Below are 57671 nucleotides of genomic sequence, written 5' to 3' on the forward strand. Positions count from 1 at the left end.
CGGGGCACGTACCAGGCCCGGCCGGTGCGCATGGCCGCCAGGTCGCCGGAGTGGACCAGGCGGTACACCGTCAGCTTGGACACCCGCAGCAGGGCCGCGGCTTCCTCGATGTTCAGGAACCTGATGTCTTCCGCCGGTGGAGGTGTCACCGGGCGGGTGAGGGCGGGGCGGGCCGGCGTGTTCATCCAGGCGGTGAGCCTGTCGAGTTCCTGCTCGACGAAGGCCTCACTGGGCGGCGGTACGGCCTGCTCGATCCGCCGGAGCAGCTCGGGCAGGGGATCGGTGTTGTCGGCGAAGTGCCGGAATGTGGTCATGACGCCTTCCTCTTCGGTGCGGTGCCCTCGGCGGCGGCGGGGCGCGCGAAGGGCAAGTGGTCCCCGATCTCGCGGCTGAGCCGCAGCCGGGCACGGTGGAGCTGCACCCGCACCGTGGCGGGTGAGAGCCCGAGGCTGGTGGCGATCTCGGCCGGGTCCAGGCCCTCGCGCCAGGCCAGGACCGCGACGGCGCGCTGCGCCGGGGGCATGGCTTTGATCGCTGCCCAGCAGCGTTCGAGTGCGGCGCGGGCCACGGTGACGTCCGCGGGATCGTGCGGGGCCGTGGTGTAGAACTCGCAGACGTCGATGCGCAGCTTGCCGAAGGCGGTGTCGCGGCGTACGCCGTCGACGTACTTGTTGCGGCACACGGTCTTGAGCCAGGCGATCCGGCCGTCCAGCGGCCTGCTGTCGAGTTCGTCCCACCTGAGCGCGGCGGCCTGGTAGGCCTGCTGGACGAGGTCGGCGCCGCTCTCGGCCTGGCCGGTCAGCACGGTGGCGAAGAGCAGCACGTCGCGGTACGTCGCCCGGTACAGCGCGGTGACGGCTTCGGCGACGTCCGCCGGGATCCGCCTGTTCTCCGTCTCGGTCACTTGGCCCCCTGCTGCTCGTCCGCATCCGGTGTGCACCCGGCCGGCCGGGCACCGACCTGGACCCGCATCCCGGGCCCGCCCATCCCGCTCTCCTGCACCACGACGGTGCCCAGCGGCGCCCGCTCGACCAGCGCGACCAGGGTGCGCCGACGCTGCCACTCGGCCAGAAGCCGCACTGCCACCCCCAGGGCCCCGAGCAGGGCCAGCACGATCCATGACGGCCGATCGCCCAGCGCCACGAACGGCACCACCGGGGTCCAGCCGAGCAGTTGCGTTACCTGACGCTTCATGCCCAGAAGTCGAACGGCAACGCCCAATCGTTTACATCCGAGCCAAAAAATGTTATGCGCCGTCAGTCGCCCTGCCATCCTGCCTGGTCGGGCTGTCGGGCTGTCGGGCGGGCGCTGCGCACCGGCCCGTACGGACCAATCGGGGGCCCGCCGCGGAACCTGCGGATCGACCGAGGCAAGGACCTCCTCTCCCGCACCGTCGCCGCGTCCTTCGACGCGCTCGGGACGACCGTGGACGACCTGCCCGTGGCTCTGTTCACGAATCCGGACGGCGACAGTGCCGAAGCCCGTGCGGTGGGCGACGACGGATACCGGGTCGTCCGTGGTCTCCAGGTGATGCCGGGCGGGCAGGACGAGCTGCCCGGTGGGCCATGGCAGCGGGGTGGTCCCGGTCTCCCGCTGGAAGCATCGAGCGAAGGTCCGCGGGGAGGGATGGGCGTGGCGGGCCATTGCCTCGAGGGCCTCAGCCGGGACGGTCCCGGGGGGAGGGGGAGCGGGCGCCGCTCGCCCGCGCGAGGAGCGCCAGGGCCTGCTCGGAGGCGGAGCCGGCGGGGGTCGTGCACACGATGAGCGCCTGGTCGGGCGAAGGGGCGATCGACAGCGACTGTTGCGTGACCGTCAGCGTGCCGACGACGGGATGGCGCAGCTCGTAGCAGGCGGCCCCGCACGGCGCCACCCGGTGGTCCCGCCACAGGGCGAGGAACTGCGGGCTGCTCATCGTCAGTTCGCCGATCAGCTGCGCGAGCAGGGGGTCCTGCGGGTGCCTGCCGACGGCCAGCCGCAGGCTGCCCACCACCGATCGCACCTTGCGCTTCCAGTCCGCGTACAGCTCCCGGCCGTGCGGGTCCAGGAACAGCATCCGGCTCATGTTCGGGCGTCGTGCCGGGTCGTTCGGGGCGTGGAAGTCCAGGTTGCCGGCCAGCAGGGCGTGCCCGAGGGGATTCCACGCCAGCACGTCGGTGCGCCGGCCCAGCACGAGCGCCGGGACGCTGTCGAGGGCGCGGAGCAGGTCGCGGGTCTCGTCGGCGAGCTTCTCGGGCCGGGGGCGGCGCACCCGGGGCGCGTGGCGGGCGGCCACGGCGAGGCGCTCCAGGTGCTCGCGCTCGTGGCCGTCGAGCAGCAGTGCGCGGGCGATCGCGTCGAGCACCTCGGCCGATGCCCTGCGGGACAGACCCTGTTCGAGGCGGGCGTAGTAGGAAACGCTGACGCCCGCCAGCTCGGCCAGCTCCTCGCGCCGCAGCCCGGGCACCCGCCTGCGGGGCCCGAGGTCGCGCAGGCCGACGTCCTCGGGCCGCAGCCGCGATCGTCGGGCATGGAGGAAGGCGCCGAGCGGGCCGGGTCCGTTCATCACCCCAGTATTCGGCGCGCGGTCCGAGCCCAGCCACACCCTGCCAGGAGTAGGACAGCCCGGGAGTGGTCCCCGCCCCGGCAAGGGGCCAGAGTCGGTCCCCGGGCGTGTTCCACCATTCCGGATTCCGGCCGGTGACGCCGGACCTCCCGACCTCCCGACTCCCGACCTCCCGGCCGGGCGGCCGGAGGAGCCGCACGCCGGTCCGACGCGAATGACGGAACACGCCCCAGTCCGCCACCCACCCCACCGGCCCTGGAGGGACCCCATGGACCAGCGCCCGGAGCAGATCACCCTCGGGGACGTCACCATCACCCGCGTCAAGGAGTTCTACGGCTCGGCCCGGCTGGCGCCGGAGCGGTTCTTCCCGGACAGCCCCGACGGCGCGTGGCAGGAGCAACGCCACTGGCTGGCACCCGACTTCTGGAACCCGCGGACCAACGAGTGCCACACCGCGATCCAGTCCTGGCTGCTGCGCAGCCAGGGGCGCACGATCCTCGTCGACACCGGCGTGGGCAACCACAAGGACCGGCCCTACGCGCCGGTGTGGAACCGCCTGGACACGGACTACCTCGACAACCTGGCCGCCGCCGGGGTGCGCCCCGAGGACGTCGACATCGTGGTCAACACCCACCTGCACATCGACCACGTCGGCTGGAACACCCGCCTCCAGGAGCGGACCTGGGTGCCGACCTTCCCGAACGCCACCTACCTGATGACCCGCCGCGACTTCGACTTCTGGAACCCCGCCAACGAGAACAGGACCGTGCTCGGCCGCGGGAACCAGAACGTCTTCGAGGACAGCGTCGCACCCGTCCATCAGGCGGGCCTGACGCACCTGTGGGAGGGCACGTACCGGATCGACCGGAACCTGCGCCTGGAGCTCGCCCCCGGGCACACCCCCGGCTCCTCCGTCCTCACCCTGGAATCCGGCGGCGAACACGCCCTGTTCGTCGGGGACCTGATGCACACCGCCCTGCAGATCACGCATCCGCGGACCAACTCCTGCTTCTGCGAGGACCCGGCGGCCTCCCGCGCCACCCGGCACAGACTGCTCACCCGCGCCGCCGACACCGACGCGCTCGTCTTCCCCGCGCACTTCGGCGGCCGGGGCGCCGCGCGGGTCGAACGCAGCGGGCCGGCATTCGCGATCAAGCAGTGGGCCGGATTCTCCCGCCTCTTCTGACCCCGCCGAAAGGACCGCCCCCCGTGCCCCGACAGGCAGATCCGGTCGTCGAAACCCCGGCGGGGGCCGTGCGCGGCCTGCGCGACGGATCCGGCGAACGCTACCGCGCCATCCCCTATGCCGCGCCGCCCACCGGCGCCGGCCGCTTCGCCCCGCCCGCCCCGCACCCGGGCTGGGCCGGTGTCCGCGACGCCACCCGGCCTTCCCCCACCGCTCCCCAGCCGGCCCGCAGCTTCGGCCGGCTCGACCTGACCCCCTACTTCGGACCGGGCTGGGTGCCCGGCGCGGAGTACCTGAGCGTCGACGTCCACACGCCCGCCGCCGACGGGGGCCGACGCCCCGTCATGGTCTTCGTGCACGGCGGCGGCTTCGTCACCGGCTCGAACCGCGCCAGGCTCTACGACGGCAGCGCCTTCGCCCGCGACGGCGTCGTCCTCGTCACCGTCAACTACCGCCTCGGCATTCCCGGCTTCCTCGACCTGCCCTGTGCCCCCGCCAACCGCGGACTGCTCGACGTGTTCGCCGCACTCCGCTGGGTGCGGGACACGATCGCGGCCTTCGGCGGCGACCCCGGCAACGTCACCGTCTTCGGCCAGTCCGCGGGCGCCACCCTCACCGGCGCGCTCCTCGCCACACCACGGGCGGTGGGCCTGTTCCAGCGGGCGATCATCCAAAGCGGCAACGGCACCGGCGCGTTCACCCCGGAACAAGCCCGACGCGTCACCGACCGGGCCGCCGCGGCCCTGGGCATCGGACCCACCGCCGAGGCGTTCGCCCCGATCCCCGACGAACGCTTCCTGGCCGTCCTGCCCGCCCTGGCCGGCCTCGACCTGCGTACCGCAACCGCCACCGACCCGCTGGCCGGGCTCAGCCCGTTCAGCCTGGTCCTGCCCGTCCAGCCGGCCGACGCCCTCGCCCACGGACCGGCCCGCGACATCGACCTGCTCATCGGCACCAACACCCAGGAGGCACACCTCTACCTCGTACCGCAGGACGCGCTGGAAACCACCACCGAAACCGACCTGCTCACCCTCGCCGCCCACCGCACGGCCCGCCCCGACGACACACCGGGCGAACTGCGCTCGGCCCTGCTCGGAGCGGCCCTGTTCGAGACCGGCACGGCGCGCATGGCGGCGGCCCACGCCCGGATCTCCGGCGGCCGCACCCACCGCTACTCGTTCGAGTACCGCTCCACGGCCCTGGGCGGGCGACTCGGTGCCGCCCATACCGTCGAACTGCCCTTCGTGTTCGACAACGCCCACCAGCCCTGGCTCCACGCCGACACCCGCTTGCTCGGCCCCGACCCCGCCCCCGCCGGGCTCGCCGCCCGCGTCCACGGCGCCTGGACCGCCTTCGCCCGCAGCGGCGACCCGGGCTGGGCCCGCTACGACCCGCAGCACCCTGCGGCGGAGCCCCTCGGCGGTGGCGGGGCGGTGTTCCGCTGAGCCGTCGCGTCCCCGGGGGCAGCAGGCCGGGGTGTGTTCGCCCAGGCTTGTCGGCCCCTGTGGCCGCTTTTCTATCTCCAATGGTCATTGTTCCTAGAATGGCCGCATGGAGCACATCGAAGCGATCGCCGCCCTGCACGACCCCGTGCGCCGCCGCCTCTACGCGTACGTGGCGGCCCAGGGCCGCGAGGTGGGTAGGAACGAGGCTGCGGAGGCCGTCGGGGTGGCGCGGACACTGGCGGCGCACCACCTGGAGAAGCTGGTCGAGGCCGGGCTGCTGGAGAGCGGCAGCCGCAGGCTCACCGGGCGGTCGGGGCCGGGGGCGGGGCGGCCGGCGAAGGTGTACACGCGGACGCGCGCCGAGCTGGCGGTGTCGCTGCCCGCGCGCGACTACCGCACGGCCGCCGAACTGCTCGCCGAGGCCGCCGAGCGGGCCGGGCTGGACGACGGGCTGCGCGCGGCCGCGCGGCGGCGGGGGGAGGCCGAGCGCGGAGCGGCCGCGCCCTGCGGGGGGCTCGACGAGGCCGTCGCGCTGCTGGCCGCCCGCGGGTACGAACCCCGCCTGGAGGAGGGGGCCATTCGCATGCGCAACTGTCCCTTCCACTCCGTCGCCGAGCGCTTCCCGCCCCTCGTCTGCGGCATGAACCTCGCCCTCCTGGAGGGGCTTCTCGGCGCGGACGGCGCCCTCCGAGCCCGGATGGACGCCCGGCCCGGGGAGTGCTGCGTGGTGGTCGAGCCTTCTAAAAACAATACTGATTGACATAGAAAGAAGGCCCGTGCTGGGATGGCGCCATGACCTCCCACCACCTCGCCCAGTTCAACCTCGCCACGCTCCGCCACCCCGTCGACGACCCGCGCATCGCGCCGTTCGTCGAGCTGGTCTCCCCGGTCAACGCCGCCGCCGACACCGCCCCCGGCTTCGTCTGGCGCCTCACCGCGGACGGGAAGGACGACGCGACCGCCCTGCGCCCGGCGGGCGAGGACGTCATCGTCAACATGTCGGTGTGGGAGAGCCGGGAGGCGCTGTGGGAGTTCACCTACCGCAGCGGGCACCTGGAGGCGATGCGGCGGCGGCGTGAGTGGTTCGAGCGGAACGTCGAGGCGCACCTGGTCCTGTGGTGGGTCCCGGCCGGGCACCTGCCGGACGTCGACGAGGCCCTGGAGCGACTGGCCGACCTGCGCGAGAACGGCCCCTCCCAGCGCGCCTTCACCTTCAACTCCCCCCGCACCCCGGCCGCAGCCGCCCCACACCCGGGCGCGTGAGCGGCCGGTCCCGGCGACCTGAGGGCTGGTCCCGCAGGCCACTCCTCCGCCACCGCGCCGCGCACCCCGCCGGCGGCCGTGCCGACCAGCACCACCAGCAGCCGCGGGAACGAACGCCGGCGCCGCCCCCACGCCCGGCCCCACGCGGTCCAGAGAACTACCGGCCACACGACGCGACAAGCCTCCTGACAAAGCACTATTAGCCGTTGCACGGGGCTTCCGGCAGTTGGAAGCCGAACTCGGCGCCGCCGGACGGGGCGGCGGTGGCGAAGACGGAGCCGTGGTCGGCGGCGACCAGGTCGTGGACGATGGCCAGGCCGAGCCCCGAGCCCGGGGTGGACTGGGTGCCGGCCGCGCGGTAGAAGCGCTCGAAGACGGCCTGCCGGTCGGCGGGGGCGATGCCGGGCCCGTGGTCGCGCACGGCCAGCCGGGCGCCGGTGACGCGGATCTCCACCGGGGTGCCGTCCGGGCTGAACTTGACGGCGTTGCCGACCAGGTTGTCCACGCAGCGCTGGAGTGCGCGCGGGCGGGCCAGCACCGGCACCGGGACTTCGACGGTGACGGCGATCTCGCGGCCGGTGCGGCGGCGGAAGCGGCGGGCGCTGTCCTCGGCAGCGGCCGGCAGGTCGACCGGCTCCGGGTCCTCCGCGGTCCACTGGTCGGTGGCTAACTCGACCAGCTCGCGGACGAGTTCGTCCAGCGCGACGGTCTCGGTGACCAGGGTGCCGAGGATCTGCTCCTCGTCCTCGGGGGCGAGTCGGCCGCGGGCCCGCTGGAGGAGTTCGGCGCAGCCGCGCACCGAGGTGAGCGGGGTGCGCAGCTCGTGGCTGGCGTCCTGTACCAGGCGCTGCTGCTGCTCCCGGGAGCGGCGCAGCGCGCTGACCATCGACTCGAAGGCGCGGGTGAGGCGGCCGACTTCGTCCCGCCCGGCGGCGGGCAGCGGGGTGGCCAGGTCGCGGGTGGTGGTGATGTGCTCGGCGGCATGGGCCAGCCGCCGCACCGGGCGCAGAATGCGGCCCAGCACGAGCCAGCTGAGCAGCGCGGAGCCGGCCGCCGCGGCGGCGCTGGTCCAGGTGATGCGGCGCAGGAAGGCGTCGTCGACGGCCTCCGCCCCGGCGTAGGTCTGGCCGACCATCACCGCGCCGCGCCCGTCGGGGCGGGCCTTGGTGAGCACGCCGTACGGGGTGCCGCCGAGCTCGGCGTCCTCCTGGTGGGAGCCCTGGCCGGTGCGGGCCACCGCCCGGGCCCGGTCCGAGACCGGCAGCGCCGCCGCGCCCGGGGTGAGCGGGCGGGCGGTGCCGTCCGGGTCCAGCAGCTGTTCGACGGTGTCGGGCCGGGCGGTGGGGACGCGGCCGAGGTCCAGGGCGGTGAGCACGGTGTCGGCCCGGTCCGCCAGGCTCCGGTCGAGCTGGTCGGCGACCAGGGTGCTGACGCCGCGGTAGGCGGCGACGACCGGCACGGCGATCGCCAGCAGGACGGAGGCGAGGACCACCAGGCCGATCCTGGCGCGCAGCATCACGAAGTCCTGGCGGTGTAGCCGACGTTGCGCACGGTGTGGATCAGCCGGGGTGCGCCGTGCTCCTCGGTCTTGCGGCGCAGGTAGCCGACGTAGACGTCGAGCGAGCGCGAGTCGGTGTCGAAGTCGTAGCCCCAGATCCGTTCGTAGATCTGGTGGCGGGTCAGCACGGTGCCCTGGTTGCGCAGCAGCAGTTCCAGCAGGTCGAACTCGGTCTTGGTGAGGTCGAGCGGCCGCCCGCCGCGGTGGGCCCGGCGGGCGGCCGGGGCCAGAGCGAGGTCGTCCAGGCCGAGGTCGGCGCTCTCGGCGCCGATCGGCTCGGTGCGGCGCAGCAGGGCGCGTATCCGGGCCAGCAGCTCCTCGGTGGCGAAGGGCTTGGCGAGGTAGTCGTCGGCGCCCGCGTCCAGCCCGGCGACCCGGTCGCCGAGCTGGTGGCGGGCGGTGAGGACCAGGACGGGCAGCCGGTCGCCGCGTCGGCGCAGCATCCGGCAGAGCGCGAGGCCGTCGAGCCGGGGCATGACCACGTCCACCACCGCGAGGTCGGGGCGCCGGTGCTCCAGGAGTTCCAGGGCCTCCTGGCCGTCGGCGGTGGTGAGCACCCGGTAGCCCTCGAAGCGGAGCAGGTGGTCGAGGGTGTTGCGGACGCCGGGGTCGTCCTCGACGACCAGGACGGTGCGCCGGGCGGCGGTGGGATCTGTCATGGTGTCATTTTCGCTGGTGGCGGGCGTGGTCATGCCGGTCGGGGGTGGCTCGTCGGCGAGGTCAGTGGGTTCAGCGCGGGACGGGGAGGACAGGGACCGGCGGGACCTGCGCCCGGCAGGAGGTGTCGCCGACCTGGCCGGTGCGGATGAAGTGGCCGGAGATCGCCACGGCGCAGCCGGTGGACTCCATCTCCGGGAGGTGTCCGCTGTTGGGCACCGAGACGAACGAGCTGTGCTTGAACTGGGCAGCCGACAAGCGGGAGTTGGCCTCGGGGGTGTTGGTGTCGAGGTCCCCGGAGAGCACCAGGACGGGCACGTCGGGCAGGTTCCGCAGGTCGGTCGGCTGCGGGCGGGCGGTGCCCCGGCGCGGCCAGTTCAGGCAGTTGTCCCCGCCGTCGGTCTGGCCCTCGGCCCAGCCCTTGGCGCTGAAGGCCCCGAAGTCGGCCGGGTCGGTGGCGGCCAGGGCGGCGCGGTACTGGCGGCGGCGCTCGGCCGGCGGGGCGTCCGGGTCCCAGGCGCGGACGTAGTCGTTGCAGGTGACGGCCAGGAACGAGGCCTGGTCCTCGGTGCCGGTGCCCTCGACCTCACCGCGCACCAGCTCGGCCAGCGGTCCCTCGTCGCCCGCGGCGAGGGCGTGCAGGGCGGCGGGCAGGGCGCCGAGCAGCCCCGGCTCCCCGGGGTGCAGGCCGATGCCGCGGGTGGCGGGCTCGTACATCAGGTTGGCGAGCTTGTCCTCGGTGAACAGCACGGTGCGCCGCTCGCCGCCGACCGTGGCGGTGACCTTCAGCGGGCGGGTGCGCAGCCGCTCGGTGACGGCGGCGAGGTCGTGCACCACGGTGTCCGGGGCGCAGGAGCCGCTGCGCTCGCAGATCCGGCGCAGCGTCAGCGAGACCTGCTGGGCGCCGGGCCGGGCCAGGCTGTCGAAGGCCACGGGGTAGGCGCCGGACAGCACCATCTTCTCGACCCGCTCGGGGTGGCGGTCGGCGTAGACCGGCATCAGGTAGGTGCCGTACGACAGGCCGTAGAGGACCAGCTTGGGGGCGCTGAGGCGCTCGCGGGCGGCATCGAGGTCGTCGGCGGTGGCGGCGCTGGTGTAGGCGCGGGCGCGCGGGCCGAGCTCCTCGGCGCAGTCGGCGACGAGTTCGCGCTGCTCGGCCCGCGGGGCCCAGCGGTACTCGGCCTCGGTGACGTCGCAGGGCAGCCGGCCGGAGCGGCCGGTGCCGCGCGGGTCCAGCAGCAGCAGGTCGTAGTCGTCCAGCACCCCCTGGAGGGCTGTGCTCACCTGCCCGGCGCGGTCGATCAGGGTCTCGCCGGGGCCGCCGGGGTTGAGCGCGATGGTGCCGACGGCCGGGCCGGAGCGGCTGTGGCGCACCACCGCGTGGCTGACTCCGATGGTGCCCAGGCCGGGCTGGTCGGCGACCAGCGGGCGGCGCATCGTGGTGCAGTCGACCTGGTGCCCGGGAACGGTCGGGCACCAGGCGGGCCTGCCCTCGGTGCCGGCGGGTGCGGCCTGGGCGGCCCCAGCGGCCTGGGCGGGGGCGAGGGTGGTGAGCGGGAGCACCGTGGCGAGGACGGCCAGCGCGGCGGCGGCCAGGCCGCCCCGGCGGGACCGGCTCGGTGCGGGGCCGGTGGTCGGGGTGGTGTTCGTGTCGGTGTTCGTGTTGGTGGTCATCGCTTGTGCCCTCCTGGCGTCCTGCGGTCGTTGTGGGGATGACCTTGCCGGGGGTCCGTCAGGCGTTCGGCAGAGCGATGACAAAGGCGTGTAAGAACATTTCCGGGCTGCGGCGCCTGCGTGTGATAGCGGTGTCGGAGGCGGTTGTCGGAGGCGCGCGGTACGGTCCCGGCATGGCAGCGCGAATCGACCTGACCCTCGACTGCGCGGACGCCACGCTCCTCGCCGGCTTCTGGAAGACGGCCCTGGGGTACGTGGACGAGCCGCCGCCCGCCCCGTTCCGGACGCGTGAGGAGTGGCTCGCGCAGTTCGACCTGCCGGAGGACGACTCGGCGGACGACGGCGCCTGGCTCTGCGACCCGGCGGGTACCGGGCCACGGCTGTCCATCCTCAAGGTCCCCGAGCCGAAGAGCGCGAAGAACCGGCTGCACATCGACATCCGGGTGCCGGGCCACGGCAGTCCGGCCGAGCGCTGGGCGCGGGTCACGGCGGAGGCCGCGCGGCTGGTGGCGGCCGGCGGGCGGGTGTTGGCGGAGTTCGACGGGCACCACGTGGTGATGGTCGACCCGGAGGGCAACGAGTTCTGCGTGGCCGCGGGCCCGGCGACGGCCTGACCGGGGGACGCCGCGGGCCGGGGCCGGGCTGATCATCAGCCCGGCCCCGGCCCACGGGAGTCAGCGGGGCGGCTCAGGCCTTGATGGTGAGCCAGGCGCCGAGGCCGTTGCAGCCGCGGGCGTCGTAGCTGGTGCTGCGGTAGCCGGCCGGGATCGGCGAGTACGGGCAGGTCCAGATGCCGTTGCGGACCTGCTCGTGGAACCAGGCGCCGACGCCGCTGCAACCCTGCGGGTTGTAGTTGGTCAGCACGTAGCCGGAGACGATCGGCGAGCCGGAGCAGGTCCACAGCCGGTTCTGGGCGGGCTGCTGGAACCACGCGCCGTGGTTGTTGCAGCCGCCCGCGTTGTACATGGTGATCACGTAGCCGCTCGGGACGGGCGCCCCGGAGCAGCTCCAGCCACCGGTGGCGGAGGCGGTGCCGGCCGCGGCGGTGCCGGTGAGGGCGGCGGCGAGCACGGCGACCGTGGTGGCCGCCCGTCCTATGCGGGTGGTCAGCTGGCGGAGGATCCTGGTCACGGCGTCACCGGTCCGATCGGTCGTCTCCGCGCCGCTGTCGGGGGCGGCACGGGAGGGGTAACTGCGGGGATGCGCCGCACCCTAGCGGTGGTGATCAGTTCCCTGATAGATCACGATCGCAGGATCTTCACAACTGGCCGAAAATGATCCGTCAGGTCGCTGTCGTACGCGGGGCCGTGGGTGTGACATCGATTGATGGAGGCCGCGGTGCGCTGTGCCAGCGCCACGTGGTGAGACGGGGGTGCCCCGGCAGTTCGGCGCGGCCGGTGGCCCACAACAGGGTGGGCCAGGGATCCGCGCCGTCCGGAGCCTCCGGAAACAGCCGGGCGAGCGCCCGCGAGCAGAGAGCGGAGGGCGGGGTCCAGGCAAGCCCGAGGCCCTCCGCCACGTCGTGCAGGTGTACCAGGGTCTCCACCACCCCCATCGCCGCGAAGCCTTCGGGGTCCGACACCCCGAAGGTGTGGTGGGCGCGGACCCGGGGCGGCGTCGTACGCACCATGGCGACCAGCAGTGCGCCACACGCCTCCAGCACCTGCAGCAGGCCCGCCGGACCCGCATCACGCTCGGCGAAGAGGAAGTACGCAGGCCCGTCCGGCCGGTTCCGGTGCAACGCGAACGGCACATGGGTGTCCAGCGGCGGGCTCTGCGGCCCCAACTGCACGGCGTAGTACAGCAGGTCGTTGGCGAGGTGCTCGACGGTCTCCCAGCAGTCCCACTCCAGCGAACCGGCCTTGCCGCCCCACCGATCCGGGGGCGCGTCCCGAAGGACGCCCACCGCGAGCCGCACGGCGAGGTCGACGTCGTCCGCGGTGACGGGGGACGACACTGTTCCGGTTTCGACTGATCGAGACATGGCAGCACCGTACCCGGTGGGGTCGTGGTGTCGTGGTGGGGACAACCCCAGGGCGGATAGGCCCGCTGGCCGGACTGCGGCCCGGGGTGCTCGTCCGTACCGTCGGCGGCATGAACTCCCCACATTCGAACGGCAGATCACGCTCCGTCCTGCGCCGGACCGGCGCGGCCGTGGCGCTTGCCGCCCTGGCCGCGACGACCGTGACGGCAGGGGTCGCCTCGGCGGACCCGGCGGACCCGGCGGACTTGGCGGGTCGGAGCGACCGCGGCCGGCTGGTCTCCGTGCAGTTGACCGGCACCCTCGACACCGAGCAGGCCGTCGCAGCGGCCCTGACCGCCGCCAAGTACGACGCGGGCGCCGTCCGTTACGGCGTGGACTCCTACCGGGTGGAGTACCGGACCGTGGACCCTGACGGTCGGCCGATCACCGCCAGTGGCCTGCTGGTGCTCCCGCGCGGCGGTGAACACGAGCTGCGGACGGTCTCGTTCACCCACGGCACCGCCAGTTACCGCGGCGACGCCCCCTCCACCACGGCCAAGCCCGGGTTCGTGACCTCGCCCGCCCTCAGCTACGCCTCCGCCGGGTTCGCCGCCGTCGCCCCGGACTACCTGGGCCTGGGCACCGGCCCGGGCACCCACCCCTGGATGGACGTGCCGTCGGAGACCACCGCCTCTCTCGACATGCTCCGGGCGGCCCGCTCCTTCGTCCCGCGCACCGGCCGGACGCTGGGCCACGACGTACTGGTCACCGGCTTCTCCCAGGGCGCGTCGGCGGCGCTGGGCCTCGCCCGCGCCCTCCAGTCCGGTGACGACCGGTGGTTCCGGCTCCGCGCCCTCGCCCCGGTCAGCGGCGGCTACGCCTTCCGGGACGCCGAACTGCCGGCCCTGCTCGACGGCTCGCTCGAGCCCAAGTCGAGCGCGCTGTACGCGGCGTACCTGCTCGTCGCCTGGAACCGGCTGCACCACCTGTACGACGCCCCGGGCGAGGTCTTCCGGGCGCCGTACGACACCACCATCGAGGCGCTGTTCGACGGCTCGCACACCGGCCCGGAGCTGTTCGCCGGGACGCCCGGCACCATCGGCGAACTGCTCACCCCGCGCGGCCTCGCGATGCTGCGCCACCCGACCGGCCGCTTCGCCCAGGCACTCCGAGTGGCCGACGGCACCTGCGACTGGACGCCGCACGTCCCGGTCCGGCTCTACGCGGCCGAGGCCGACGAGCAGGCCGCCGACGCCAACACCGACCACTGCGAAGCCGCGCTCCGCTCGCACGGCGCGGACCCGGAGGTCATCGACCTCGGCACCCCGGACTTCGCGGGCTCCCGCCACTTGGGGTCCAACGTGGCAGCCACGGCGGATATCGTGCGCTGGTTCAGCGGCCTGGAGTGAGGCCCACCGGCCGTGGCGCGGGACCCGAAGTGGTCGGGTGCCGACGGATCGCGGTCGGCGACCTGGACGGGTGGCCGGGCCCGCCGGCATGCGCCGGTACCGGGGGCCGGGACATCGTGGGCTCCCGGCGCTTCGGGGCTGGCGTGGTCGACGGTGTGGGCTGGTTCGGCGCCCTGGGCTGATGACCGCTGGCCCGCCGGCCGTGGCGTGGGACCCGGAAGTGGTCGGGTGCGGCCGGGTCGTGGTCGGCGACTTGGACGGGTGGCCGGGTCCGCAGCCATGCGCCGGTGCCGGGTGCGGGTGAAGTGGATCGGTGCGCGGGTGCCCTGGACGGTGATCTGGGGCCAGGCCGCGGTGATGCGGTCGCGGTCCGGGCTGGCGGAACGCAGCGCCTCGGCGAGGACGGTGACGGTGTCGTGGCCATCGAAGGCGACGAACGACGGCGTCTCACCGAGCCGTTCCCGCAGCGCCGCCGCGACGCCCTCGCCCCCGGGCCGAGCTGCTCGGGCAGGTAGCACAGGAAGGGGACGGCCGCGCCCTCGTCGTCCAGCAACCCGCCACGGCCGACGTCGTCGGCTGGTTCGGCGCCGTGGGCTGAGCCTCGTCGGCCCGCTGGGTGGGGTCAGGCGGTGTGGAGGACGCGGAAGTGGTCGGGTGCGGCCGGGTCGCGGTCGGCGATCTGGACGGGTGGCCAGGCCCATTGCCATACGCCGGTGCCGGGTGCGCGGGTGAAGTGGATCGGGCCGCGGGTGCCCTGGACGGTGACCTTCGGCCAGGCTGCGGTGATGCCGTCGCGGTCCGGGCCGGTGGAGCGCAGTACCTCGGCGAGGACGGTGACGGTGTCGTGGCCCTCGAAGGCGACGAAGGACGGTGCCTCGCCCAGCCGTTCCCGTAGGGCCGCCGCGACGCGCTCGCCCTCGGGGCCGAGGTGCTCGGGCAGGTAGCGCAGGAAGGGGACGGCCGCGCCCTCGTCGCCCAGCAGGGCCCGCCACTCGGCGAACTCCGGCTGCCCCGCCGGGGCGCCGATCAGGACCTCGGTGAGGCGCTGGTCACGACGGACGGCCCGGACGATCGGGACGGCCGGCTCCGGGGTGCCGACCAGGAGGAGCAGTGCCGTCGCGCCGTGCCGGACGAGCTCCCCGCAGAGGTCGGCGGGGGAGAGCGCGCCGGTGTCCAGTTCGACCACGGTGCCGCCGTGCGGGGCGAGGTGCTCCCGCAGGATGCGGGCCCCGGCGGCCCAGTAGACGCTCGGTTGGGTTGACACGGCGATCCGGCGGTGGCCCGCGCCGAGGAGGAAGTCCGCGTAGATCCGCCAGCCGTGGGACTGCGCCGGGCACAGCCGGGCGACCCGGTCCGTCGGCTCGTCGGTGAGCGCGTCGAGGACGGCCGAGGAACAGAGGTACGGCAGGCCGAGGGCGTCCGCCCGCGCGGCCACGGCCCGGGCGACGACGCTGTGGTACTCCCCGGCAAGGGCGACCACGCCCAGGCCGGCCAGCTCGTCCACCGCCGCCGCGGCCCGCTTAGGATCGGCCGCGGTGTCCCGGACCAGCAGTTCGAGCGGGCGGCCGGCGATCCCGCCGGCGGCGTTGACGTCGCGGACGGCCGTCTCCAGCCCGGCGAGCAGGTGCCGCCCCGCCTCGACCCAGCCCGGACGGCTCAGCGGGACGAGGACGCCGATCGGCACGGACGCCCCGTCGGCCCGCTCCGCGCCGGATGACGGTCGTGGCGTACTCATCGCTGGCGTCTCCCGCCTGACGGTTCGGTGGCGGGTGCGCCCGGAGCGCCGAACGGTGGGCCGGGCACACCCGCGTGATCTTGCCGGACATTGCAGCCGCTGCCGGGGCGGACGGCAAGCGGTTTTCCCTGGAGCCGCGTCGCTCGAGGTCAGTCGCAGGCGAAGGAGGGTTGTGGTTGATGGGGTGTGGGGGGCCCGGGTGTCGGGGTCGGCACCGGGCACCTGTATGTTGATCAGTCGCCGACCCCGCCGCGCTCCCGTCCCGGAGCCGACGCGCGCGGGTCCGGCCCGGACCGGTGCGCGTCTCGCGGAGGTCGGGCCGCCGGCGCGGGGGACTTCGGAAGGACCTGGCCCGGGGCGGAAAGCCGCTCATCGTCCCGACGTTCCCGAAGGATCCCGCATGACCGTTCCTGTCCCGCCCGACAGCCCGCAGTCCGGGGAGGGGCCCGCCGGCGCCGACCCGTGGGCGCCGCTGACTCCGGGGCAGAGTGAGGCGCCGGCCGCGGAGTCGGCTCCGGTCCCGGCCCCCGCGCCGGCCGCTGCCCCCGCCGGTGCCCCGGCCCCGGCCCCGGTCGATGCCGCCGCCGGTGCGTACCCGCCTCCGGCCGATGCGGCCAGCGCGTACCCGCCTCCGGCCGACGCCGCCGCCGGCGCGTACCCGCCCCCGCCGTACTGGCCGGGGTACCCGGTGTCCGCACCCCAGCCCCGCAATGGCCTGGGCGTCGCGGCGATGGTGCTGGGGATCGTCGGCACCGTCCTCAGCCTGGCGATCATCCTGTTCTGGCTGTCCTGGCTGCCGGCCCTGCTCGCGCTGATCTTCGGCATCATCGGCCTGGGGTACGTGCGCAAGGGCCAGGCGACCAACCGTGGGGTGGCCCTCGCGGGCGTCATCCTGGGCATCACCGGTCTGCTCGTCTCGGTCGGCGGCGGGGTGTTCGTCGTCATGCAGGTGCACTCCGCGAACGAGGAGTGGAAGGCCGAGCAGGCCGCCGCCCGGGCCCGCTCCGAGGAGGAGGACCGGGCCGCCGCGGACCGGGCGGCGAAGGCGAAGGAGCGGCTCGACGCCGCGAAGAAGAAGCTGGAGGAGGAGCAGCAGGCGAGGGCCGCGGACGAGAAGGCCCGGCACCTGGGCTTCGGCCAGTCCTACACCTACTCGGACGGGTTGAAGGTCACGATGGCCCCGCCGGAGCCGTACGTCCCGGACGAGACCGTGTTCGCGGCGCCGAAGAACACCACGATCATCCAGGTGCGGATCACCATCACCAACACCGGCTCCAAGGACGCCTCGCTCGCCGCGTCGGGGATGCCCTTCGTCCACGACTCCAACGGCGGCCTGGTCACCACGCTGATCGACGGCAGCGGCCGGATGAAGTTCCCCGCCAAGTCGCTGGCACCGGGCGAGGCGTCCACCGGGGTGTCCGCGTACGCGCTGCCGAACGCCGCGGCGGACCCGTTCACCGTCCAGTTCGTCTACTACGGCGCCGGGCAGGGCGGGAAGGCCGTGACCTGGACCGGCTCCCCGAGCTGACACCCGGACCCCGGCACCCCCTCGGCCCCCCGACCCTCCCGAGGCTCGGGGGGTCAGCCGTGTCCGAGGCAGCGCCGGAGTTCGTCGAGCCGGTAGAAGTGGCTGCCCGCGGCGACCGGGCGGCAGGCGGGCTTGAAGTCGGTCTCCTGCTCGTTGTAGAGCATCCGGACCAGGTGCTCGGCCGGGCTGCCGTCGGAGGGCGCGCTCTCGTAGAGGTCCCACTGGATGTTCGCGGCCATCGGCGCGACCTCGGCGCCGCGCCAGGGGTTGTTCCGGTAGCTGTAGGGCTGCGCCGGATCGGCGCCCTCGGTGCTGCCGGGCAGGCCCATGAGGGCGGCGAGCGGCTCGATCTCCTCGGCGTGGGTGAAGCGCAGCACCGCGCCGTTGTGGTTGCTGCCGTCGGCCCTGCTCCGGGCTTGGGCGAGGAGGTCGTCGAGGAGGACGCCGGCCATCTTGTAGGTGATGGTGCGTCCGCTGAAGGCGGGGCCCTTCTGGTAGAACTCCTCGGCGTCGTCGAGGTAGCCGAGCCGGCGGGCGTCGTGGCCGGTGAGGTAGCGGGAGAGGTCGACCTCGGGCGCCTCGACGCTGAGATCGGGCGCCGCGCTGTAGAGCTCGTACAAGGAGCGGGCGAAGGTGACCTGTTCGTCGACGGGTAGGGCCGCGACGAAGTCCGCCCGGAAGAGGCGGGTGAGGGTGTGCCGGGCCGCTTCGGCGGTGCGCGGATCGGCCTCGTTGCGGGCGAGGACCGCGGCCAGGTCGGGGTCGTCCGCCAGGTAGGCCCGGTAGTCGGCGTTCTGGGGCTGCTTGTGGAAGTACAGCAGGTCCTTGTCGGTGACCGGGGCCTTGATCAGGCCCGCCAGGTCGGGTTGGCCGGCGGTCAGGCCCGCGGTGAAGGCGTCGGCGCTGGCCACGGCGCGCGGGACGCCCGAGGTCTCCACCACGACGGGCTCCCGGTCGGCGACGATCGTCCGGAACAGGGACGGCAGCCGCTGCTCCAGCCGTAGTGCGGTCTGCCGGTGCTCCTGGGCGCCGCGGGCGGAGAGGTTGCCGTAGCCGAGGGTGGCGGCGGCGGTCAGCAGCGACCGCACCTGCGGGGCGAGCTCGGCGCCGAGGTCGGTGAGGGCGTCCTGTTCCTCGGCCCGGCCGAGGACGGCGAGCACGGCGTCGCCGTCGTCGCTGCCCGTCATGGCGCGGGAGCCGTGGCGGGCGACGTTCTCGGTGAAGACCGGACGGAAGCCCTGCGGGGGCTGCTGGTAGCCGGCCGGATCGCCCTGCGGCTGGTAGGGGGTCTTGGTCCCGTAGCGGCCGTGCCGGTCGGGGGCGGGGTGGTCGTGGGCGGACGCGGTGCCCGCGGTGGACAGGGCGCCGACGGCCAGGGTGAGGGCCAGGGCGGCGGAGAGGGCGGGGGTGCGCTTCACGGCGGTCCTCCGGGTCGGGTCGGGCGGGGCGAGTCGCGTCAGGCGGCGGGGTCGGATGGCCGGGGCTTTCGGCCGCGCGCATGCTGGCATGTGCATGTGAACGGGAGTTGACATGCCACCGGCGGCAACTCGCCAGCCTGGCCGGAAAGATGGCCCCGAGTCGGCCGAACTCACGATCTTTCGGACAGTGCACGATCAAGGTCTTGATCTACGGCCGGGCGGCTCCTAGATTGCGGTGCAATGTCACACTGAGGCGATCGACGCGGCGTGCCTGGGGGACCGGTGCCGGACACTGCACAGCAAGTACCGCACCAGACCACCGAGAAGCTGCCCCGGGTGTTCTACCGGCTGGCGCTCGGCGACGCCCTGTCCACCTACGGGAGCCAGCTCGACCTGGTGGCGCTCAGCCTGTTCGCGTACGAGGCGGCAGGCAACGCGCTCGGCACGGCCGGGTACCTGATCCTGCGGCTGACCGGCGGTTTCGCCGGGGGAATGGTCGCCGGACGGCTCGTGGCCCGGGTCGACCGGCGACGACTGATGACGGGCTGCGCGCTGGCCCAGGCGGTGGCCCTGGTCGTGGTGGCGCTCGCCCCGGTCTCCGCGCGCATCCCGGTGCTCTACCCGCTCGCGCTGGTCTTCGGCGGCGCGGCCGCGGTGTGCGCCGTCGCGCTGCGCACCAGCATCCCGGAGATGGTCGGCGCCGAGCGCCGGGCCCGGGCCAACAGCCTGATGGCGAGCTGCCGTTCGGCCGCCATGGTGCTCGGCTTCGCCTCCGCGGGCGTGGTGGTCGCCTGGGCCGGGTTCCGCGCGGCCCTGCTGATCGACGCGTCGAGCTTCGTGGTGTTCGCCGCCGTGGTGGTCCGGCTGCCGCTGCGCACCCGGCCCGAACCGGCCGAGCAGCCGGTCGAGGCCGCGGAGGACGGTGCTGTTGAGACCGGCAAGGCGAAACGATTCGGCAGCCGGTGGCAGGCGCTGATCGTGCTGCGCGCCGCTCCCGTGGTCGGCGCGATGGCGGCGATCCGGCTGCTGGACGCCTTCGGCTCGGCCGCGCACAACATCGGCCTGCCGGTCTTCGCCAACCAGCACGACCCCGGCAACCCGGCCGCACTGCTGGGCATGTTCTGGGCCACCTGGGCGGTGGGCAACCTCGGCGCCCAGCAGCTGGTCTCCCGGCTCATGCTGCGCCGGGGCATCGAACCGGGCGAGCGCGCCTTCGCGCTGGGCACCTGCCTGATGTCCGGCTGCTTCATCCTGATCTTCACCGGGCTGCCGACCCCGCTGTTCCTGCTGGTGGCGATCGGCGCGGGGTTCGGCGACGGCTTCACCGAGATCTCGTACACCACCCGGATCCAGGCCCTCGCCGACGAACGGCGCGGCCAGGCCTTCGGGTTGCTGGCCTCCGCCGAGAACGTCGGCATGGGCACCGGGATGCTGCTCAGCGGAACGCTGCTGTCGCTGCTCAGTCCGCTGACCGTGGTCGGCGTCTCGCACGCCGTCCCGATCGTGCTGGCGCTGGGCTTCCTGGTCCACGTCACCCGGTCCCGCAAACGCTGAAACCCCGTTCAGGGTCTCGTAGTTCCGCACCACACGTCGCCGCACCCACGAGTACCGCACGGCGAACACCGCGCCACCGGATCCGCCGACGCCCCACCGGGCCGCAGGCCACCCCGATCCACCCACCCTCCGCAACCCGGGGCAGCCCCACCCGCGCACGCCCCGCACCGATCCGAAAGGTGCCGTAGCTGATGAGCTCCACCGGTTCCGAGCGCGCCCGGCTGCGCGCCCTGGAGGCCCGGCTGCTGGTGCGGGCCGAGGTCGCCGACTGCGCGCTGCTGCCCGTCGAGCGCGCCGACGGCCGTCCCGGCCTGCTGGCCTACCTGGTGCCCGCCGCCGACACCGACCCCGCCGCGCTGCGCCGCCGGGCCGCCGCCGCCCTGCTGGACGCCGACCCGGGCGCCGAGGTCCACCTGCTGGACGGCATCGTCCGGACCCCGGACGGCGAGCCCGACCGTGCCGCCCTCGCCGCCGCGACGGCCCGGCCGCCGGCCGAGCCCGGGCCCGCCCTGCGCCACCTGCGCGAACTCACCCCGCACTGGCGGCCGTTCGGAGTCAGCGGCGCGGCCGTCCGCCCCGCCCCGGACGGTTCGGCGGCCGCCCCCGACGGCGCCACCCCCGAGGGCTCCGGAGTCGAGGCGGTCGGCGCCCCGCTGCCCGTGCCGGCGCCGGACGCGCCGCGCACCCTGCCCGAGGCGCTGCTGCGCGCCGCCGAGCGGCACCCCGAACGCGGCCTGCACCTGGTCCGGGCCGACGGCGGGGCGACCGCGCTGAGCTACCGCCGGCTGCTGGAGCGGGCCCGGGAGACCCTCGCCCTGCTGACCTCCGCCGGGCTGCGGGCGGGCGACCGGGTGATCCTCCAAGTGCCGGATCCGGCCGACTACTTCGCCACCCTGTGGGGCTGTCTGCTGGGCGGGGTGCAGCCGGTCACGGTGGCCCGCCCGCCCGGGTACGACCAGCCCAACCCCGTCCTGGAGAAGCTCTGGCACGCCTGGCAGACCCTGGAGGAGCCGCCGGTGCTCGCCGCCGGCCCGGCGGTGGCGGGCCTGGCCCGGCTCGGGGAGCTCTACCCGGCGCCCGGCCTGCGGGTCATCGCGGTCGACCGGCCCGCCGACGGCGCCACCCCGCCCGCCGCCGACGCCGCCCCACCGACCGCCGCCGCACCCGCCCGCACCGGCGCCGAGCACACCCCGGACCCGGGCGACGTCGCGATCCTCCAGCTCTCCTCCGGCAGCACCGGCCGCTCCAAGGCGGTGCAGATCACCCACCGCGGCATCCTGGAGTACGTGGCCGGCGCGGTCGCCCAGGGAAACTCGCCCGAGGACGTCACCGTCAACTGGCTGCCGCTGGACCACGTCGCCGGGCTGCTGATGTTCCACCTGCGCGACGTGGCGCTGGCCGCCGACCAGGTGCAGGTGCCCACCGAGCTGGTGCTCGCCGATCCGCTGGTCTGGCTGGACACGCTGGAGCGCTACCGGGGCGCGCACTCCTGGTCGCCCAACTTCGGCTACCGGCTGGTCGCCGAGGCGGTGCGGGCGGCCGGCCCCGGCCGGCACTGGGACCTCTCCTCGGTCAAGTCCCTGATCAACGCGGGGGAGCAGTGCACCGAGGCGGTGCTGGACGAATTCCTCGCCGCCACCGCGCCGTTCGGCGTCCGCGCGGAGCACGTGCTGCTCGGCTGGGGCATGGCCGAGACCTGCACCATCGTCACCTACAAGCGCTACCAGGAGGACGGCGCCCGCCGCCTGGTGCGCACCGACTCGCTGACCGGCCGGCTGGAGCCCGCGGACCCGGACTCCCCGGAGCGCGGCACCGCCTTCCTCAGCATGGGGCGCCCCGCCCCCGGGGCCAGGATGCGGGTCGCGGGCGAGGACGGCCGGGCCCTGCCCGAGCACTGGGTCGGCCGGCTCCAGGTCAACTCCGGTCGGGTGACCCCGGGTTACCTGAACAACCCGGCCGCCGACCGGGAGTCCTTCGTCGGCGACGGCTGGTTCGACACCGGGGACCTCGCCTTCCTGGCCGACGGGGAGGTGGTGCTCACCGGCCGGCGCAAGGAGATCATCATCGTCAACGGGGTGCACCACTTCTGCCACGAGCTGGAGGACGTGGTCGCCTCGGTGGCGGGGGTGCGCTCCGGGCACGTCGCCGCCTTCGGGGTCCCGGACGAACGCACCGGCACCGAGCAGCTGGTGATCGCCTATGTGCCGGAGGACCCGGACGCCCCCGCGGCCCCGGTGGCCGCCGAGGTCCGCCGGTTGCTGGCCGCCCGTCGACAGCCCGCCCCCGTCCTGGTGCTCCCGGTGCCGGCGGCCGGGTTCCCGCGCACCACCAGCGGCAAGATCCAGCGAACCGCCCTGCGCGGACGCCTGCTCGACCGCGAACTCGACGAGCACATCGTGGCGTTGGACCTGGCGGAGGCCAACGCCCGTACTTTGCCGGACTGCGTGCGCCGTCTAGCCTGGGAACCCCGCCCGGTGCCGGACGTCCCCGAGGTCCTCGAAGCCGCGGCGGCCCGGACGACCCTGCTGCTCGGCCCGGCCGGCCCCGGCACCCTCACCGAGGCGCTGCGCGCGGCCCTGCCGGGGGCCGTGGTGGTGGAGCAGCCGCCGACCGCCGACCCGGCGCAGTGGCTGCGGGGGCTCGGCGAGCAGCACCCCGAGCGGGTGGTCCACCTCTGGGGCGCAACCGGCGGGCCCGTGGACGCCGCGGCGCCGGACGAGGCCCTGCTCGCCCTGCTGCGGGCCCTCGCCGACCGGCCGCCGACCGGCGAGCTGGTCACCGTCAGCGCCGGACTGCACGCCGTGCTGCCCGGTGAACTGCCGGACCCGGCAGCGGCGTTGACGGCGGCGCTGACCGCCGGCGGCAGAGCCGAGCAGCTGGTGCCGGCCGCCCGGCACATCGACCTGCCGACGGGCCTGTCACCCGCCGAGCAGGCCGCCGCGCTGCTCGCCCTGCTGGCCGAGCCCCGGCCGGAGCCCGAGTGCGCCTGGCGCGAGGGCCGCCCATGGGTGCCCCGGCTCGGACCGGCGGCTCCCAGTACCGGCGCCGAGGCCGCCGAGGCAGACGGCTGCTCGCTGCTCTCGCCCGGCGCCCGCTACCTGGTCACCGGCGGGCTCGGCGGGATCGCCGCCGAACTGCTGCCCGGTCTGCTGCGCGAGCACGGCTCCCGGCTGCTGCTGATCGGCCGCACCGACCTGGACGCGCCGACCGCCGAGGCGGCCGAACGCCGTGCCGCGCTGCACCGGCTGTCCGGCTACGGCGGCCGGGTCGACTACCGCCGCGCCGATGTGACGGACCGCGAGCAGCTGGCCGCAGTGGTCGCCGAGGCCGAACGGGACTGGGGAGCACCGCTGGACGGCGTGCTCCACCTGGCCGGCGCCTACCGGATCGCCCTGCTCTCCGGCACCGGCCCCGAGGACTGGCGCGAGGCGGTGCGCGCCAAGACCACCGGCACCGACCGCCTCATCGAGCTCGTCCGGCAGCGGCCCGGCGCCGAGTTCGTCGGCTTCTCCTCGATGGTCGGCTTCCAGGAGGCCGTCGGCTCCACCGCGTACGCCGCCGCCAACCGCTACCTGGAGAGCGCGGTCGAGCGGCTGCACCGGGAGACCGGCGCCCCGGCCTGGACGATCTCCTGGGGCCTGTGGAGCCGGGTCGGGATGAACCGCGCCACCCACCACGAGCAGGCCTCCGCCGCCCGGGGCATCGCCGTGCTGAGCGCCGCGCACGGCCGCCGACTGGCCACCCTGCTGCTGTCCGGCCCGCCGGGCCGCTGGTACGCCGGGCCCGAGCCGAGCGCCCCCGCCGCGCGCCGTCACCTGCTGGCCACCGCACCCCGGCCGGTTCCGGAGGCGCCGGTCGGCCGTACGGACGAGGAACGGCCGAAGCAACGGACCGCCGAGCCCGTCCCCGCTGCGGGCCCGCCCGCCGCGACCACAGAGCTGCGCCGGACCGTCCTGGACGCCTTCGAGGCGGTCCTCGACGCGCCGTTCGACCCGTCCCGCCCGCTGACCGAACTCGGCATCGGCTCCCTGCAGTTGATGCGGGTGCACGGCGCGCTGAGCGCGGCCCTGCCGACGCCCCCGGCGCCCACCGAACTGTTCCGCCACCCCACCGTGGACGCCCTGATCGCCCACCTGACCGAGGCGCCCGCCGGGGTCCCGGCCGCCGCCACCGCGCCCGCCGCCACCGCTTCCGGTACCCCGGACGGCGGCGACCGCCGGGTGGCCATCGTCGGCCTGGCCCTGCGCTTCCCCGGCGCCGACACCCCCGAGCAGTACTGGCGCAACATCGTCGACGGGGTCCGCAGCACCACCCGGTTCACCGAGGAGGAGCTGGCGGCCGCCGGACTGCGCCCCGAGGAGTACCGCCACCCCGACTTCGTCCCGGTGACCGGGGCCCTGCCCGACACCGACCGGTTCGACGCCGAGGCCTTCGGCATCAGCGGCACCGAGGCCGCGCTGATGGACCCCCAGCAGCGCCTGCTGCTGGAGATCTGCCGGCAGGCCCTGGAGGACGGCGGTTACGACGCGCCCGACCCGCAGCGCCGGGTCGGCGTGTTCGCCGGCACCGGGATGACCCTGTACGCGCTGCGCACCTACTACCAGCACACGCTGGCCGCCACCGTCGACCCGGCCCAGCCGGTGTCCGCGCTGCAGACCGCGATCGGCAACCAGGCCGACTTCGCTGCCACCCGGGTCGCCTACCGGCTGGGCCTGACCGGCCCGGCGATCGGCGTGCAGACCGCCTGCTCCACCTCGCTGGTCGCGGTGCACCTGGCGGCCCAGTCGCTGCTGGTCGGCGACTGCGACCTGGCCCTGGCCGGGGCCGCCGCCCTGCACATCCCGCAGGCCGCCGGATACCGCTACGAGGAGGGCTCGATCCTCGCCCGCGACGGCGAGTGCCGGGCCTTCGACGCGGAGGCCGCCGGCACCGTCGGCGGCAACGGGGTCGCGGCCGTCCTGCTCAAGCGCCTGGACCGGGCGCTCGCGGACGGCGACACCGTGCACGGCGTCATCCTCGCCTCGGCCGTCAACAACGACGGCGGGCTCAAGGTCGGCTACACCGCGCCCAGCGTGGACGGCCAGGCGGCGGTGGTCGGCCGGGCCCTCGACCTGGCCGGGGTGCCGGCCGAGAGCGTCGGCTACATCGAGGCGCACGGCACCGGCACCCCGCTGGGCGACCCGATCGAGTTCCGGGCGCTGGCCCAGGCGTTCCGGGCCCGGACCCAGGCCGCCGACTTCTGCTCGCTCGGCTCGGTGAAGCCCAGCATCGGCCACCTGGACACCTGCGCCGGACTGGCCGGGTTGATCAAGGCCCTGCTGGTGCTGCGGCACGGCACCATCCCGCCGCTGGTCAACTTCACCAAGCCCAACCCCGCGCTGGAACTCGACGGAAGCCCGTTCCGGCTCTCCGCCGAGCGCCGCGCCTGGCCGGCCGGCGCCACCCCGCGCCGGGCCGGGGTCAGCGCGCTCGGCGTCGGCGGCACCAACGCCCACCTGGTGCTGGAGGAGGCACCGGCGACGCCCGTGCCCCACGGCGCCGACGGCCCCCGGCAGGCCCCGACCGTGCTGCCGCTGTCCGCCCGCACCGAGCAGGGCCTGACCGACCTGGCCGCACTGCTCCGCGACCGCCTCGCCCACGGGCCCGCCCCCGCCCCCGGCGACCTGCCGCTCACCCTGGGCGGCGGGCGCCGCGCGCTGCGCCACCGCCTGGCCGTCACCGGCGTCGGCCCCGAGGACCTGGTCCGGGGGCTGGAGGCCCACCTGGCGGGCCGCAGCTCCGGAGCCGTACCGGTCCGCCGCGAGGCCCTGCGCGCCGACGTCCAGCCGGTGCTGCTCTTCACCGGCCAGGGCGCCCAGTACCGGGGCATGGCCGCCGAACTCCACCGCGCCTTCCCGGTCTTCCGGGCCGTCCTGGAGGAGTGCGACCGGCTGCACCGCGAGGCCTGGGACGAACCCCTGCTGCCGCTGCTGCTCGACGCCGTGCCCGAAGGTGCCGCCGACGACTGGACCACCGAGGCGGCGCAGCCCGCGCTGTTCGCCCTACAGGCCGCGTACCTCCGGCTCTGGCAGGAGCTCGGGCTCCGCCCGGCCGCGGTCGCCGGGCACAGCGCCGGCGAGTACGCGGCCTTCCACGCGGCGGGAGCGCTCGACCTCGCCGACGGGATGTTCCTCACCGCGCTGCGCGGCCGGCTGATGCACCGGGCCACCGCACCCGGCGCCATGACGGCCGTGATGGCCGGTCCGCAGCGGCTCGCCGAACTCGCCGGGCGGCTGCCCGGGGTGGAGCTCGCCGTGGTCAACGGCGCCGGCCAGTGCGTGCTGTCCGGCCCGCCGCAGGAGATCGCGGCAGCAGAGGCAGCGCTGGCCGCCGAGGGCGTGCGCACCGAACGGCTCGCCGGCGACCGGGCGTTCCACTCCCGGCTGCTCGACCCGGTGCTCGAACCGTTCCGCGAGCAGCTCGCCCGGCTGCGGCTGCGGCCGCTGGCCGTACCGCTGGTGAGCAACCTGGGCGGCGAGGTGCTGGCCGCCGGTGCCGTGCCCACGCCCGACTACTTCGTCCGGCAGACCAGGGAGACCGCGCGCTTCGACCTGGTGCTGGCCGCCCTGGACGGACAGGGCCACGAGCTCTTCCTGGAGCTCGGCCCGCACCCGACGCTCACCGGCATGGGCCGCCGGGAGCTGCCGCACCGCCACTTCCTGGCCGCCGCCCGGCGCGGCGCGCCGCCGGAGCGGCAGTTCGCCGCCGCGGCCGCCGCGCTGTGGTCGCACGGCGTCCCGATCGACTGGGCGCGCTACGCCGCCGCCCGCGACTGGCCGGACGGCCCGGCCCGCCGGGTGCCGCTGCCGACCACCGTCTTCCAGCGCCGCCGCCACTGGTTCACCGCCCCCGACCGGCCGACCACCGAGGACCCCGCCATGCACCAGGCACCGCCGCCCCAGCAGACCGTCTCGGACCCCGTCACCCCGGACCTCGTCGTGGCGGTGCCCGCCGCGAGCCCCGAGCAGCTCGCCGAGGAGGCGGTGCTGCGCCGGGTGCTGGAACAGACGGCCCGCCAGCTGGGCCACGACGAGGGGGCGATCGGAGCCGACGACCCCTTCTTCGACCTGGGCGCCGACTCGCTCGGGATGATCAACATGATCCGGGACCTGGAGCGGGCCTTCCGGGTGCGGGTCTCGATGCGCGAACTGTTCGAGGCGGCGGACACCCCGGCCCGGCTGGCCGGGCTGATCGCGGGGCGGCTGGAGCCGGCCGTCAGGGACGGGCTCCTGCCGGTCGCGGCGCCCGAGCCGGTCGCGGCCCCCGAGCCGGTTGCTGCTCCGGCCCAGGCCCCGGCACCCCAGGCGGTCGCGCCTGCCACGTCCGTCCTGCCCACCGCGCCCGTCCCGGTCGCGCCTGCGCTGCCGGTGGCCTCCGCCCCGGTGACCGACGGCACCGGCCTGATCGAGCGCCAGCTCGCGCTGCTCGGCCAGTTCTCCGACCTGATGCGCGACCAGCTCGGTCTGCTGGCCGGGACCGGGACCGTGGTGGTGCCGCCCGCGCCCGCCCCCCTCACCGCGCCCGCCCCGGCCGTCGAAGCCGCCCCCGCCACCGCAGTCCCCACGCCGGCCGCCCCCACCGCCCCGCAGGTGCACGGCCCCCGGGTGACCGTCGCCCGCGAGTCCGGCATGGCCTCCGGCGGCCTGACCGAGCAGCAGCGCGCCCACGTGGACGGGCTGGTCGCCCGTTTCACCGCCCGCACCGCCGCCTCCAAGGCGGTCACCCGCCGCCACCGGCGCACCCTCGCGGACAGCCGGGCCGTGGTCGGCTTCCGCTCCTCGACCAAGGAGATGCTCTACCCGCTCGCCGCCCGCCGGGCCCGCGGCTCCCGCCTCGAGGACCTCGACGGCAACACCTACGTCGACATCACCATGGGCTTCGGCGTCCTGCTGTTCGGCCACGACCCGGAGTTCGTCACCGAGGCCGTCCGCGAGCACCTGGCCGGCGGCCTGCGGCTGGGCCCGCGCGGCCCGGAGACCGGGGAGGCCGCCGAACTGCTGGCCGAGCTGACCGGCACCGAGCGGGTCGCGTTCGCCAACTCCGGTACCGAGGCGAACGCCGGGGCGATCCGCCTCGCCCGCGCGTACACCGGCCGGGACAAGATCGTCGTGTTCGAGGGCTCCTACCACGGCCACTTCGACCACACCCTGGGCCGGACGGTGGGCCACGGCGCCGACCGGGAGACCGTCCCGGTGTCCAGCGGCATCCCCGCCAGCGCCGTCGCCGACCTGGTGGTGCTGCGGTACGGCGATCCGCAGAGCCTCCAGGTGATCGAGGAGCTCGGCGACCGGATCGCCGCCGTGCTGGTCGAGCCGGTGCAGAGCCGCCACCCGGGGCGCCAGCCGGTCGAGTTCGTCCGCTCGCTGCGCGAACTGACCGCCCGCCGCGGCATCGTGCTGCTCTTCGACCAGATGCTCACCGGCTTTCGGCCCCACCTGCGCGGCGCCGAGGGCTTCTGGGGCGTGACCCCGGACCTCTCCACCTACGGCAAGGTGCTCGGCGGCGGCTACCCGATCGGCGCGATCGCCGGGCGGGCCGACCTCCTGGACGGGATCGACGGCGGCCACTGGGACTACGGGGACGACAGCTACCCGCCCAAGGACACCACCTTCTTCGGCGGCACCTACATCCAGCACCCGCTGGCGATGGCCGCGGCCGGTGCCGTGCTGCGCCACCTCAAGGAGGCCGGCCCCGGCCTCCAGGAGCGGCTGAACGCCCGCACCGACGAACTGGCCGCCACTCTCAACGGGTTCTTCGAGGAGGAGGAGTTCCCGCTGCGGCTGGCCCACTTCGGCTCGCTGTTCCGGTTCGAGCCGCGGGCCGACGTGGAGCTGTTCTTCCCGGAGCTGCTGACCCGCGGGGTCTACGTCTGGGAGTGGCGCAACTTCTTCCTCTCCACCGCCCACACCGACGGCGACCTGGAGTTCGTGGTCGACGCCGTCCGGGAGTCGCTGCGCGGCCTGCGGCGCGGCGGCTTCTTCCCGGCCCCGCCCGGGGTGCGGCTGCCGGCCCCGCGCCCGGCGGCCGAGCTGCCCGAGCCCGCCGCTGCGGCGGAAGCCCGTACGGTCACCGAGGAAGCCCGTACGGCCACCGACGCCGTCGAGCCCGCCCCGACGCCGTACCCGTACCAGCCGGTCCGCGACCCGCAGCGCCCGGTGGACTTCAGCCTGTACTTCTTCGGCGACTACCCCCTGGACTCCCCGGAGGACGAGAAGTACCGCATCGTCCTGGACAGCGCCCGCTACGCCGACCGGCACGACTTCCACGCGGTCTGGCTCCCGGAGCGCCACTTCCACTCCTTCGGCGGGATCTTCCCCAACCCCTCGGTGCTGGCCGCCGCACTCGCCCGGGAGACCAGCAGGATCCGGCTCAACGCCGGCTGCGCGGTGCTGCCGCTGCACCACCCCGTCCGGGTGGCCGAGGAGTGGTCGGTGGTGGACAACCTCTCCGGCGGCCGGGTCGGCCTGGGCTGCGCCAGCGGCTGGCACCCCAACGACTTCCTGTTCTTCCCCGAGAACTACGGCGATCACAAGGACTTGATGCACCGTCAGATCGACACCGTCCGGGCGCTGTGGCGCGGAGAGCCCTACCGCGGCCGCAACGGCAAGGGGGAGCCGATCGAGGTGACCCTGCACCCGCGCCCGCTGCAGGAGCAGCCGCCGATGTTCACCGCGATCGTCGGCAACCCCGACAGCTTCCGCGAGGCCGCCCGGCACGACCTGGGCGTCATCACCAACCTGATGACCCAGGACATCGCCCAGCTCGCCGAGAACGTCGCCCTCTACCGGCGCACCCGCGCCGAGCACGGCCTGGACCCGGAGGCCGGCCGGGTGGTGGTCCTGGTCCACACCTACCTGGGCACCGACCTCGCCACCGCCCGCGAGCAGGCCTACCGCCCGTTCTGCCACTACCTGCGCTCCTCGCTCTCGCTGTTCGGGCAGATGGCCAACAGCCTCGGCCTGACCCTGGACTTCGAGAACACCCCCGAGGAGGACCTGGAGTTCGTGCTGGAGCGCGCCTACGAGCGCTACTGCGCCTCGCGCGCCCTGATCGGCACCCCGGACAGCGTGCGGTCCGTGCTCGACGAGCTGCGGGCGGCCGGCGCGGACGAGATCGCCTGCTTCGTCGACTTCGGGCTCGCCCCCGACCTGGTGGCCGCCGGCCTGCCGCAGATCGACGCCCTGCGCCGCTCCACCGGGCGCGGCGCCCCGCTGTCCTACGCGCAGCAGCGGATGTGGTTCCTGCACCGGATGATGCCCGACGCGGCGCAGTACAACGAGGTCAAGGCCGTCGAACTGGACGGCCCGCTGGACCCGGACGCGCTCGACGCCGCGCTGCGGGCGCTGGTCGAACGGCACGTCGGGCTGCGCACCGTGTTCCGGGAGCAGGACGGCGAACCGTTCCAGCAGGTGCTCCCGGCGCCGGACGGCCCGGTGCTGGAACGGGTCCCGACCGACGGCCTGGTGGACGGGCCGACGGAGGACTCGGTCACACAGGACGCGGTGGCCGCGCTGGTCGCCGCCGAGGGCGCCCGCCGCTTCGACCTCGCCGAGGGCCCGCTGTTCCGCGCCGCGCTGCTGGAGACCGGGCCCGACCGGCACGTCCTGGTGCTGTCGATGCACCACATCGTGATCGACACCCTGTCCACCGTGGTGATCACCCGGGAGCTGGGGGAGCTCTACCGGTCCGCCCGGGAGCAGCGGCCGCACCGGCTGCCCGCGCTCACCACCACCCCGGCCGCCGAGGCCGCCCGGGAGCGGGCCGCAGTGGCTGCCGGGGCCTACGAGGAGAGCCTCGGGTACTGGCGCAAGGTGCTCGGCGGAGACCTGCCGGTGCTGACCCTGCCCACCGACCGCCCCCGCCCCGCGGTGCCGGACGGCCGCGGCCGCTCCCACGTCCGCCATCTGCCCGCGGAACTCTCGACGGGCGTACGGGAGTTGGCCCGAAGCCGGCGCTCGACCCTGTTCATGGTGCTGCTCACCGCCTTCGCCGGGGTGCTGCAGCGCTACGCCGGCCAGGACGAGGTGGTGCTGGGCACTCCGCTGGCCAACCGGGCGGACGGCACCGAGGACCTGGTCGGCTTCTTCGTCAACACCCTGGCGCTGCGGCTGGACCTTTCCGGCGAACCGGACTTCGCCGAGGCGCTGGACCGGGTCCGCTCCACCGCGCTGGACGGCTACGAGCACCAGGAACTGCCCTTCGAGGTCCTGGTGCAGGAGCTGAACCCGCAGCGGGACACCAGCCGCAACCCGCTCTTCCAGGTCATGGTCGAGTTCGAGAACCACGCCGTCTTCGCCTTGGACCTGCCCGGGGTGACCGCCCGTCCGCTGGACCACGTGGTCGACCGCTCCGCGTTCGACCTGTCGCTCTTCCTCACCAACCTCCCGGACGGCATCCGCTGCCACGTGGAGTACGCCGAGACCCTGTTCGACCGGGCCACCGTGGACCGGCTGTTCGACGCCTTCGAGCGGCTGCTCACCGCTGCCGTCGCCGACCCGGCCAGGCCGCTGGCCGAGCTGGCGGCCGCCCCGGCCGACCCCGCCCTGGAGCGCGGGCCCGAGGCGCAGCGGGCGCCCGCGCACCCGCTGGCCACGGTGGCCGCCACCGCGGCCGACCGTCCGGACGCCGTCGCGGTGGTCGCCGTCGACGGGACGGAGACCGACTACCGGACCCTGCACGCCCGGGCCGAGGAGCTGGCCCGCCGGCTGCTCGCCGCCGGGGTGCGCGAGGGCGACCGGGTGGGCGTGCTGCTGCCGCGCTCGGTGGACCAGGTGGCCGCGCTGCTGGCCGTGCTGCGACTGGGCGCCGTGCTCGTGCCGATCGACCCGGTCCAGGGCGCCGAGCGCTGCCGGCTGATCGCCGCCGACAGCGCACCGACCGTGCTGCTCACCGCCCCGGGCACGGACCTGATGGGCATCTCGCTGCCGACCGTCCACACCGACGCGGACACCGACACCGACACCGACGCGGAGCCCGCGGGAGGAGCCGAACTGCCGCCGCTGCCCGTCCCCTCGGCACGGGCCGCCGCCTACCTGCTGTACACCTCCGGCTCCACCGGCCGCCCCAAGGGCGTGCTGATGCACACCCTCGGCCTGGCCTCGCTGATCGCCTGGAACGTCGCCGAGCACCCGGCCGCCCGCACCCTGCAGTACGCCTCCTGCGGGTTCGACGTCAGCGTCCAGGAGGTGCTGACCACGCTGGCCGGCGGCGGCACCCTGCTGCTGATCGAGGAGGAGACCCGCTACGACATCACCGCGCTGGCCGCCGTCGTCCGCGCCACCCGGGCCGAGCGGCTGCACCTGCCGTACACCCCGCTGGCCGCGCTGATCGGGGCGCTCGGCGACGAACCGGCGCCCCACCTGCGCGAACTCGTCCAGGGTGGCGAGCAGTTGCTGCTCACCCCCGAACTGCGGGCGTTCCTGGCCCGCAACCCCGGCTGCCGGCTGCTGAACCACTACGGGCCCACCGAGACCCACGGGGTCACGGCCGGTGAGGCCACCCCGGACGGACCGGACCACGCCTCGATCGGCCGCCCGGTGCCGGGCGCCCGGATCGTGCTGCTGGACGCCGCCGGACGCCCCGTCCCGGCCGGGGCCGTCGGCGAGATCCACGTGCTCGGCGTCCAGGTCGGGCTCGGCTACCCCGGCCGGGAGCAGGAGAGCGCCGCCGTCTTCACCGACACCCCGGAGGGCCGCCGCTACCGCACCGGCGACCTCGGCCGGTGGCGGCCGGACGGCACCCTGGAGTACCTCGGCCGGGCCGACCGCCAGGTCAAGGTGCGCGGCTACCGGATCGAACCGGGCGAGGTCGAGACCGTGCTGCGGACCGTTCCGGGCGTGCGCGGCGCGGCGGTGACGGGACGCCGGACCGCGACGGGCACCGCGCTCGCCGGGTACGTCCAGTGCGCGGCCGCCGAGCTGCCCCGGGTGCGCGACCAGCTGGCCGACCTGCTCCCCGAGCACATGGTGCCCGGGCTCTGGGCCGCGGTCGCCGAACTGCCGTTCAGCGTCAACGGCAAGCTCGACACCGCCGCCCTGCCGGAACCGCTGCCGCTCGGCGCAGGCCTGGCCGCCGTCGCCCCGGCCACCGAGCTGGAGCGCACCGTGCAGGGGCTGTGGGAGGACGAACTCGGCCGCCCCGCGGGCGTGGAGACCTCCTTCTTCGACCTCGGCGGCCACTCGCTGGCCGCCACCCGGCTGCTGAACCGGGTGCGCGAGGCCACCGGGCTGCGGATCGGCGTGCTGGAGTTCTTCCGCCGCCCCACCATCCGGGCGATGGCCGCCCACCGCCCGGCCGTCCAGGACCGCCCGGCCCCGGCCTATGAGGAAGGCACCCTGTGACCGCCACCGCGCCCACCGCCGACGAGGGCTGGGACCGGCTGGTCCGGCTGCTCGACGAACGCGGGATCGTGCTGCGCACCACCGGCGACCGGCTCGGCTACCTGGCCCCGCCCGGGGCGCTGGACCAGGAAGTGGCCGGTCTCGTCCGGGCGCACCGGGAGCGGGTGCTGGCCGTCCTGACCGGCTCCGGCGCGGCGCTCGCCGCCGCGCCGGCCGGGCTGGCGCAACGCCGGCTGCACTGGATGCACGGCCGGTCCGCGGACCCGGCGGTGTGGAACATCACCCAGCGCATCACCCTGGACGGCCCGCTGGACCCCGAGCGGCTGGCCGCCGCGCTGACGGCGCTGACCGAGCGCCACGAGAGCCTGCGCACCCGCTACCGGGACACCGACCTCGGCCTGCTCCAACAGGTCATGCCGAACACCCCGGTGGACGTGCCGGTCGACGACCTGCGCGCGCTCGCCCCCGCGGCCCGGGACACGGCGCTCGCCGCAGCCACCCGGGCCGAGGGCTCCCTGCCGTTCGACCTGGACGGGCACCGGCTGCTGCGCGCCCGGCTGCTGCGCCCGGCCGACGAGGCGTGGGTGCTGCTGCTGTCGCTCCACCACATCGTGGTCGACGGCTGGTCGCTGGCCACCCTGCTGGCCGACCTGGGCGCGCTGTACCGTGCGGACGGCCGGCCGCTGCCGGACCCGGGCCGGATGACCGACCACGCCTGCTGGGAGCGGACCGTGGTCACCCGGGCCGCCGTCGCCGAGGCCCTCGACCACTGGACCGAGGCCCTGGGCGACCTCCCGCCGGTGCCGGAACTGCCCACCGCCTGCCCCCGCCCCGAACAGCGCTCCGGGCGCGGCGGCACGGTCGACTTCCGCCTCCCGGCGGCGCTGGCCGAGGCGGTGCGCCGCTACGCCGCCGGGCGCTCCACCACCGCCTCGGCCGTGCTGCTCGCCGCCTACGCCCGGCTGCTGGGCGGGCTGAGCGGGGCGGCGGAGACGCTGGTGGCGCTCTCCCACGCCAACCGCACCCGGCCGGTGGACGAGCAGGTCGTCGGCCTGCTCACCTTCGGGCTGCCGATCCGGCTGCCCACCCGCTCCCCGGGCGGGTTCGGGGCGCTCGTGGACGCGGCCACCGAGGCGGTCGCCACCGCCCTCGACCACGCCACGGTGCCCTTCGGCCAGCTGGTCGGGGACCTGCGCGAGCGCGGCGTTCCGCTGCCGCCCTCGTACCCGCAGGTCCTGCTCGCGGTGCAGAGCACCCCGGCGATCGCCCTGGACCTCCCCGGCCTGACCGTCGGGATCGAGGACGTGCCGGGCCCCTCCACCCGCGCCGACCTCTCCGTGCTCCTCACCCCGGACCGGGACGGCTACGCGGGCCAGGCCGAGTACGACGCCGACCTGTTCGACCCGGAGACGGTGCGGTCCTGGCTGGAACGGATGGTCGCCGACCTGGCCCGGGAGCTGACGGACTGAGCGGGCCGCTCGCTGCCCGCCATATTCCGGCAGTATGGCCCAACTCCGGCCAACCCGGGCCGACTCAGGCCAATCCCTTTCAACCCGGGCCCGATCGCACTCCGTATGCGTAGGATGACGCAGCGTCGGCTCCCGTCGGTCGGGGCGGGCCGAGCAGGATCTACGGGGGGGCCGTGCAAGAGGTGCGCTTCACCATCCTGGGCCCGCTGCGGGCCTGGTCGGCGGACCGGGAGCTGCGGATCAACCGGGCCCGGGACCGGGCGGTGCTCGCGGTGCTCCTCGCCGCCCAGGGCCGGACCGTCCCGGTGGGCGAGATCGTCGACGGGGTGTGGGGCGAGGAGGGGGACGAGGCGCCGGACCGGGCCGGCGCCCTGCCCGGCCACGTCTACCGGCTCCGCAAGGTGCTGGACGGAGCGGACCCGGAGCGGACCGGACCGAGCCTGCTGCGGCACCAGGGCAAGGGCTACCGGCTGGACGTCGACCCCGGCGCCCTCGACCGGACGGCCTTCCTGGCCGGGCTCGCGGACGCCGCCACCGCCCGCCGGAACTGGCAACCGGAACGCGCCCGCGCCCTGCTCTCCGACGCGCTCGTCCTCTGGTCGGGCCCGGCGCTGGACGGTGTGCCGGGCCCCTTCGCGGCGCACGAACGCCGGCTGCTGGCCGGCCGCCGCCAGGAGGCGCTGCGGCACTGCCGGGAGCTCGACCTGGAGCTCTCCGGCCGCCCGGCACCGGCGCCGCCCACCGGGGCGGTCCGGTGCCCCTTCCAACTGCCCCCGGATCTGGCCGACTTCACCGGACGCCGGACCCAGCTGGCCGCCGTCGCCGGTCTGTTGGCCGGGTCGGCCGGACCGGCCGACGGACCGGCGAGGCAGGCCACCGTGACCGGCCCGCGCGGTGCGGGCAAGAGCGCCTTCGCGGTGCACGCCGCCCACCTGGCCGCCCCCGACCACCCCGACGGCCAGCTGTACGCGGACCTGCACGGCACGGGCCCCGACGCCGTGCCCGACACCCTGGCGGCGTTCGTCCGCGCGCTGGGCGTCGAGGACGGGGCGGTACCGCCGGGCCCTGCCGAACGCGAGGCCCTGTTCCGACGGCTGCTGGCCGGACGCCGCGTCCTGGTCGTGCTCGACGGCGTCACCGCCGTGGCGGCCGTCCGCCCCCTGCTGCCCACGGCGCCGGGCTGCGCCGCCCTCGTCACGGTCGACGGTCCGGGCGGAGCGGGCGGTCGGGACGCGGGCCACAGCGGCCACGACGGCCACAGCACCGTCAGCCTCGGCCCGCTGAGCCCACCGGAGGCGCTGCTCCTGCTCGACCGGATCCTCGGCCCGGAGCGTCCGGCCCGCGAGCCGGACGCCGCACGCGCCCTGGCGGCCGCCTGCGGCCACCTGCCGGGCCCGCTGCGCCGGGCGGCCGACCTGTTGGTCCGTCGACCGGCCTGGCCGATCGCCGCACTGCTGTCCTCGCCCGAAGGGCCCCGGGCCCCGCTGGCCGGGCGGGCGGCAACGGTCGGACCGGGCGCCGCGGACGGCGGACGGTGAGCCACCGCGAACCGCCCGGCGCGGACACGCCGGACCCACCGCGCGATCACCCCACCACCCCGGCGGAAAGCGGGACGGGACCGCGCTTCACCCTGCTGGGCCCGCCGGCCGGCTGGTACGACGGGCAGCCGCTCGACCTGGGGCGCCGCCAGCAGCGGGCGTTCCTGGCCATGCTGCTGGCCCACCCCGGCCGGGTGCTGACGGCCGCCGCGCTCGCCGACGGGGTCTTCGAGGAGGGGCGCCCGCCGACCCGGCCCGGAGCGGTGCTGGCCACCCACGCCTACCGGCTGCGCCGGGAGCTGCGCCGGCACGCCGCCGGGGACCTGCTGGTCACGGTGGACGACGGCTACCGGCTCGACGTGCCGGCCCGGGCGGTCGACGTCGGCGAGTTCGACTCCCTGGTCCGGGAGGCCGACCGGGCCCTGGCCGTCGGCGGCCGGCCGCGGGCCCGGGACCTGCTGGCCCGGGGGCTCGCCCTGCACCGGGGCGAGCCGCTGGCCGGCCTGCCGGGGCGGCACGCCGCCGAACTGCGCCAACACCTGACCCTGCGCAGGATCACGGCGCTGGAGACCAAGCTCGGGCTCGACGTGGAACTCGGGGACAGCCCGTCCTGCCTCGTCGACCTGGAACGGGCGGTCTTCGCCCATCCGTTCCAGGAACGGTTCCGGGCCCTGCTGATGCTGGAGCTCCACCGGACGGGCCGGGCCGCCGAGGCCCTGGCCGTGCACGCCGAGGCCCGGCGCTTCCACCTCGACCAGGGACTGGACTGCGCGGAGCTGGACGCCGTACTGGACCGGATCCGCCGTACCGGACCGGCACCGTCGGGCCCGAGCCGCCCGGCCCACCGCCCACCCCGCTGCCCGGCGGCCATACCGGAGCCGTTCCCGGAACCCAGGCCCCCGGCGCCCCGGCACCTGCCCGTCGACATCCCGGACTTCACCGGCCGGCAGGCGGCGGTGGCGAGGCTGACCGGCCTGCTCGCCCCGCCGGACCCGGCGGCCGTGCCCGTCGTGGCGGTCAACGGCCTGGGCGGGGTCGGCAAGACCGCGCTGGCCCTGCACGTCGCGCACGCCCTGCGCGACCGCTTCCCCGACGGTCGGCTCCGCCTGGATCTGCGCGGCACCCTGAGCGACCCGCTCGCCCCGGCCGAGGCGCTCGCCGAGCTGCTCACCGCCCTCGGGGCGCCGGAGCGCGTACTGCCCGCCGACCCGGCCGAGCGCGCCGCGCTCTACCGCACCACGGTGGCCGGCCGCCGGCTGCTGCTCCTGCTCGACAACGCGGCCGACGCCGCGCAGGTGCTCCCGCTGCTGCCGGGCGCCCGGACCTGCGCCGTGCTGGTCACCAGCCGCCACTGGCTCGGCCCGCTGCCCGGCGCCCACCACCTCCACCTGGACGCCATGGCGCCGTCCGAGGCGGTCGACCTGCTGGCCGCCGTCGCCGGACGGGCCCGGATCGCGGCCGAGCCCCGGGCGGCCACCGCGATCGTCGCGGCCTGCGGCCTGCTGCCCCTGGCGGTACGGGTGGCCGGCTCCCGGCTGGCCGCCGACCCGGGGCAGTCGCTCGCGGGCCTCGCCGCGAGCCTCGCCGACGAAGGCACCAGGCTCGCCGAACTCGCCTGGGACCACAGCGCGGTGGAGCCCGCGCTGGCACTCTCCTACGGCCGGCTGGGCACCGCTCAGGCGCGCGCCCTGCGGCTGGTCGCCCTGCCGGACGCACCCGAACTCCCGCTCGCCGCCGCCGGCGCCCTGCTCGACCGCGGGCCCGACGAGACCCGGGTGCTGCTGGAGGCGCTGGTGGACCTCAACCTGCTGCAGTCGCCGGCCGCCGACCGCTACGGGCTCCACGACCTGGTCCGGGTGTTCGCCCGGGGCCGGAGCGAGCGGCAGGACGCCCCCGAGGCGGTCACCGCGGCGTTCGCCCGGCTGCTCGACTTCTGCCTCGCCGCCGCCCGCAACAGCGAGGGGGCCTCGCACCACACCAACCGGGCCGGGAAGTGGCTGACCGGGGCCGTGACGACCGTGCCGGCGCCGGCCTTCCACGGCATCGACGAGGCCAACGCCTGGATGCTGGCCCAGAGCGCCCTGCACCACACGGTGATCCACCGGGCCTGCCGGGACCGGGGCCTGTCCACGGCCCGGGCCGCCGACCTGCTGGACACCATGGGGTCGGCCATGTTCGGCCGGGGGTACGCGGGGGCGGTGGGCGAGCTCGCCGGCCACCTCGCCGCCGCGGCCCGGGGGCGGGGCGAGCACGCCGCGGAGGCGCTGGCGCGCACGGTGCGCGCGAGCATGCTCTGGCACACCGGCCGCTTCCCGGAGGCGCGCGCCGAACTCGAGCGCACGCTGCCGCTCTGCCGGGCCCGTGAACTGCTCCCCCTGCGGGCGAGGGCCCTGCGACTCCTCGGCGCCACCGCACGGCTGCAGCGGCGCTACCCGGAGGCGATCGAGGTGCTGACCCGGGCCGTCACGCTCTTCCAGGAGCTCGGGGACGAGGGGGCCGAGGGCCTGGCGCTCGGCGAACTCGCCGTCAACCAGGCGCGGACCGGCCGGTTCGACCAGGCCCGGGCCACCGCCCTCCGGGGCGCCGAGCTCACCGGCCGGCAGGCCTGCTGCGTGGCGGCCCTGGGCCGCTTCTACCTCGCCCGGGTGCTGCACCTGAGCGGCGACCTGGGCCCGGCCCTGGTCGAGGCCGAGCACACGCGCCGACGGATGCGCCGCCTCGGCCAGACCGACTACCAGGTCGCCGCAGGGGTCCTGGTCGCGCGGGTCCACCTGGCGGCCGGGCGGGCCGGGGCTGCCGTCCGCTCGGCCGAGGAAACGCTCCCGTTGGCCCGTCAGGCCTCGGGCACCCTGGAGGGGCACGCGCTCGGGATCCTCGGCCAGGCGTGCGCGGTGCTGCGCCGCACCGACCGGGCCAGGAGCTGCCTGAGCGAGGCGCTGGGACGGTTCCGGCAGCTGGGCCACGCCATGGACGCGGCCGACATGGAGCGGGCGCTGCACTCCCTGGCCTGACGGCTCGCGCACCGCCTGGGCCCTGCGCTCGGGTAGCAGTCCCCGGCCGGGCGGCCTGACGGTCCGCGCTCAGGGGGATGAGGGATCGGTGGGGAAGAGGACGGGGCTGAGCAGGTACGGCACCCGGCCCGGGCCGGGCTGGTTCTCCAGCCGGGGTCGCAGGGCGGCGACCAGTTCGCCGACGAGCTCGGTGAGTTCGTCCGGGCTGAGCCAGAGGGTGCCCTGGCGGTAGGAGACCGAGTCGGCGGTCGGGTTCGCGCCCTCGCGGTCGAGGTAGGCGTTGAACTCGGCGATGAGGACGGCCATGGCGGCGGCGAAACCGCGGCGGTGGTCTTCCAGGGACATGGTCGCGGCCGCTTCGCCGTCGATCGAGGGGCGGTCGCGGCGCAGCCGGTACCGGCGCTCGACGACATTGCGGACGCGGCGCTCCTCGGCCACTTCGAGGAAGCCGGCCTCCGCGAGCAGGGCCACGTGCCGGTAGACGCTGACCTTCGGGACATCGGGCAGCCGGGCGGACAGTTCGCCGGTGGTGAGCTCGCGTCCGCCGGACAGGGAGTGCACCACGCGGAGGCGTACTGGGTGGAGAAGCAGTTCGGCGGTGTCCATGGCGCAACTATCTCATGAGTGATACCGTTATCGAAATTGAAACTGTGGGTGGGGGAGTGAAGCGGATGAGACGGGAAACCGGGCGGGCAGTGGCCGTGAACGGGCGCTCCGTCCATGTCGAGGAATCGGGTCGGGGTGCCGACTGGGTGGTCTTCGAGGCCGGAGCGGGCCTCGGTCGGACCAGTTGGGACGCGGTGCTGCCGCTGCTGGCCGACCGCGCCCGGCTGGTGGCCTACGACCGTGCCGGGTTCGGCCGCAGCGGCCGGACTCCGGGCCGGCTGGGCATCGACGACCTGGCCGCCGACCTGGCCGCGTTGATCGGGGAAGTGGTCCCGCGCTCGTCCCCTCCGGTGCTCGTCGCGCACAGCATGGGCGGGCTGGTGGCGCGCCGCGTGGCGGACGGCCTGGGCCCACGGCTGCGCGGCCTGCTGCTCCTCGACCCGACACCGGAGAGCGCACCCGTCTACGACCGGTTCGACGAGACCGCCGGGAAGGTCGACCGCGTGCTCGCCGTGACGCAGGCGCTGGTGCGGTTCCGCCCACTCGCCCGCATGGGCAGCGGGAACCTCCGGCGCGTGTTCCCGGCCGACACCTACGCGACGATGCTCGCCGAGGACCTCGTCCCTGCGGGGATCGCGCAGACCAGGAAGGAGCTCAGGGCCGTGGTCGAGGCCATCCCCCGGTTCCGTGCCGAGCCGCCGGGCCTCCCGACCTGTCCGACCGTGCTGCTCTCGCCGTCCCGCCCCGACCGGGGCCGCCGTGCGCAGCGCACCGCCATGACCGCCCACCAGCGGCAATGGGTCGCGACCCTGCCGGACGGGCTGTTCGAGGTGGTGGACTCGGGGCACCTCGTCCAGGCCGAGCAGCCGGAGACGGTGGCGCAAGCGGTCGGCCGACTCCTCGACCGGACAAGTCCTCGTTGATCTGACACCGGAACCGCGGTAGGTCATTCGGTCCTCCTCCGCCCGGTGCTTCGCCCGCTTGTCGGGTCCCGCACCGGCAAGGCCGTTGGCGGCGCCGCCGTCACCGACGACTCCGTGCTCTCCAGGGCCCGTAGGTGCCCGGGCCCAGGGCCGCCTGACGCGCTTGCTCATCAAACGTCCATCGCCGTACCCGAACCTGCTGTTGCGCCCGGTCACCGGACCGGGCCGCTACTGAGAGGGAGGACCGTCATGTTCGGCAACGGAGTCAGGAAGACGGCGATGGCCCTGGTCGGCACGGCGTTGGCCACCGGCCTCGCGCTGGCGGGCAGCACCGGGACCGCCGCGGCGTCCAGCGGTGGCGGCTGCGGCGGCCCCGACTGGGAGCAGGTGTGTGTGAGCGCGGGGAACGGCTCGGTCACGGCGACGGCCAACACCAACTTCGGCAACGGCAACTGCACCGAGGAGGTGATCCTCTGGGACTACACCACCGGCGGCAGGGCGCTGGACACCAGCTTCGGCTGCCACACCGGCCCGTACAGCTTCAGCTACACCCTGAGCAACCCGAGCCCGGGCCACGACTACAAGGCCGAGGTGCGCCTCTACTGGAACGGCGGCTCGAACTACGACTACCAGCTCAGCCCGGACCTGTTCTACTGACCGGCGCCGTGTGAGAGGGTCACCGGGTGGGCGTTCAGCCGTTCGCGCGGATCGTCGCGCGGATCCAGTCGGCCGGGGGCGTTATCCGACCCGTCCGAACCCGTCCGGCCCAGCACCGCGCGCGGGGCGGGCGCAGGGCTGCGATCTTCGGAGGGACCCGGCAGTGCCCGACTGCCGGGTCCCGTCGTTCCGAGACCGTGGAGGCCCGGATGTGGCAGGCTCCCCCCGCCCCCGTCAGCCGTGAGTGGCTTCCCGCGCTGGACATGCCGGCGCCCGGCGAGCAGAACCGCTGGACGGTGCTGCTGCGCTTCCTGCTGCTGATCCCGCAGTTCGTGGTGCTGTGGGTGCTGTCGCTGGTGGCGTTCCTCGTCACCGTGGTCGGCTGGTTCTGCGCGCTGGTCCTCGGTCGGCTGCCCGACTTCGCGGAGACCTACCTCAGTTCGTTCGTCCCGTACGAGACCCGGGTCACCGCCTACCTGATGCTCACCGTGGACCGCTACCCGCCGTTCCGGTTCCACGCCCCCGAGTACCCGGTGCAGGTCGGGCTGCGGCCGGGCGAACTGAACCGGCTGGCCGTCCTGTTCCGCATCATCCTGGTCATCCCCGCCTTGATCGTGCAGGGCCTGCTGCACGCGGGCTGGTGGATGGTCTCGTTCATCAGCTGGCTGGTGGTGCTGATCCTCGGCCGGATGCCGCAGCCGCTGTACGAGGCCACGACCGCGATCCTGCGCTACCAGATGCGCTACACCGCCTACCTGGTGATGCTCACCTCCGCCTACCCCAAGCGGCTGTTCGGGGACGAGCCGGGCAGCGAGCCCGAGCGGGTGTCGGCGACCCGGCCGCTGGTGCTGAGCGGCGGCGGGCGCGGCCTGGTCGTGCTCTTCCTGATCCTCGGCCTGGTCTCCTGGGCGACGAGCTCGGTCACCGCCTCGGTGAACACCGACGACAACGACGACGACAACGGCGTCAACCCGACCCAGCACGTCATCGCGCCCCTGGTGCCCGGCCTCCACTGACCGCGGGAGGCCGAGGGTCAGGGCCGGTCGGCCGGGGAGGCCTCCCGGGCGGCCTGCTTGACGGCGGCGATCAGCTGGTGGCGGCGGGCGCGCAGCTCCTCGGGGCGGACGGCGAGCGAGACGCTGCCGATCACGGCACCGTCCGCACCGAGGACGGGGGCCGCCAGGCAGGCCAGGCCCGTCCGGGCCTCCTCGACGTCCAGGGCGACACCGGTGCGGCGGATCCGCCGCAGTTCCTCGTCGAGCCGTTCGACGGAGGCGATCGTGTGCGGGGTGAACCGGCGCAGGCCGGGCTGCTCCAGGTAGCGGCGGCGCGCGGCCGGGCCGGCGGCGGCCAGGGCGATCTTGCCGTGGGCGTAGGCGTGCGAGCGCGGGTCGACGCCGACGGTGAGGTCGGGCCGCTCCCCGTAGTCGGCGGCGAGGGTGCGCACGTCGGCGATCACCAGGCCGTCGCCCTGGTAGGCGACGTAGTTGGCGCAGGCACGGGTGGTGTGCCGCATCCGGGCGAGCACGCCGTCGATGCCGTCGGTGAGGCCCATCTGCCGCTGGAACGCGCGGTGGAGGGCGGAGACCTGGTAGCCGAGGGTGTAGCCGCCGTCGGTGCGCACCAGGTAGCCGCGCTCGGTGAGCGGGGTGAGCAGGGTGTAGGCCGTCGACAGGGCGCAGCCGAGGCTGCGGGCGAGGGCCTTGGCCGAGACCGGCGCGGTCGACTGCGCGACGAGTTCCAGCACCTCCAGGGTGCGGTCGGCGGCGCGCGGCCCGGTCTGACCGGCCATGACGGGGGCTCCTCCTGCTGGTGCTGCGTGACCCGTCCAGTGTGCCGGGGGCCGGGGCGGGGGCGGGCACCGGCCCCCGCTCAGGCCCGTGCCCGACGCTGTCCGGGCCGGGCCGGGCTCAGGCCTCGCGCGGGGTGATCTCGCCCATCAGGTCCCAGCCCTCGCGGTCGGGGAGGTCGACGCTGATGATCCGCGGCTTGGCGGCGACCGCACCGGCCAGCGTCTCCATGGCCTGCCGGAAGTGCGCCGACTCGACGTGCGCCCGCCCGGCCTCGCCGTCCCGGAACCCCTCGACGAGCACGTACTCGTCCGGGTCGTCCACGCTGCGGGACCAGTCGAAGAACAGGTTGCCCGGTTCGGCCCGGGTGGCCTTGGTGAAGTCGGCGACGATGTCGAGCCACTGTGCACTGAGCTCGGGGCGGACGGGGAACTTCGCGGTGATGAAGATCATGGCGCTCTCTCGGATCGGGGAGACGGTGGAACCCCCACCCTGCCCGAGCGCCGCCCGGCCGGGGGAACGCACCGCGCCGCGATTCCACCCATGCCGGAAACCGCCCCCGCCGGGAGCCCCGCGGCGTCGCTACGACAGGAGGCGGTCGGGGGAGGGGAGGCGGGTGATCGGCTCGTCGGCCCAGGAGTAGACCTCCAGGAGGGACAGCCGCCCCTCGGTGACGAAGACGATGACGCCGCCGATCGGGGTGCCGTCGGCATCGACCACGGTGGCCTCGGCAGCCGGGTTCTCGGTGGCGGGCGCGGCGGATACGGCGGCCGGGTCGGCCAGGGCGAGGTCCAGGCTGGGGCAGGGGCACGCGCAGCCGCCGGTGACCCGCAGGTGGGGGATCTGCGCGCGCAGGGCGCGGAAGGCGGGGGTGTCCGCCGCGAGGAGCGCCTCCAGGAGGGCGACCGCCTCGGCGGGCAGGGGGTCGTCGGTGGTGCGGTCCGTGGCCGTCGGGTCGTTCATGGGGGGAGCCGATCATCCGGCCGGAGGGTGCGTCAACCGGGTCGGGCGGGCACCGGCCCGGGCGGTGCCCGCCCGGTGGTCAGGCCAGGACGGCCGGCTTGAGCACCTCCTCGCACCACTGGCGGAAGGTCGTCGGGCTCGCGCTCTGCGGGGTGCGCTCCACCCCGGCGTCGAGGCCGTCGTCCTTGGCCCGCATCATGTCGGCGAAGCCCTGCGCGAGCGCCTCGCTGTAGCCCCGGCCGGGGAGCGAGGCGCGGAACTCGTCCAGCGGCTGGCGCTCGTAGCGGACCGGGCGGCCGAGGACCTCGGACATGATGCGCGCCATGTCGTTCGCCGAGAGGTCCTCGGGGCCGAGCACCGCGACCTCGCCCGTCCCCGTCCAGGAGCGGTCGAGCAGCAGGTCGGCGGCGGCCGCGGCGATGTCCCGGGTGGCGGCCAGGGGCGCCGGGCGGTCGGCGGCGACGGTGGAGCTGTAGATGCCGTGGTCACGGATCAGGGCGGCCTGCCAGAGCAGGTTGTCCATGAAGGAGGGGTTGGCGAGCGCCCGGTAGGCCGCGCCGGTGCTCGCGAGGAGGTCGTCCATGGCCAGCGTCGCCGTCACGTGCCCGGCGCGGTCGGCGACGGGCGTGCCGCGGCCGAGCGCCGAGACGCCGACGACGTGTCGGACTCCGTGGGCGGTGAGAGCAGCGACGGCGGTGCGGGCGAAGCCGGAGTAGACGGCGTCCAGGCTCGGTGCCTGCGGCCTCGGCGGGACGACCCAGAAGACGGCGTCCGCGCCGGCGAAGGCCCGGTCGACGACCTCGGCCTCGTCGTGCGAACCGACGACGACGTCGACGCGGGCGCGGACCGCGTCCGGGAGCTTCCCCGGATCGCGGACGACGACGCGCAACTCCTCGCCGTGGGAGGGGGATCGGTCGAGCAGGAGGTCGAGGAGCCGGCCGCCGATCTGGCCGGTGGGAGTGGTGATGACGATCATGTGTCGAGTCTCCGGGAGGGCCGACCGCGGGGTCCAATACCCTTCCTGGGCATTGATACCTTTCCGGCATGGATCTCGACCTGCGCAAGCTCCGCTACTTCGTCGCGGTGGCCGAACACCGGCACTTCGGCCGGGCAGCCGAACAGCTCTACATCACCCAGCCGGTGCTCAGTCGTCAGATCAAGGCCATGGAGGAGGAGTTGGACTGCACGCTGCTCGTCCGGACCACGCGCAGCGTGGAGTTGACCGCCGCCGGGAAGCAGCTCCACACGGAGGCGCAGGGGATCCTCGCGGCCGTCGCCGCGGCGGTGCAGCGCGTGCACGACGCCGACCTGGGCACCCGACGGCTCGTCGTCGCCTTCTCGCCCGGGCTGCACGTGTCGGAGGCGATCCGGGCGTTCGCGCTCCGGCACCCGGACGTCGAGACCGACGTCGTTCCGGCACGCTGGTGGGAGCAGGACGCGCCGCTGCGCGACGGCCGCGCCCAAGTGGGCTACCTGCGACGGCCGTTCGACGACGCTGGGCTGCGCACCGTCCCCATCGGTCTGGACCCCCGGGTCGCCTGTCTGCCCGCCGCGCACCCGCTGGCCGGCCGCACCGAGCTCACCACCGCGGACCTCGACGGCGAGCGGATGCTCGACCTGCCGATCCGGCGGACGGCCTCGCTGGAGGAGAAGTTCGAGCTGATCGCCGCCGGACACGGCATCGGGCTGGTTCCGCTGAGCGTCGCGCGCTCCTACTCGCGACCGGACCTCGTCCACCTGCCCGTCACCGACGCCCCCGGGCTCGAGACCTGCCTGGTCGTCCCCGCCGACCGGCGGGAGAAGCTGCTGCGCGACTTCCTGGAGATCGCCACCGCCACGCTGCGGCGCAGCTGACCTTCCCGTCGGGGGGTGAATCGGCAGGACGCCGGCCGGGGCGCCCGGCTACGCTGCCCCGATGATCGAGGACGGAGCCACGGACAAGGGCAGCGTGACCACGGTCCGGCGGATCGGCGACACCATCCGCCGGCCGACCGGCGCGTGGACGACCGCGGTGCACGCGCTGCTGACCCACCTGGAGGCGGTGGGCTTCACCCGGGCCCCTCGCCCGCGCGGCGTCGACGGCACCGAGGAGGTGCTCTCGCTGCTGCACGGCGAACCCGCCTTCGCGCCCTGGCCGGCCGCCCTGCGGTCGACCGGGGGGATCCGCGCCCTCGGGCGCTGGCTGCGCGAGTACCACGACGCCGTCCGGGACTTCCGGCCGCCCGCCGACGCGCGGTGGCAGGGAGCCGAGGAGGAGTGGCGGCCCGGCCTGGTCATCCGGCACGGCGACCTCGGCCCGTGGAACGCCGTCTGGGACGGCGACCACCTGGTCGGCTTCATCGACTGGGACTTCGCGGCGCCCGGCCACGCCCTCGACGACCTCGCCCAACTCGCCTGGTACACCGTGCCGTTGCGCTCCGCCGAGCAGCAGCGGCGAGCCGGGGTCGGCGGGGAGCAGGCGCTTCGGGAGCGCCTCGACGCGCTGTGCTCCGCCTACGGGGCCCGGCCGTCCGCGGTGCTCGACGCCCTGGACGCCCTCCAGGCGCGGGAGGCCGCGCGGATCGAACGGCTCGGCGGGCGCGGCGAGGAGCCCTGGGCGAGCTTCCTCGCCCGCGGCGACGCGGCCGAGATGGCGGCCGAACGGGCCTGGCTCCGCGCGGAGCGCGCGGCCCTGCTCGGCTGACCGCACGGGCGACGCGCCGCCGGTGGTCCGGGAGTTCGGCGGTGGGGGCCGTCACCATGCTGGGCGTGAAGACTCTTCCGCGGTGTGTGATCGCCCTGGTACTCGCCCTGGTCCTGGCCGTGGGCCCGGTCGGCCTGGCCGACTCGTCAGCTCGGGCCGGAGCCGACGCGGGCTGGGCGGTGCTCGCGCCCGGGGTCGGGTACCGGGAACTGACGGTGCGCACCCCGCACGGCGACGCGCGGGTGTACGCCGTCCGCGCCGACCTGCGCGGGCCCGGTGTGCGGGCGGACCTGCTGTTCCCCGGGGCGGTGGCGGCCCGGGCTCCGCTGACCGCGATGGCCGGCGCGCGCGGGGCGGTGGCGGCGGTGAACGGGGACTTCTTCGACATCAGCGAGGAGCAGCACCCGGGGGTGGCGGCCACCGGGGCGACCTCCGGCCCGGCCGTGTACCGGGGGCGGGCCCTGAAGGCGGCGGTGCCGCAGGCGCAGCGGTTCGGCTGGTGGCCGCCGCCGGGCGACACCGACCAGGACGTGCTCGGCGTCGGGGTGGACGGGGTCGCGCGGCTGGGGCGCCTGGCGCTGCGGGGCCGGGTGCGGGCCGCGGGCGGTTCCTGGCCGCTGGGCGGGCTGAACCAGTACGCGCTCCCGGTCGGCTCGATCGGCGTGTTCACGCCCGAGTGGGGTGAGGTCTCGCGGGCCCGCGCCGCCTGCGGGAACGACGAGTCACGGAAGGCCCCCTGCACGGCGGAGACCCGGGAGCTGACGGTCCGCCAGGGCCGGGTGGCAGCGGTGTCCGACACCCCGGGCAGCGGGCCGATCCCCGCGGGCAGCACCGTGCTGCTCGGCCGCGAGGCGGGCGCCCGGGCGCTGGCGGGCCTGCCCGTCGGTACGCCGGTCGCCGTGGACTACCGCCTCGAGTCGAGCGAACCGGTGCCCTTCCGCTTCGCGCTGGGCGCCTACCGGCTGCTGCGCGACGGGAAGGCGCTGACCGGGCTGGACGCCACCGCCATCGAGCCGCGCAGCGCGGTCGGCCTCGCGGACGGGGGGAGGGTGCTGACGCTGCTGTCCACGGACGGACGGGAGGGCACCTCCACCGGTCTGACCCTGACGGAACTCGCCTCGACGGTGCGCGAGTTGGGCTGCCCGGACGGCGTCTACCTGGACGGCGGAGCCTCCGCCACCCTGGTGGCCCGGGACCGCGCCACCGGAGAGCTGACGGTGCGCAACCAGCTCGACCACGGCCGGGAGCGACCGGTGCCCAACGCGCTGGGCATCTTCGCAGGGTGACAGCTGGCACCCCCTGGGGGGGTGTCGGCGGTGCTGTCGGTCCGGCCTGGGAAGATCACGCCCATGGATCTCGCTGACGCCCTCGCCGGCCTCGACGCCCACCCCTGGGCCTCCCTCGCTCACGCCTACGGCTCCGCCGAGGACCTGCCCGGGCTGCTGCGCGCCTTCGTCGAGGCGGGGGAGGACGGCGACGCCGAGGAGGCGCGCGACGAGCTGTACTCGGCGATCCTGCACCAGGGCACGGTGTACTCCGCCAGCGTGGACGCCGTCCCCTTCCTCGCCCGGATCGCGGCGGCCGGGCACCAGGTGGTCGAAATCCTGTGGATGCTCGGCGGCCTGGCCGAGACCGATGATGAGTGGCAGATCCCGGAGGGAGCCGTCCGCGCCGCGGTGGCCGGTCAACTCCCGCTACTGATGCCCCTGTTGGCGGACGGTGATGCGGACGTCCGGGGCATCGCCGCGTCCGTCGTCGGACGCACCCGGGACACCGGGACGGCCCTGCCCGCGCTGCGCGGCCGATGGGCGGTCGAGCCGGACGCCGTCGTCCGCGCCGAACTGCTGCTCGCCATCGGCCGGTCGGCCCCCGCGGAAGCCGCCGACCTGGCCCGCGCGCTGCTCGACGACACCACCCCGCGCCCGCTGCGGCTCGCCGCCGTCCTGGCCACCGTGAAGGCCGGGGCGCCCTGGAGCGAGGCCCAGCATGCCGCCGCGCTGGCCGTGCTGCCCACCCGCGAACTCACCGTCGACCGGTACAGCATGCACCACCAGGAACTGCTGCCCGAGCTCGTCACGGACCTGCTGGCCCGCGGCACCGAGGCCGACCGCGAGAGCGCCTTCGCCCTGGTCGAGGCGGCCCTGCGGGACGAGCGTCCCGGCGTGCCGTTCGAAGCGCTGTGGGCCGCCTACGAGGCCTGCGACCACTCCCGCAGCGCCCCGCGGCGGCTCGTCCCGGCCGTCGCCCGGCACGCCGCCCACGATTACGCGGAACGCCTGCTCACCAAGCTGGGCCCGCTCGGCGCCGCGGCCGCGCCCGCCCTGGCCGCACTCGCCGAGCAGTCCGAGGACAAGGCCGCCGACCGGGCCCTGGCCGTCCTGGTCCGGGTCGCACCCCGGCAGGCGGCCCCGCTGCTCGCCCGCGACCTCGCCCGCCGCCCGCGCGCGCTCGCCGCCGCCGGGGGCTTCCGGGCCCCCGAGTTCCCCTTCGACCCGGCGCTGGTCGCCGCCGTCCGGGAGCGGCTGCTCGCCGACGACCTCCGCAGCGGCGAGACAGCCGAGCTGGTCCACCTGCTGTGCCAGTGGGGGCCGCAGGCAGCGGCCGGCCTGCCCGAGCTGTACGCCGTCCTGCCCTACACCCCGTACGCGGCCACCGCCGTCGCGGCCGTGGCCGCCGACAGCCCGCAGGCGGAACGACGGCAGGCGGCCGCCGTGCTGCGGGCCGCGGCCGGGCGGCTGATCGCGGCGCGCGCCCACCACCGGCTCACCGGCGAGACCGGGCTGCTGCTCGCCGCCGCGGCCGAGGGGCTGACCGTGCCGAAGGACCTCACCGAGGCCGCCCGGGCGGCCGCCGACCTGGGGCCGGCGGCCGTCGGACTGCTCCCGGCCCTGCGTGCGGCCGTCAGCCAGGACGCGGAGCCGACCGCCCCACAGCTGGAGGCCGACATCGCGATAGCCACCGCCCTCCAGCGGATCGACGGCGACGCCGAAGCGGCGCTGCGGATCCTGGAGTCCGTCCTCGACCGGTGCGGCGAGCAGACGTGGTTCCGCTGGACCGTCCTGCGCGCCGTGCAGGCCGCCGCCCTCCTCGGCCCGGCGGCCCGGCCGCTGGTCCCCCGGCTGGCGGGGCTGCTCGGCGATCCGGAGCAGGCCCCCACGGCCGTCCTCGCCCTGCTCCGGATCGCCGACCCGGACACCCTCGACCGCGGTCGGCTCGCCGAGGCGGCGCTCGACGCCGTCGACGCGGGCTTCGACCCGGGCTGCGCCTGCGAGGCCCTGCACGCGCTCGGCTCCGCCGCGCTCAGCAGCGCGCAGCGGCGGCGGATCGCCGAACTCGTCGGGAGCGACCGGCGGATCCCCTGCCACGGGCACCTGGAGTCGGCGGTCCTGGAGGACGAGCGGCTGCGGGTGCTGCTGGCCGGGCTCTGATCCGGGCGGGCGCGGGCGGCCTCAGGCCAGGCGCAGCACCAGCTTGCCGGTGTTCTCGCCGCGGAACAGCATCCCGAGCGTCTCCGGGAAGTCCGCGACGGTGCCCTCGACCAGGTGCTCCTTGACCTTGATCCGGCCCTCGCCGATCCAGCCCGCGAGCTCGGCCGCTGCCTCCGCGTACCGGCGGGCGTAGTCGAACACCACGAAGCCCTCCATCCGCGCCCGCCGCACCAGCAGCGACAGGTAGTTGGACGGGCCCTGCACGGACTCCTCGTTGTTGTACTGGCTGATCGCGCCGCAGACGACCACCCGGGCGTGCATCGCCAGCCTGGTCAGCGCGGCGTCCAGGATCGGGCCGCCGACGTTGTCGAAGTAGACGTCGATGCCGTCGGGGGCGTGGGTGCGCAGCGCCTTGCGGACGTCCTCGGCGCGGTAGTCGATCGCCGCGTCGAAGCCGAGCTCGTCGGTCAGCAGCGCGCACTTCTCCGGCCCGCCGGCGATGCCGACCACCCGGCAGCCCTTCACCTTGGCGATCTGCCCGACCATCGTGCCGACCGCCCCGGCGGCGCCGGAGACCACCACGGTCTCGCCCTCCTTGAGCGCGCCGACCTCCAGCAGCCCGAAGTAGGCCGTCATCCCGGGCATCCCGAGCGCCCCGAGGTAGGTGGACAGCGGGGCGAGCGCGGGATCGACCTTGAGCGCGCCCTTGCCGTCCGACACCGCGTAGTCCTGGACTCCGAAGGCCCCCACCACGTGGTCGCCGACCTGGTACTTCGGGTGGTTCGACGCGACCACCTCGACCACCGACCCGGCCCGCATCACCTCGCCCAGCCCCACCGGCGGCAGGTACGACGGCCGGTCGTCCAGCCACCCGCGCATCGCCGGGTCGAGCGACACGTACCGCGTCCGCCCCAGGAACTCCCCGTCCCCGGGCACCCCCACGGCCTCCTCCCCGTACGCCCAGTCCTCCGGCCGCACCTCACCGACCGGTCGACGGGCAAGGCGGATCTGGCGGTTGAGATCGGTCATGGCGACTCCTGGGGGGACGTACTCGCGCGGAACACGGACAGGTGCCCGATTCTAAGCAAGCGCTTAGTCATTTGACTAGTGAATGTCGCCGAGGGAACCGCAGTAGGCTGCGGGTCGTGGATACCGAGACCATCGAGGGTGTCATCACTCCCGTGATGTACTCCTGGGGGCACCAGTCCGTCATCGACGTGATCCGCCAGCAGCTCAGGCCCAGCCAGGAAACGCTCGACCTCTGCGCCGGCCGTGGAGATCTCGAGCTGCCGGGCACCGGCGACTGCTACGTGCCTGACCTGGCCTACGTGCCGGACGAACTGGCCAGAACCGAGGGCGCACTGTTGCCCGATCAGACGCTCCTCGTGGTCGAGGCCACCTCGGCCGAGACCGCCGACACCGACCGCATCGTGAAGCGCCGTCGCTACGGGCAGTTCGGGGCTCCGCTCTACCTGCTGGTGGACCGCCAGGAGCGGAGCTGCACCCTGTTCTCCGAGCCGGGTGAGCTCGGCTACACCCGGGTCGAGGGGCCGCACCCCTTCGGCGTGGCGGTGCGGCTCCCCGAGCCCTTCGATGTGGACCTCGACACCACCAGGTTCTGACCCGTCCTCCCGTCTCAGGGGGCGACTGGGAGGCCGGTGAGGACGAAGCAGGCGCCGGGGCCCTCGTGGGGGGCGGGTTGGCGGGCGAGCAGGTCGGCGTTGTGGGCGCGGGCGATCTGGCGGGCCATGGCGAGGCCGAGGCCGGAGCCGGGGAGGCTGCGGGCGGTGTCGGAGCGGTAGAAGCGGTCGAAGACGTACGGGAGGTCCTCGGTGGCGATGCCCGGGCCGTGGTCGCGGACGGACACCTCCAGGGTTTCGCCGCGGTCGCCGGTGCGGGTGACCAGGACGTCCACGGGGCCGCGTCCGGCGCCGAACTTGGCGGCGTTGTCGAGCAGGTTCCCCAGCAGCCGTACCAGTCGGGCGGGGACGCCCGGGACGACCGCCTCGGCGGCGCCGGGGCCGACGGTGAGGGTGAACTCCTGCCCCGGCCAGTGTCCGCGGGCCGCGGTGACGGCGTGTTCGACCAGGGGCAGCAGGCGGAACCGCTCGACCAGGGCCTGGGGTTCCTCGTCGCGGGCGAGTTCGACCAGGTCGTTGACCATGCCGGTGACCTCGCGCAGCTGCCGCCCCAGGGCGGTGGCGGCCCGGGCGCGCTGGGCGTCGGTGAGGCGGTCGCCGCGGGCCAGCAGTTCGGCGTTGGTGCGCAGCGCCGTGAGCGGGGTGCGCAGTTCGTGGGAGGCGTCGGAGACCAGGCGGCGCTGGGCGGTGACCGACCGCTCCAGCGCGTCGAGCATGGTGTCGAAGCTCTCGCCGAGGCGGGTGACCTCGTCGCGGCGGCGGCCGGTGGCCGCGTGGGAGGTGATCCGGTGGTGGGGGTCGCCGGTGGCGGTGATCCGTTCGACCGTGGCGGTGAGCCGGGCCACCGGGCGCAGGCCGGTCCGGGAGACCCACCAGCCGAGGAAGCCGGCCGCCAGCACGCCGGCGGCGCCGAGTCCGGCGAACGCGGCCGCGGACTGCCGTACGGCGCGGTCCACCCCGTCCGAGCGCAGCACCACCTGGAGAGCGGTGCCGCCCCGGAACGGCGTGACCAGCATGCGGGCGGGGAACCCGCCGACGGCGGTGGTGCTGAAGTAGGCCCCGCGCTGCCCGGCGGCGACCTCGCGCACGGCCGGGGTGACCGGGAACAGGTACGGGGCGACCGCCGAGTGGGGGTCGCGGGCCGGGTCGGCCGGGACGATCTGGGTGCAGGCCGGGGCGGCCAGGTAGCGGCACTGTCCGGAGAGCACGCCGGGCGGTTCATTGCCCAGTTGCTGGCCGCCCTGCTGCTGGGCGCCCTGCTGCTGGGTGGCGACGGTGGCGGCCTGGGTGAGTTCCAGTTCCAGCTGGTGGGTCAGCTCGTAGCGGATCACCGCGAAGGCGGCCCAGCTGAGGCCGAGTGCGACGGTGGCGACGGCCAGGGCGGTGGCGACGGCGAGTCGGACGCGGAGGGTCACGAGTCCGCGGCCAGCCGGTAGCCGACGCCGTGCACGGTGTGCACCAGGCGCGGTTCGCCGCCCGCCTCCAGCTTGCGGCGCAGGTAACCGACGTAGACGGCAAGCGAGTTGGACTCGGGGCCGAAGTCCTGCCCCCAGACGCGTTCCAGCAGGGTCTCGCGGGTGAGCACCTGCCCGCTGTGGCGCAGCAGCAGCTCCAGCAGGGTCGCCTCGGTGCGGCTGAACTCCAGGCGGCGGGAGCCGCGGTGCCCGGTGCGGGTCTGCGGGTCCAGCACCAGGTCGGCGTAGCGCAGTTCGGCGTCGGCCTCGCCGCCGGGCGCGTCGAGCGCGGCGCGGCGCAGCAGCGCGCGCAGCCGGGCGGTCAGCTCGGCCAGGGCGAAGGGTTTGACGAGGTAGTCGTCGGCACCGGCGTCCAGCCCGTCGACCCGGTCGCTGATGTTGTCCCGCGCGGTCAGCACGAGCACCGGGGTGCGGTCGTGCAGCGCCCGCAGCTGGCGGCAGACGGCGAGCCCGTCGAGGACGGGCATCATCACGTCGAGGACGACCGCGTCCGGCTCGTGGGAGGCGATCTTGGCGAGGGCGTCGTGCCCGTCGACCGCGGTGACCACCTCGTAGCCCTCGACGCTGAGTCCGTCGGCCACGGCCTCCCGCACCTCCTGGTCGTCGTCCACCACCAGAATCCGCACCGCCGACCCTCCGTTCCTCGTACCCCGTCGACCTGCTCCGTTCCCGCAGGCCGTTCCCGCAGGCCGTTCCTGCGGGCCGTGCCCTTCCGGGCATACCGAAAGATAGCGGGCGAAGGCGCGCATTCTCTTAAAGGCCTCTTAGGCCGGGCCGCCACGGTGGTGGCCATGCACACACCTCTCTCGGTCGTCATCGGCGCCGGCGGTACCGGCGGCCACATCTACCCGGGCATGGCCCTGGCGGAGGCCCTGCGGAAGACCGACCCCGACGCCGTGATCTCGTTCGTCGGCACCACCCGGGGCCTGGAGACCCGGCTGATCCCCGAGGCGGGATACCGGCTGCACACGGTCGACATGATCCCCTTCGACCCCTCGCTCGGCGCCCGGCGCTACCTGCTGCCGGCGGACCTCGTCCGCGCCGCGAAGCAGGCCCAGCGTGCGGTCGAGGACCAGCGGGCGCAGGTCGTCGTCGGGATGGGTGGGTACGCCTCCGCGCCGGCCGTGCTGGCCGCGCGGATGGCCGGTCTGCCCAGCCTGATCCACGAGTCGAACGCGGTGCCGGGCCGGGCCAACGCCTTCGCCGCGCGGCTCACCCCGCACATCGCGCTCGCCTTCGACGAGACCAGGGCGCACCTGCCCAGGGCCCGCCGGCACCGGGCGGTCACCGTCGGCATGCCGCTGACCGGCGCGGTGGCCCGGCTGGACCGAGAGGCCGAGCGCGCCGAGGCCCGCCGCCGACTGGGCGTTCCGCCCGGGGCGCGGCTGGTGCTGTTCAACGGCGGCAGCCTGGGCGCGCGACGGCTGACCGAGGCGGCGCTCGGCCTGGCCGAGCGCTGGCGCGGCCGGACGGACGTCCGGCTGCTGATCAAGACCGGCCCGCAGGCCCTGGACGGCACCCGGCAGCAGCTCGCCGCCAACGGCGGGGCTTCCGTCGCCGAGGCGGTGCCGTACCTGGACCGGATGGACCTCGCCTACGCCGCCAGCGACCTCGTGGTCTGCCGGGCCGGGGCCGCGACCGTGGCCGAACTCGCCACGGTCAAGGTGCCCGCCGTGCTGGTGCCGTACCCGCACGCGCCGGGCGACCACCAGTTCCACAACGCCAAGGTGCTCGCCGACGCGGGGGCGGCGCGGATCCTGCGCGACGAGGACACCGACGCCGACTCCCTCGCCGCCGTGCTCGACCCGCTGCTGGCGGAGCCGTCCCGGCTGGCCGCGATGGGCGCGGCCGCCACCGGAGGGACCCACGCGCAGGCCGCCGACCTGCTGGCCGACTGGGTCCGCCGACTGGCCGGCCGTGCCCACGGCTCGACCCCGACCCCGATCCCGATCCGCACCATCGAAACGGAGCTCGCAGAATGACCGACACCACCACCCGTGACAGCTGGGCCGACCGGACCGTCCTGGTCACCGGCGCCGAGGGCTTCATCGGCTCCACCCTGGTCGACCTGCTGGTCGAGCGCGGTGCCAAGGTCCGCGCCCTGGTCCACTACAAGCCGTACGCCGAACGCGGCTACCTCGCGGCCCACCTCGGGAGCGACCGGGTGGAGATGCTGGCCGGCGACGTCCGCGACGCCGGCCGGGTCTCGGACGCCGTGGCGGGCTGCGACACCGTCTTCCACCTCGCGGCGCTGATCGGGATCCCGTACAGCTACGACTCCCCGGGCGCGTACGTGCACACCAACGTCGTCGGCACCCAGAACGTGCTGGAGGCGGCGCGGCGCCACGGCGTGCGGCGGGTTCTGCACACCTCCACCAGCGAGGTCTACGGCACCGCGCTCACCGCGCCGATCGGGGAGGACCACCCGCTCCAGCCCCAGTCCCCGTACTCCGCCTCGAAGATCGGGGCCGACATGATGGCGCTGAGCTTCCACCACGCCTTCGAACTGCCGGTCACCGTGGTGCGGCCGTTCAACACCTACGGGCCGCGCCAGTCCGCCCGCGCCGTGATCCCCGCGATCCTCGCCCAACTCCACGCCGGGGTAAGGGAACTGCGCATGGGCTCGCTCACCCCGACCCGGGACTTCACCTACGTCACCGACACCGCGGCCGGCTTCCTGGCCCTGGCCGACTGCGACCGCGCGGTGGGCGAGGCGGTCAACCTGGGGACCGGGCGCGAGGTCTCCATCGGCGACCTGGCGGGCGCGCTGATCGCCGCCTCGGGCCGTACCGACGTGGAGATCACGGTCGACCCGGCCCGGCTGCGCCCGGCGGGCAGCGAGGTGCACCGGCTGCTCTCCGACAACTCCCGGGCCCGGACCTGGTCGGGCTGGGAGCCGGAGGTCCCGCTGGAGGAGGGCCTGGCCAAGACCTCGGCCTGGGTGGCCGAGCACCTCCACCTGTTCGACCCGAAGCGCTACGCGGTCTGAGCAGCGCCGCCCACTGCCCCGCACGGCCCGAGCGGCGCGCCCCCGGTGGGGGACGCGCCGCTCGGCCGTTCGCTCAAGTGGACTGTCAGAACTGGGTGCTGACGGTCACTCCGGCGAAGTCGGTGGTGGCGTACAGGCTGACGTACCGGTAGCCGGCCGCCGGGTTGGTGACGGTGAGCGTCTGGGTGGTGCCGGGGTTGGTGGAGGAGGCGGTGAAGGCGCTGGGGGAGGCCCAGGTGTCGGCGTTGTAGTAGAGCGCCGCGTTGCCGGTGCCGCCGGAGGTGGAGACCTTCAGGGTGCTGGTGCCGGCCGGCAGGTAGACGTAGAAGTAGTCCAGGCTGCCGGCGGTGCGGGCCTGGTCCGGCCGGGAGCAGTTCTGGCCGAGCGCGTCGGTGCGCGGGTCGGTGCAGGTCGGCAGGGTGGCGCTGCCGCCGGTGGTGACGGTGACCGAGGCCGGGGTGGCGGCGGTCTTGCCGGCGCTGTCCGTGACGGTCAGGGCGACGGTGTAGGTGCCGGCGGCGGCGTAGGTGTGCACCGGGTTCCGCTCGTCGGAGCTGCTGCCGTCACCGAAGGTCCAGTGCCAGGAGGCCAGCGAGGCCTGGGAGTTGGTCTCCACGGACTTGTCGGTGAGGGTGACGGTGCCGCCGTTGACGGCCTGGGTGAACAGGGCGGTGGGGCCGTCGGCGTAGCAGGCGCCGGCCGCGCAGGCGTTCAGCCAGGTGTCGAAGTCGGCGTCGTAGGAGGTGCCGAGGCCGTTGTAGACCGCGTAGCCGCCCTGGTAGTCACCGGTGCGGAAGTGGCCGAGCATGTTCTGGACGTCGGCGGGGTGCTTCTCGAGCATGTACCGCACGGCCAGGTAGCCCCACGGGTAGGTGCGCACCGTGTCCGAGTTGGCGTAGGTGTTCTGGAAGACGGTGCTGAGCTTGTACCGGTGCGTGGCGGCCTCGGCCATCGCCTGGGTGTCGGTGGTGCCGCGGTAGCTGTAGGACTCGTACTCGGCGACGCCCTCGATCCACCAGATGTCCGGGACGGAGATCTCGGTGCTGAAGTTGCCCTTCATGTCGTAGATGTTGTCGAGGTAGTGGGTGTACTCGTGGTTGAGGTTCCACACGTTGGCCGGGAAGCCGTCGTCGTAGGACTTCTTGTACATCACCGACACGGGCTTGTTGTTGGGGTCGGTGACGTCCA

42 protein-coding genes and 1 pseudogene (2 of these 43 only partly in view) are annotated in these 57671 nt (G+C 75.1%); 22 read left to right on the top strand and 21 right to left on the bottom strand.

What is annotated here, in order from left to right; translation table 11 throughout:
- The 5 genes and pseudogenes from ACFVXG_RS27035 to ACFVXG_RS27055 form a co-directional block, all read right to left on the bottom strand.
- Window positions 1-185: the 5' portion of a helix-turn-helix domain-containing protein gene (locus ACFVXG_RS27035; protein WP_387931088.1), read on the bottom strand. 88 nt of this gene lie to the left of the window's left edge; only the first 185 of its 273 coding nucleotides appear in the window; it begins with the start codon at window positions 183-185; its stop codon lies off the left edge, out of view.
- Between the two features lie 125 nt (window positions 186-310).
- The gene (locus ACFVXG_RS27040) at window positions 311-904 is read right to left on the bottom strand and encodes an RNA polymerase sigma factor (RefSeq protein WP_387931025.1); all 594 of its coding nucleotides are present in this window, start codon (window positions 902-904) and stop codon (window positions 311-313) included.
- Window positions 901-1194, bottom strand: a complete 294-nt coding sequence (locus ACFVXG_RS27045; protein WP_387931090.1) for a hypothetical protein — start codon at window positions 1192-1194, stop codon at window positions 901-903. The genes ACFVXG_RS27040 and ACFVXG_RS27045 overlap by 4 nt, the downstream gene beginning before the upstream one ends.
- A 288-nt stretch (window positions 1195-1482) precedes the next feature.
- Window positions 1483-1644: pseudogene (locus ACFVXG_RS27050) on the bottom strand (helix-turn-helix domain-containing protein); the annotation flags it as partial.
- 13 nt (window positions 1645-1657) lie between these two features.
- Window positions 1658-2542 (bottom strand): helix-turn-helix domain-containing protein, encoded by an 885-nt coding sequence (locus ACFVXG_RS27055; RefSeq protein WP_387931026.1) that lies wholly within the window; start codon window positions 2540-2542, stop codon window positions 1658-1660.
- Window positions 2543-2810: 268 nt separating this feature from the next.
- On the opposite strand from ACFVXG_RS27055, the gene ACFVXG_RS27060 reads away from it, so the two are divergent.
- From ACFVXG_RS27060 to ACFVXG_RS27075, 4 genes are all read left to right on the top strand, one after another.
- A complete protein-coding gene (locus ACFVXG_RS27060) occupies window positions 2811-3728 on the top strand; it encodes an MBL fold metallo-hydrolase (RefSeq protein ID WP_387931027.1) in 918 nt (305 codons plus the stop codon).
- A 23-nt stretch (window positions 3729-3751) separates the two neighbouring features.
- A complete protein-coding gene (locus tag ACFVXG_RS27065; RefSeq protein ID WP_387931028.1) occupies window positions 3752-5173 on the top strand; it encodes a carboxylesterase/lipase family protein in 1422 nt (473 codons plus the stop codon).
- Between the two features lie 106 nt (window positions 5174-5279).
- Window positions 5280-5933: a helix-turn-helix transcriptional regulator gene (locus tag ACFVXG_RS27070; RefSeq protein WP_387931029.1), complete on the top strand. Its 654-nt coding sequence runs from the start codon at window positions 5280-5282 to the stop codon at window positions 5931-5933.
- 32 nt (window positions 5934-5965) lie between these two features.
- The gene (locus ACFVXG_RS27075; protein ID WP_387931030.1) at window positions 5966-6436 is read left to right on the top strand and encodes a DUF3291 domain-containing protein; all 471 of its coding nucleotides are present in this window, start codon (window positions 5966-5968) and stop codon (window positions 6434-6436) included.
- 199 nt (window positions 6437-6635) lie between these two features.
- On the opposite strand, the gene ACFVXG_RS27080 is transcribed toward ACFVXG_RS27075, so the two are convergent.
- The 3 genes from ACFVXG_RS27080 to ACFVXG_RS27090 form a co-directional block, all read right to left on the bottom strand.
- Window positions 6636-7952 (bottom strand): ATP-binding protein, encoded by a 1317-nt coding sequence (locus ACFVXG_RS27080; protein WP_387931031.1) that lies wholly within the window; start codon window positions 7950-7952, stop codon window positions 6636-6638.
- Window positions 7952-8653, bottom strand: coding sequence for a response regulator transcription factor (locus ACFVXG_RS27085; protein ID WP_387931032.1), 702 nt, complete (start codon window positions 8651-8653; stop codon window positions 7952-7954). Before ACFVXG_RS27085 ends, ACFVXG_RS27080 begins: the two co-directional genes overlap by 1 nt.
- 70 nt (window positions 8654-8723) lie before the next feature.
- Window positions 8724-10325, bottom strand: a complete 1602-nt coding sequence (locus ACFVXG_RS27090; RefSeq protein WP_387931033.1) for an alpha/beta fold hydrolase — start codon at window positions 10323-10325, stop codon at window positions 8724-8726.
- Window positions 10326-10498: 173 nt separating this feature from the next.
- On the opposite strand from ACFVXG_RS27090, the gene ACFVXG_RS27095 reads away from it, so the two are divergent.
- Window positions 10499-10939, top strand: coding sequence for a VOC family protein (locus ACFVXG_RS27095; RefSeq protein ID WP_387931034.1), 441 nt, complete (start codon window positions 10499-10501; stop codon window positions 10937-10939).
- A 73-nt stretch (window positions 10940-11012) separates the two neighbouring features.
- Here the strand turns inward: ACFVXG_RS27095 and ACFVXG_RS27100 are convergent, their stop codons facing one another.
- Both ACFVXG_RS27100 and ACFVXG_RS27105 read right to left on the bottom strand, forming a co-directional pair.
- Window positions 11013-11456 (bottom strand): hypothetical protein, encoded by a 444-nt coding sequence (locus ACFVXG_RS27100; RefSeq protein ID WP_387931035.1) that lies wholly within the window; start codon window positions 11454-11456, stop codon window positions 11013-11015.
- Between the two features lie 151 nt (window positions 11457-11607).
- Window positions 11608-12309, bottom strand: coding sequence for a hypothetical protein (locus ACFVXG_RS27105; RefSeq protein ID WP_387931036.1), 702 nt, complete (start codon window positions 12307-12309; stop codon window positions 11608-11610).
- Between the two features lie 110 nt (window positions 12310-12419).
- Here ACFVXG_RS27105 and ACFVXG_RS27110 point away from each other — a divergent pair, with 110 nt between their 5' ends.
- Entirely contained in the window at window positions 12420-13697 is a 1278-nt protein-coding gene (locus ACFVXG_RS27110; protein WP_387931037.1) for a lipase, read from the top strand.
- A 622-nt stretch (window positions 13698-14319) separates the two neighbouring features.
- Here the strand turns inward: ACFVXG_RS27110 and ACFVXG_RS27115 are convergent.
- Entirely contained in the window at window positions 14320-15432 is a 1113-nt protein-coding gene (locus ACFVXG_RS27115) for an ABC transporter substrate-binding protein (RefSeq protein ID WP_387931038.1), read from the bottom strand.
- 400 nt (window positions 15433-15832) lie between these two features.
- On the opposite strand from ACFVXG_RS27115, the gene ACFVXG_RS27120 reads away from it, so the two are divergent.
- Window positions 15833-16960, top strand: a complete 1128-nt coding sequence (locus ACFVXG_RS27120; protein ID WP_387931039.1) for a DUF4190 domain-containing protein — start codon at window positions 15833-15835, stop codon at window positions 16958-16960.
- Between the two features lie 53 nt (window positions 16961-17013).
- Here ACFVXG_RS27120 and ACFVXG_RS27125 read toward each other — a convergent pair whose 3' ends face one another.
- Entirely contained in the window at window positions 17014-18378 is a 1365-nt protein-coding gene (locus tag ACFVXG_RS27125; protein ID WP_387931040.1) for a histidine-type phosphatase, read from the bottom strand.
- 282 nt (window positions 18379-18660) lie between these two features.
- On the opposite strand from ACFVXG_RS27125, the gene ACFVXG_RS27130 reads away from it, so the two are divergent.
- The 5 genes from ACFVXG_RS27130 to ACFVXG_RS27150 all read left to right on the top strand — a co-directional run bounded on the left by ACFVXG_RS27130 (window position 18661) and on the right by ACFVXG_RS27150 (window position 39329).
- Entirely contained in the window at window positions 18661-19932 is a 1272-nt protein-coding gene (locus tag ACFVXG_RS27130; RefSeq protein ID WP_387931041.1) for an MFS transporter, read from the top strand.
- Window positions 19933-20123: 191 nt separating this feature from the next.
- Window positions 20124-33311, top strand: coding sequence for a MupA/Atu3671 family FMN-dependent luciferase-like monooxygenase (locus tag ACFVXG_RS27135; protein WP_387931042.1), 13188 nt, complete (start codon window positions 20124-20126; stop codon window positions 33309-33311).
- Window positions 33308-34780 (top strand): condensation domain-containing protein, encoded by a 1473-nt coding sequence (locus ACFVXG_RS27140; RefSeq protein ID WP_387931043.1) that lies wholly within the window; start codon window positions 33308-33310, stop codon window positions 34778-34780. Before ACFVXG_RS27135 ends, ACFVXG_RS27140 begins: the two co-directional genes overlap by 4 nt.
- A 173-nt stretch (window positions 34781-34953) precedes the next feature.
- Window positions 34954-36318, top strand: coding sequence for a BTAD domain-containing putative transcriptional regulator (locus tag ACFVXG_RS27145; RefSeq protein ID WP_387931044.1), 1365 nt, complete (start codon window positions 34954-34956; stop codon window positions 36316-36318).
- Entirely contained in the window at window positions 36315-39329 is a 3015-nt protein-coding gene (locus ACFVXG_RS27150) for a BTAD domain-containing putative transcriptional regulator (protein WP_387931045.1), read from the top strand. Before ACFVXG_RS27145 ends, ACFVXG_RS27150 begins: the two co-directional genes overlap by 4 nt.
- A gap of 69 nt (window positions 39330-39398) precedes the next feature.
- Here ACFVXG_RS27150 and ACFVXG_RS27155 read toward each other — a convergent pair whose 3' ends face one another.
- Window positions 39399-39935: a helix-turn-helix domain-containing protein gene (locus ACFVXG_RS27155; protein WP_387931046.1), complete on the bottom strand. Its 537-nt coding sequence runs from the start codon at window positions 39933-39935 to the stop codon at window positions 39399-39401.
- 65 nt (window positions 39936-40000) lie between these two features.
- On the opposite strand from ACFVXG_RS27155, the gene ACFVXG_RS27160 reads away from it, so the two are divergent.
- From ACFVXG_RS27160 to ACFVXG_RS27170, 3 genes are all read left to right on the top strand, one after another.
- Window positions 40001-40858: an alpha/beta fold hydrolase gene (locus ACFVXG_RS27160; protein WP_387931047.1), complete on the top strand. Its 858-nt coding sequence runs from the start codon at window positions 40001-40003 to the stop codon at window positions 40856-40858.
- A 249-nt stretch (window positions 40859-41107) separates the two neighbouring features.
- Complete coding sequence (locus ACFVXG_RS27165) at window positions 41108-41515, top strand: hypothetical protein (protein WP_387931048.1); 408 nt, start codon at window positions 41108-41110, stop codon at window positions 41513-41515.
- Window positions 41516-41724: 209 nt separating this feature from the next.
- On the top strand, window positions 41725-42531 hold the full coding sequence (locus ACFVXG_RS27170; RefSeq protein ID WP_387931049.1) for a DUF4389 domain-containing protein: 807 nt from the start codon (window positions 41725-41727) through the stop codon (window positions 42529-42531).
- Window positions 42532-42548: 17 nt separating this feature from the next.
- Here the strand turns inward: ACFVXG_RS27170 and ACFVXG_RS27175 are convergent, their stop codons facing one another.
- From ACFVXG_RS27175 to ACFVXG_RS27190, 4 genes are all read right to left on the bottom strand, one after another.
- Window positions 42549-43307, bottom strand: a complete 759-nt coding sequence (locus ACFVXG_RS27175) for an IclR family transcriptional regulator (protein ID WP_387931050.1) — start codon at window positions 43305-43307, stop codon at window positions 42549-42551.
- A gap of 118 nt (window positions 43308-43425) precedes the next feature.
- Window positions 43426-43758 carry a putative quinol monooxygenase gene (locus tag ACFVXG_RS27180; protein ID WP_387931051.1) on the bottom strand — a complete coding sequence of 111 codons (333 nt, stop codon included), beginning with the start codon at window positions 43756-43758 and terminating at the stop codon, window positions 43426-43428.
- A gap of 129 nt (window positions 43759-43887) precedes the next feature.
- The gene (locus tag ACFVXG_RS27185; protein ID WP_387931052.1) at window positions 43888-44268 is read right to left on the bottom strand and encodes a hypothetical protein; all 381 of its coding nucleotides are present in this window, start codon (window positions 44266-44268) and stop codon (window positions 43888-43890) included.
- Window positions 44269-44347: 79 nt separating this feature from the next.
- Window positions 44348-45244 carry an NAD(P)H-binding protein gene (locus ACFVXG_RS27190; protein WP_387931053.1) on the bottom strand — a complete coding sequence of 299 codons (897 nt, stop codon included), beginning with the start codon at window positions 45242-45244 and terminating at the stop codon, window positions 44348-44350.
- Window positions 45245-45312: 68 nt separating this feature from the next.
- Here ACFVXG_RS27190 and ACFVXG_RS27195 point away from each other — a divergent pair, with 68 nt between their 5' ends.
- The 4 genes from ACFVXG_RS27195 (at window position 45313) to ACFVXG_RS27210 (ending at window position 50379) form a co-directional block, all read left to right on the top strand.
- Window positions 45313-46122, top strand: coding sequence for a LysR family transcriptional regulator (locus ACFVXG_RS27195; RefSeq protein ID WP_387931054.1), 810 nt, complete (start codon window positions 45313-45315; stop codon window positions 46120-46122).
- A gap of 61 nt (window positions 46123-46183) precedes the next feature.
- Entirely contained in the window at window positions 46184-46951 is a 768-nt protein-coding gene (locus tag ACFVXG_RS27200; protein WP_387931055.1) for a phosphotransferase, read from the top strand.
- 65 nt (window positions 46952-47016) lie between these two features.
- On the top strand, window positions 47017-48237 hold the full coding sequence (locus ACFVXG_RS27205) for a phosphodiester glycosidase family protein (protein WP_387931056.1): 1221 nt from the start codon (window positions 47017-47019) through the stop codon (window positions 48235-48237).
- Between the two features lie 63 nt (window positions 48238-48300).
- Window positions 48301-50379: a HEAT repeat domain-containing protein gene (locus ACFVXG_RS27210; protein WP_387931057.1), complete on the top strand. Its 2079-nt coding sequence runs from the start codon at window positions 48301-48303 to the stop codon at window positions 50377-50379.
- A 21-nt stretch (window positions 50380-50400) separates the two neighbouring features.
- Here the strand turns inward: ACFVXG_RS27210 and ACFVXG_RS27215 are convergent, their stop codons facing one another.
- A complete protein-coding gene (locus ACFVXG_RS27215) occupies window positions 50401-51408 on the bottom strand; it encodes an NADP-dependent oxidoreductase (protein ID WP_387931058.1) in 1008 nt (335 codons plus the stop codon).
- 116 nt (window positions 51409-51524) lie between these two features.
- Between ACFVXG_RS27215 and ACFVXG_RS27220 the strand changes: the two genes are divergently transcribed.
- A complete protein-coding gene (locus ACFVXG_RS27220) occupies window positions 51525-52001 on the top strand; it encodes a Uma2 family endonuclease (RefSeq protein WP_387931059.1) in 477 nt (158 codons plus the stop codon).
- Between the two features lie 14 nt (window positions 52002-52015).
- On the opposite strand, the gene ACFVXG_RS27225 is transcribed toward ACFVXG_RS27220, so the two are convergent.
- Window positions 52016-53434: an ATP-binding protein gene (locus ACFVXG_RS27225; RefSeq protein ID WP_387931060.1), complete on the bottom strand. Its 1419-nt coding sequence runs from the start codon at window positions 53432-53434 to the stop codon at window positions 52016-52018.
- The gene (locus tag ACFVXG_RS27230) at window positions 53431-54120 is read right to left on the bottom strand and encodes a response regulator transcription factor (RefSeq protein WP_387931061.1); all 690 of its coding nucleotides are present in this window, start codon (window positions 54118-54120) and stop codon (window positions 53431-53433) included. Before ACFVXG_RS27230 ends, ACFVXG_RS27225 begins: the two co-directional genes overlap by 4 nt.
- 165 nt (window positions 54121-54285) lie before the next feature.
- Between ACFVXG_RS27230 and murG the strand changes: the two genes are divergently transcribed.
- The gene (gene murG, locus ACFVXG_RS27235) at window positions 54286-55476 is read left to right on the top strand and encodes an undecaprenyldiphospho-muramoylpentapeptide beta-N-acetylglucosaminyltransferase (RefSeq protein ID WP_387931062.1); all 1191 of its coding nucleotides are present in this window, start codon (window positions 54286-54288) and stop codon (window positions 55474-55476) included.
- Window positions 55473-56483, top strand: coding sequence for an SDR family NAD(P)-dependent oxidoreductase (locus tag ACFVXG_RS27240; protein WP_387931063.1), 1011 nt, complete (start codon window positions 55473-55475; stop codon window positions 56481-56483). Before murG ends, ACFVXG_RS27240 begins: the two co-directional genes overlap by 4 nt.
- 85 nt (window positions 56484-56568) lie before the next feature.
- Here the strand turns inward: ACFVXG_RS27240 and ACFVXG_RS27245 are convergent, their stop codons facing one another.
- Window positions 56569-57671 carry the 3' portion of a collagenase gene (locus ACFVXG_RS27245; protein ID WP_387931064.1) on the bottom strand. Its footprint extends 1465 nt past the window's final position, so only the last 1103 of its 2568 coding nucleotides appear in the window; its start codon lies off the right edge, out of view; the stop codon is at window positions 56569-56571.

The sequence above is a fragment of the Kitasatospora sp. NPDC058162 genome, from assembly GCF_042884005.1.
Lineage (GTDB): Bacteria > Actinomycetota > Actinomycetes > Streptomycetales > Streptomycetaceae > Kitasatospora.

Excerpts from the sequence above, each read along its gene's own strand:
- murG (WP_387931062.1), top strand. The coding sequence starts at position 54,286 with ATGCACACACCTCTCTCGGTCGTCATCGGCGCCGGCGGTACCGGCGGC.
- ACFVXG_RS27105 (WP_387931036.1), bottom strand. The coding sequence starts at position 12,309 with ATGTCTCGATCAGTCGAAACCGGAACAGTGTCGTCCCCCGTCACCGCG.
- ACFVXG_RS27070 (WP_387931029.1), top strand. The coding sequence starts at position 5,280 with ATGGAGCACATCGAAGCGATCGCCGCCCTGCACGACCCCGTGCGCCGC.
- ACFVXG_RS27210 (WP_387931057.1), top strand. The coding sequence starts at position 48,301 with ATGGATCTCGCTGACGCCCTCGCCGGCCTCGACGCCCACCCCTGGGCC.
- ACFVXG_RS27185 (WP_387931052.1), bottom strand. The coding sequence starts at position 44,268 with ATGAACGACCCGACGGCCACGGACCGCACCACCGACGACCCCCTGCCC.
- ACFVXG_RS27215 (WP_387931058.1), bottom strand. The coding sequence starts at position 51,408 with ATGACCGATCTCAACCGCCAGATCCGCCTTGCCCGTCGACCGGTCGGT.
- ACFVXG_RS27170 (WP_387931049.1), top strand. The coding sequence starts at position 41,725 with ATGTGGCAGGCTCCCCCCGCCCCCGTCAGCCGTGAGTGGCTTCCCGCG.
- ACFVXG_RS27095 (WP_387931034.1), top strand. The coding sequence starts at position 10,499 with ATGGCAGCGCGAATCGACCTGACCCTCGACTGCGCGGACGCCACGCTC.
- ACFVXG_RS27175 (WP_387931050.1), bottom strand. The coding sequence starts at position 43,307 with ATGGCCGGTCAGACCGGGCCGCGCGCCGCCGACCGCACCCTGGAGGTG.
- ACFVXG_RS27155 (WP_387931046.1), bottom strand. The coding sequence starts at position 39,935 with ATGGACACCGCCGAACTGCTTCTCCACCCAGTACGCCTCCGCGTGGTG.
- ACFVXG_RS27165 (WP_387931048.1), top strand. The coding sequence starts at position 41,108 with ATGTTCGGCAACGGAGTCAGGAAGACGGCGATGGCCCTGGTCGGCACG.
- ACFVXG_RS27135 (WP_387931042.1), top strand. The coding sequence starts at position 20,124 with ATGAGCTCCACCGGTTCCGAGCGCGCCCGGCTGCGCGCCCTGGAGGCC.
- ACFVXG_RS27120 (WP_387931039.1), top strand. The coding sequence starts at position 15,833 with ATGACCGTTCCTGTCCCGCCCGACAGCCCGCAGTCCGGGGAGGGGCCC.
- ACFVXG_RS27200 (WP_387931055.1), top strand. The coding sequence starts at position 46,184 with ATGATCGAGGACGGAGCCACGGACAAGGGCAGCGTGACCACGGTCCGG.
- ACFVXG_RS27075 (WP_387931030.1), top strand. The coding sequence starts at position 5,966 with ATGACCTCCCACCACCTCGCCCAGTTCAACCTCGCCACGCTCCGCCAC.
- ACFVXG_RS27115 (WP_387931038.1), bottom strand. The coding sequence starts at position 15,432 with ATGAGTACGCCACGACCGTCATCCGGCGCGGAGCGGGCCGACGGGGCG.
- ACFVXG_RS27045 (WP_387931090.1), bottom strand. The coding sequence starts at position 1,194 with ATGAAGCGTCAGGTAACGCAACTGCTCGGCTGGACCCCGGTGGTGCCG.
- ACFVXG_RS27190 (WP_387931053.1), bottom strand. The coding sequence starts at position 45,244 with ATGATCGTCATCACCACTCCCACCGGCCAGATCGGCGGCCGGCTCCTC.
- ACFVXG_RS27080 (WP_387931031.1), bottom strand. The coding sequence starts at position 7,952 with ATGCTGCGCGCCAGGATCGGCCTGGTGGTCCTCGCCTCCGTCCTGCTG.
- ACFVXG_RS27240 (WP_387931063.1), top strand. The coding sequence starts at position 55,473 with ATGACCGACACCACCACCCGTGACAGCTGGGCCGACCGGACCGTCCTG.
- ACFVXG_RS27060 (WP_387931027.1), top strand. The coding sequence starts at position 2,811 with ATGGACCAGCGCCCGGAGCAGATCACCCTCGGGGACGTCACCATCACC.
- ACFVXG_RS27090 (WP_387931033.1), bottom strand. The coding sequence starts at position 10,325 with ATGACCACCAACACGAACACCGACACGAACACCACCCCGACCACCGGC.
- ACFVXG_RS27110 (WP_387931037.1), top strand. The coding sequence starts at position 12,420 with ATGAACTCCCCACATTCGAACGGCAGATCACGCTCCGTCCTGCGCCGG.
- ACFVXG_RS27195 (WP_387931054.1), top strand. The coding sequence starts at position 45,313 with ATGGATCTCGACCTGCGCAAGCTCCGCTACTTCGTCGCGGTGGCCGAA.
- ACFVXG_RS27160 (WP_387931047.1), top strand. The coding sequence starts at position 40,001 with ATGAGACGGGAAACCGGGCGGGCAGTGGCCGTGAACGGGCGCTCCGTC.
- ACFVXG_RS27180 (WP_387931051.1), bottom strand. The coding sequence starts at position 43,758 with ATGATCTTCATCACCGCGAAGTTCCCCGTCCGCCCCGAGCTCAGTGCA.
- ACFVXG_RS27085 (WP_387931032.1), bottom strand. The coding sequence starts at position 8,653 with ATGACAGATCCCACCGCCGCCCGGCGCACCGTCCTGGTCGTCGAGGAC.
- ACFVXG_RS27055 (WP_387931026.1), bottom strand. The coding sequence starts at position 2,542 with ATGAACGGACCCGGCCCGCTCGGCGCCTTCCTCCATGCCCGACGATCG.